This window comes from Halosolutus amylolyticus (assembly GCF_023566055.1).
Lineage (GTDB): Archaea > Halobacteriota > Halobacteria > Halobacteriales > Natrialbaceae > Halosolutus > Halosolutus amylolyticus.
Genome location: NZ_JALIQP010000008.1, coordinates 171436 through 226493, shown reverse-complemented (window position 1 = coordinate 226493; position 55058 = coordinate 171436). Strand labels below are relative to the sequence as shown.

Annotated in this window: 55 protein-coding genes; 28 read left to right on the top strand and 27 right to left on the bottom strand. The window is 66.2% G+C overall.

Features of this window, described 5'->3' with window-relative positions; translation table 11 throughout:
- Nucleotides 1-191: 191 nt before the first annotated feature.
- Nucleotides 192-542, top strand: a complete 351-nt coding sequence (locus tag MUN73_RS22500) for a winged helix-turn-helix domain-containing protein (RefSeq protein WP_250142757.1) — start codon at nucleotides 192-194, stop codon at nucleotides 540-542.
- A gap of 249 nt (nucleotides 543-791) precedes the next feature.
- On the opposite strand, the gene MUN73_RS22495 is transcribed toward MUN73_RS22500, so the two are convergent.
- Nucleotides 792-1559, bottom strand: coding sequence for a zinc metalloprotease (locus tag MUN73_RS22495; RefSeq protein ID WP_250142756.1), 768 nt, complete (start codon nucleotides 1557-1559; stop codon nucleotides 792-794).
- A gap of 214 nt (nucleotides 1560-1773) precedes the next feature.
- Here MUN73_RS22495 and MUN73_RS22490 point away from each other — a divergent pair, with 214 nt between their 5' ends.
- Both MUN73_RS22490 and glnA read left to right on the top strand, forming a co-directional pair.
- Nucleotides 1774-2097: a DUF8106 domain-containing protein gene (locus tag MUN73_RS22490; RefSeq protein ID WP_250142755.1), complete on the top strand. Its 324-nt coding sequence runs from the start codon at nucleotides 1774-1776 to the stop codon at nucleotides 2095-2097.
- A gap of 267 nt (nucleotides 2098-2364) precedes the next feature.
- Complete coding sequence (gene glnA / locus MUN73_RS22485) at nucleotides 2365-3720, top strand: type I glutamate--ammonia ligase (RefSeq protein WP_250142754.1); 1356 nt, start codon at nucleotides 2365-2367, stop codon at nucleotides 3718-3720.
- A gap of 112 nt (nucleotides 3721-3832) precedes the next feature.
- On the opposite strand, the gene MUN73_RS22480 is transcribed toward glnA, so the two are convergent.
- Nucleotides 3833-4024 carry a helix-turn-helix domain-containing protein gene (locus MUN73_RS22480; RefSeq protein WP_321575784.1) on the bottom strand — a complete coding sequence of 64 codons (192 nt, stop codon included), beginning with the start codon at nucleotides 4022-4024 and terminating at the stop codon, nucleotides 3833-3835.
- A 173-nt stretch (nucleotides 4025-4197) separates the two neighbouring features.
- On the opposite strand from MUN73_RS22480, the gene MUN73_RS22475 reads away from it, so the two are divergent.
- Nucleotides 4198-5508, top strand: coding sequence for an RNA-guided endonuclease InsQ/TnpB family protein (locus MUN73_RS22475; protein WP_250142753.1), 1311 nt, complete (start codon nucleotides 4198-4200; stop codon nucleotides 5506-5508).
- Nucleotides 5509-5749: 241 nt separating this feature from the next.
- Nucleotides 5750-6082 carry a hypothetical protein gene (locus MUN73_RS22470; protein ID WP_250142752.1) on the top strand — a complete coding sequence of 111 codons (333 nt, stop codon included), beginning with the start codon at nucleotides 5750-5752 and terminating at the stop codon, nucleotides 6080-6082.
- A 56-nt stretch (nucleotides 6083-6138) separates the two neighbouring features.
- Here MUN73_RS22470 and MUN73_RS22465 read toward each other — a convergent pair whose 3' ends face one another.
- The 4 genes from MUN73_RS22465 to MUN73_RS22450 all read right to left on the bottom strand — a co-directional run bounded on the left by MUN73_RS22465 (nucleotide 6139) and on the right by MUN73_RS22450 (nucleotide 10719).
- Nucleotides 6139-6633 carry a molybdopterin-dependent oxidoreductase gene (locus MUN73_RS22465; RefSeq protein ID WP_250142751.1) on the bottom strand — a complete coding sequence of 165 codons (495 nt, stop codon included), beginning with the start codon at nucleotides 6631-6633 and terminating at the stop codon, nucleotides 6139-6141.
- Nucleotides 6634-6758: 125 nt separating this feature from the next.
- On the bottom strand, nucleotides 6759-7559 hold the full coding sequence (locus MUN73_RS22460) for a metallophosphoesterase (RefSeq protein WP_250142750.1): 801 nt from the start codon (nucleotides 7557-7559) through the stop codon (nucleotides 6759-6761).
- 5 nt (nucleotides 7560-7564) lie between these two features.
- A complete protein-coding gene (locus MUN73_RS22455) occupies nucleotides 7565-9448 on the bottom strand; it encodes a hypothetical protein (protein WP_250142749.1) in 1884 nt (627 codons plus the stop codon).
- Entirely contained in the window at nucleotides 9445-10719 is a 1275-nt protein-coding gene (locus MUN73_RS22450) for a Single-stranded DNA binding protein (protein WP_382181865.1), read from the bottom strand. The genes MUN73_RS22455 and MUN73_RS22450 overlap by 4 nt, the downstream gene beginning before the upstream one ends.
- A gap of 116 nt (nucleotides 10720-10835) precedes the next feature.
- On the opposite strand from MUN73_RS22450, the gene MUN73_RS22445 reads away from it, so the two are divergent.
- Complete coding sequence (locus MUN73_RS22445) at nucleotides 10836-11690, top strand: alpha/beta fold hydrolase (protein WP_250142748.1); 855 nt, start codon at nucleotides 10836-10838, stop codon at nucleotides 11688-11690.
- 95 nt (nucleotides 11691-11785) lie between these two features.
- On the top strand, nucleotides 11786-12448 hold the full coding sequence (locus MUN73_RS22440) for a 2,5-diamino-6-(ribosylamino)-4(3H)-pyrimidinone 5'-phosphate reductase (protein WP_250142747.1): 663 nt from the start codon (nucleotides 11786-11788) through the stop codon (nucleotides 12446-12448).
- Between the two features lie 18 nt (nucleotides 12449-12466).
- Here the strand turns inward: MUN73_RS22440 and msrA are convergent, their stop codons facing one another.
- From msrA to MUN73_RS22425, 3 genes are all read right to left on the bottom strand, one after another.
- Nucleotides 12467-12997 carry a peptide-methionine (S)-S-oxide reductase MsrA gene (gene msrA / locus MUN73_RS22435; RefSeq protein WP_250142746.1) on the bottom strand — a complete coding sequence of 177 codons (531 nt, stop codon included), beginning with the start codon at nucleotides 12995-12997 and terminating at the stop codon, nucleotides 12467-12469.
- Between the two features lie 124 nt (nucleotides 12998-13121).
- Entirely contained in the window at nucleotides 13122-13406 is a 285-nt protein-coding gene (locus MUN73_RS22430) for a hypothetical protein (protein ID WP_250142745.1), read from the bottom strand.
- A gap of 348 nt (nucleotides 13407-13754) precedes the next feature.
- A complete protein-coding gene (locus MUN73_RS22425; RefSeq protein ID WP_250142744.1) occupies nucleotides 13755-14117 on the bottom strand; it encodes a winged helix-turn-helix domain-containing protein in 363 nt (120 codons plus the stop codon).
- Between the two features lie 125 nt (nucleotides 14118-14242).
- Between MUN73_RS22425 and MUN73_RS22420 the strand changes: the two genes are divergently transcribed.
- Entirely contained in the window at nucleotides 14243-14932 is a 690-nt protein-coding gene (locus MUN73_RS22420) for a cob(I)yrinic acid a,c-diamide adenosyltransferase (RefSeq protein ID WP_250142743.1), read from the top strand.
- A 49-nt stretch (nucleotides 14933-14981) separates the two neighbouring features.
- Here the strand turns inward: MUN73_RS22420 and MUN73_RS22415 are convergent, their stop codons facing one another.
- Nucleotides 14982-15494 carry a PIN domain-containing protein gene (locus MUN73_RS22415; protein ID WP_265339350.1) on the bottom strand — a complete coding sequence of 171 codons (513 nt, stop codon included), beginning with the start codon at nucleotides 15492-15494 and terminating at the stop codon, nucleotides 14982-14984.
- A gap of 3 nt (nucleotides 15495-15497) precedes the next feature.
- Nucleotides 15498-15788 carry a UPF0175 family protein gene (locus tag MUN73_RS22410; RefSeq protein ID WP_250142741.1) on the bottom strand — a complete coding sequence of 97 codons (291 nt, stop codon included), beginning with the start codon at nucleotides 15786-15788 and terminating at the stop codon, nucleotides 15498-15500.
- A gap of 168 nt (nucleotides 15789-15956) precedes the next feature.
- Between MUN73_RS22410 and MUN73_RS22405 the strand changes: the two genes are divergently transcribed.
- From MUN73_RS22405 to MUN73_RS22395, 3 genes are all read left to right on the top strand, one after another.
- The gene (locus tag MUN73_RS22405; protein WP_250142740.1) at nucleotides 15957-16703 is read left to right on the top strand and encodes an ABC transporter ATP-binding protein; all 747 of its coding nucleotides are present in this window, start codon (nucleotides 15957-15959) and stop codon (nucleotides 16701-16703) included.
- The gene (locus MUN73_RS22400; protein WP_250142739.1) at nucleotides 16700-18145 is read left to right on the top strand and encodes a hypothetical protein; all 1446 of its coding nucleotides are present in this window, start codon (nucleotides 16700-16702) and stop codon (nucleotides 18143-18145) included. Before MUN73_RS22405 ends, MUN73_RS22400 begins: the two co-directional genes overlap by 4 nt.
- Before the next feature lie 95 nt (nucleotides 18146-18240).
- The gene (locus tag MUN73_RS22395; protein ID WP_250142738.1) at nucleotides 18241-19869 is read left to right on the top strand and encodes a cobyric acid synthase; all 1629 of its coding nucleotides are present in this window, start codon (nucleotides 18241-18243) and stop codon (nucleotides 19867-19869) included.
- Nucleotides 19870-19879: 10 nt separating this feature from the next.
- On the opposite strand, the gene MUN73_RS22390 is transcribed toward MUN73_RS22395, so the two are convergent.
- The gene (locus tag MUN73_RS22390; protein ID WP_250142737.1) at nucleotides 19880-20269 is read right to left on the bottom strand and encodes a CopG family transcriptional regulator; all 390 of its coding nucleotides are present in this window, start codon (nucleotides 20267-20269) and stop codon (nucleotides 19880-19882) included.
- Between the two features lie 177 nt (nucleotides 20270-20446).
- Between MUN73_RS22390 and MUN73_RS22385 the strand changes: the two genes are divergently transcribed.
- From MUN73_RS22385 to MUN73_RS22375, 3 genes are all read left to right on the top strand, one after another.
- Nucleotides 20447-21118, top strand: a complete 672-nt coding sequence (locus MUN73_RS22385) for a hypothetical protein (RefSeq protein ID WP_321575783.1) — start codon at nucleotides 20447-20449, stop codon at nucleotides 21116-21118.
- A gap of 243 nt (nucleotides 21119-21361) precedes the next feature.
- Nucleotides 21362-21613: an MTH865 family protein gene (locus MUN73_RS22380; RefSeq protein WP_250142736.1), complete on the top strand. Its 252-nt coding sequence runs from the start codon at nucleotides 21362-21364 to the stop codon at nucleotides 21611-21613.
- Between the two features lie 227 nt (nucleotides 21614-21840).
- Nucleotides 21841-23916, top strand: coding sequence for a bacterio-opsin activator domain-containing protein (locus MUN73_RS22375; RefSeq protein ID WP_250142735.1), 2076 nt, complete (start codon nucleotides 21841-21843; stop codon nucleotides 23914-23916).
- Nucleotides 23917-24166: 250 nt separating this feature from the next.
- Here the strand turns inward: MUN73_RS22375 and hutH are convergent, their stop codons facing one another.
- Entirely contained in the window at nucleotides 24167-25786 is a 1620-nt protein-coding gene (gene hutH, locus MUN73_RS22370) for a histidine ammonia-lyase (RefSeq protein WP_250142734.1), read from the bottom strand.
- Nucleotides 25787-25908: 122 nt separating this feature from the next.
- On the opposite strand from hutH, the gene MUN73_RS22365 reads away from it, so the two are divergent.
- On the top strand, nucleotides 25909-26262 hold the full coding sequence (locus MUN73_RS22365; protein ID WP_250142733.1) for a DsrE family protein: 354 nt from the start codon (nucleotides 25909-25911) through the stop codon (nucleotides 26260-26262).
- Nucleotides 26263-26375: 113 nt separating this feature from the next.
- On the opposite strand, the gene hutI is transcribed toward MUN73_RS22365, so the two are convergent.
- From hutI to hutU, 3 genes are read right to left on the bottom strand one after another with little or no spacing between them, the layout of a single operon-like run.
- Complete coding sequence (gene hutI / locus MUN73_RS22360) at nucleotides 26376-27692, bottom strand: imidazolonepropionase (RefSeq protein WP_250142732.1); 1317 nt, start codon at nucleotides 27690-27692, stop codon at nucleotides 26376-26378.
- Nucleotides 27689-28696 (bottom strand): formimidoylglutamase, encoded by a 1008-nt coding sequence (gene hutG, locus MUN73_RS22355; RefSeq protein WP_250142731.1) that lies wholly within the window; start codon nucleotides 28694-28696, stop codon nucleotides 27689-27691. The genes hutI and hutG overlap by 4 nt, the downstream gene beginning before the upstream one ends.
- Nucleotides 28693-30435: a urocanate hydratase gene (gene hutU, locus MUN73_RS22350; protein ID WP_250142730.1), complete on the bottom strand. Its 1743-nt coding sequence runs from the start codon at nucleotides 30433-30435 to the stop codon at nucleotides 28693-28695. The genes hutG and hutU overlap by 4 nt, the downstream gene beginning before the upstream one ends.
- Before the next feature lie 83 nt (nucleotides 30436-30518).
- Here hutU and MUN73_RS22345 point away from each other — a divergent pair, with 83 nt between their 5' ends.
- The gene (locus MUN73_RS22345; protein WP_250142729.1) at nucleotides 30519-31187 is read left to right on the top strand and encodes a helix-turn-helix domain-containing protein; all 669 of its coding nucleotides are present in this window, start codon (nucleotides 30519-30521) and stop codon (nucleotides 31185-31187) included.
- Nucleotides 31188-31205: 18 nt separating this feature from the next.
- On the opposite strand, the gene MUN73_RS22340 is transcribed toward MUN73_RS22345, so the two are convergent.
- A complete protein-coding gene (locus MUN73_RS22340; protein ID WP_250142728.1) occupies nucleotides 31206-32027 on the bottom strand; it encodes a DUF7847 domain-containing protein in 822 nt (273 codons plus the stop codon).
- 263 nt (nucleotides 32028-32290) lie between these two features.
- Here MUN73_RS22340 and MUN73_RS22335 point away from each other — a divergent pair, with 263 nt between their 5' ends.
- From MUN73_RS22335 to MUN73_RS22325, 3 genes are all read left to right on the top strand, one after another.
- Nucleotides 32291-32560 (top strand): hypothetical protein, encoded by a 270-nt coding sequence (locus MUN73_RS22335; RefSeq protein ID WP_250142727.1) that lies wholly within the window; start codon nucleotides 32291-32293, stop codon nucleotides 32558-32560.
- A 99-nt stretch (nucleotides 32561-32659) separates the two neighbouring features.
- The gene (locus tag MUN73_RS22330) at nucleotides 32660-34153 is read left to right on the top strand and encodes a ribonuclease H-like domain-containing protein (protein ID WP_250142726.1); all 1494 of its coding nucleotides are present in this window, start codon (nucleotides 32660-32662) and stop codon (nucleotides 34151-34153) included.
- A 2-nt stretch (nucleotides 34154-34155) separates the two neighbouring features.
- A complete protein-coding gene (locus MUN73_RS22325; RefSeq protein ID WP_250142725.1) occupies nucleotides 34156-36708 on the top strand; it encodes a DEAD/DEAH box helicase in 2553 nt (850 codons plus the stop codon).
- Here MUN73_RS22325 and MUN73_RS22320 read toward each other — a convergent pair.
- Nucleotides 36705-36989, bottom strand: coding sequence for a hypothetical protein (locus tag MUN73_RS22320; RefSeq protein WP_250142724.1), 285 nt, complete (start codon nucleotides 36987-36989; stop codon nucleotides 36705-36707). The two genes, MUN73_RS22325 and MUN73_RS22320, sit on opposite strands and share 4 nt — an antisense overlap.
- A 163-nt stretch (nucleotides 36990-37152) precedes the next feature.
- Here MUN73_RS22320 and MUN73_RS22660 point away from each other — a divergent pair, with 163 nt between their 5' ends.
- Complete coding sequence (locus tag MUN73_RS22660) at nucleotides 37153-37281, top strand: hypothetical protein (RefSeq protein ID WP_265339348.1); 129 nt, start codon at nucleotides 37153-37155, stop codon at nucleotides 37279-37281.
- 35 nt (nucleotides 37282-37316) lie between these two features.
- Here the strand turns inward: MUN73_RS22660 and MUN73_RS22315 are convergent, their stop codons facing one another.
- Both MUN73_RS22315 and MUN73_RS22310 read right to left on the bottom strand, forming a co-directional pair.
- Nucleotides 37317-37541, bottom strand: coding sequence for a DUF8149 family protein (locus tag MUN73_RS22315; RefSeq protein ID WP_250142723.1), 225 nt, complete (start codon nucleotides 37539-37541; stop codon nucleotides 37317-37319).
- A gap of 116 nt (nucleotides 37542-37657) precedes the next feature.
- Complete coding sequence (locus tag MUN73_RS22310; protein ID WP_250142722.1) at nucleotides 37658-38635, bottom strand: PGF-CTERM sorting domain-containing protein; 978 nt, start codon at nucleotides 38633-38635, stop codon at nucleotides 37658-37660.
- A 432-nt stretch (nucleotides 38636-39067) separates the two neighbouring features.
- Here MUN73_RS22310 and MUN73_RS22305 point away from each other — a divergent pair, with 432 nt between their 5' ends.
- The 3 genes from MUN73_RS22305 (at nucleotide 39068) to MUN73_RS22295 (ending at nucleotide 43625) form a co-directional block, all read left to right on the top strand.
- Entirely contained in the window at nucleotides 39068-39631 is a 564-nt protein-coding gene (locus tag MUN73_RS22305; protein ID WP_250142721.1) for a hypothetical protein, read from the top strand.
- Between the two features lie 115 nt (nucleotides 39632-39746).
- Nucleotides 39747-42578, top strand: coding sequence for a DEAD/DEAH box helicase (locus MUN73_RS22300; RefSeq protein WP_250142720.1), 2832 nt, complete (start codon nucleotides 39747-39749; stop codon nucleotides 42576-42578).
- Between the two features lie 279 nt (nucleotides 42579-42857).
- Nucleotides 42858-43625, top strand: coding sequence for a protein sorting system archaetidylserine decarboxylase (locus MUN73_RS22295; protein WP_250142719.1), 768 nt, complete (start codon nucleotides 42858-42860; stop codon nucleotides 43623-43625).
- A gap of 297 nt (nucleotides 43626-43922) precedes the next feature.
- Here MUN73_RS22295 and MUN73_RS22290 read toward each other — a convergent pair whose 3' ends face one another.
- Both MUN73_RS22290 and MUN73_RS22285 read right to left on the bottom strand, forming a co-directional pair.
- Nucleotides 43923-44798, bottom strand: coding sequence for a CPBP family intramembrane glutamic endopeptidase (locus tag MUN73_RS22290; protein WP_250142718.1), 876 nt, complete (start codon nucleotides 44796-44798; stop codon nucleotides 43923-43925).
- 196 nt (nucleotides 44799-44994) lie between these two features.
- A complete protein-coding gene (locus MUN73_RS22285) occupies nucleotides 44995-47205 on the bottom strand; it encodes an AAA family ATPase (protein ID WP_250142717.1) in 2211 nt (736 codons plus the stop codon).
- A 425-nt stretch (nucleotides 47206-47630) separates the two neighbouring features.
- Between MUN73_RS22285 and MUN73_RS22655 the strand changes: the two genes are divergently transcribed.
- A complete protein-coding gene (locus MUN73_RS22655) occupies nucleotides 47631-47765 on the top strand; it encodes a DUF7128 family protein (protein ID WP_265339347.1) in 135 nt (44 codons plus the stop codon).
- Nucleotide 47766: 1 nt separating this feature from the next.
- On the opposite strand, the gene MUN73_RS22280 is transcribed toward MUN73_RS22655, so the two are convergent.
- Together MUN73_RS22280 and MUN73_RS22275 are read right to left on the bottom strand one after the other, a co-directional pair.
- On the bottom strand, nucleotides 47767-48012 hold the full coding sequence (locus tag MUN73_RS22280) for a DUF7508 domain-containing protein (RefSeq protein WP_250142716.1): 246 nt from the start codon (nucleotides 48010-48012) through the stop codon (nucleotides 47767-47769).
- Between the two features lie 2 nt (nucleotides 48013-48014).
- Nucleotides 48015-48470, bottom strand: coding sequence for a DUF5796 family protein (locus tag MUN73_RS22275; RefSeq protein ID WP_250142715.1), 456 nt, complete (start codon nucleotides 48468-48470; stop codon nucleotides 48015-48017).
- A gap of 118 nt (nucleotides 48471-48588) precedes the next feature.
- On the opposite strand from MUN73_RS22275, the gene MUN73_RS22270 reads away from it, so the two are divergent.
- The 3 genes from MUN73_RS22270 to MUN73_RS22260 all read left to right on the top strand — a co-directional run bounded on the left by MUN73_RS22270 (nucleotide 48589) and on the right by MUN73_RS22260 (nucleotide 50989).
- On the top strand, nucleotides 48589-49461 hold the full coding sequence (locus MUN73_RS22270; protein WP_250142714.1) for a shikimate kinase: 873 nt from the start codon (nucleotides 48589-48591) through the stop codon (nucleotides 49459-49461).
- A complete protein-coding gene (locus MUN73_RS22265) occupies nucleotides 49458-49778 on the top strand; it encodes a chorismate mutase (RefSeq protein WP_250142713.1) in 321 nt (106 codons plus the stop codon). Before MUN73_RS22270 ends, MUN73_RS22265 begins: the two co-directional genes overlap by 4 nt.
- Nucleotides 49779-50317: 539 nt before the next feature.
- Nucleotides 50318-50989, top strand: a complete 672-nt coding sequence (locus MUN73_RS22260) for an SdpI family protein (protein ID WP_250142712.1) — start codon at nucleotides 50318-50320, stop codon at nucleotides 50987-50989.
- Between the two features lie 378 nt (nucleotides 50990-51367).
- Here MUN73_RS22260 and MUN73_RS22255 read toward each other — a convergent pair whose 3' ends face one another.
- Both MUN73_RS22255 and MUN73_RS22250 read right to left on the bottom strand, forming a co-directional pair.
- Nucleotides 51368-51721: a type II toxin-antitoxin system PemK/MazF family toxin gene (locus MUN73_RS22255; RefSeq protein ID WP_250142711.1), complete on the bottom strand. Its 354-nt coding sequence runs from the start codon at nucleotides 51719-51721 to the stop codon at nucleotides 51368-51370.
- Nucleotides 51718-51957 (bottom strand): hypothetical protein, encoded by a 240-nt coding sequence (locus MUN73_RS22250; RefSeq protein WP_250142710.1) that lies wholly within the window; start codon nucleotides 51955-51957, stop codon nucleotides 51718-51720. The genes MUN73_RS22255 and MUN73_RS22250 overlap by 4 nt, the downstream gene beginning before the upstream one ends.
- A gap of 507 nt (nucleotides 51958-52464) precedes the next feature.
- Here MUN73_RS22250 and MUN73_RS22245 point away from each other — a divergent pair.
- Nucleotides 52465-53670 carry a threonine synthase gene (locus MUN73_RS22245; protein ID WP_250142709.1) on the top strand — a complete coding sequence of 402 codons (1206 nt, stop codon included), beginning with the start codon at nucleotides 52465-52467 and terminating at the stop codon, nucleotides 53668-53670.
- A gap of 109 nt (nucleotides 53671-53779) precedes the next feature.
- Here MUN73_RS22245 and MUN73_RS22240 read toward each other — a convergent pair whose 3' ends face one another.
- Nucleotides 53780-54937 (bottom strand): multicopper oxidase domain-containing protein, encoded by a 1158-nt coding sequence (locus MUN73_RS22240; RefSeq protein ID WP_250142708.1) that lies wholly within the window; start codon nucleotides 54935-54937, stop codon nucleotides 53780-53782.
- Nucleotides 54938-55058: the final 121 nt, after the last annotated feature.

Below are 55058 nucleotides of genomic sequence, written 5' to 3'. Positions count from 1 at the left end.
GAAAGTTCGTCGATCCGTTCACCCCGGATATCGTGATCGTCGATCCGGCACAGTTCTACGGTGTGGATCAGCCGGACAAAACTATAATAGATCTAACTATTCTGGAACAGATCACCATTCCTAATCCAAGGAACTGATTCGAAAGAATTAGTCGCCGCTGGAAATATGGTGGGGTAGGGGCGTGACTGAACGTGAAATTACGTCAACCGACTGACTTCTTGATCCTCGAGGAACTCGAGGATAAGGGGCGGAACGTGGCAACGAATCTGGCCGAGCATACGGGCAAGAGCCGAAAGAACATCAACACCAGACTGCCGGTTCTCGAGGACTACGGACTGGTCACCAAGATCGGGCCTGCGGAGCGCTCCGGACTCTACGAGATCACTTCGATGGGGAAAGCCGCTCTCGTTTACCGCGATCAATACGACGACGCTGACGACTTCGAATCGCTTATCGAGGGTCCCGATGCCAGTGCGTCGGCGGAGGGCGACCAGCACGTCAATTTTGCGCGCGGGGAGACCGACGGGAACGACGACGAGTAACGGACTCGACCCGATCGGTGTGGCGGGCCCGTCGCACCGGACGCATTTCTCGAGGCCGAGTTGTGCGAATCTGATGGCGAGAGGGCTCCCGGAGCGGAGTAACGACGCCCCCAGCGGAGCGTACGCGTCGCCGAGACGATCGCCGCGGGCCGCCGTTCAGGCGAAAACGGTCGACCGGGCCCTTGCGGAATCGATACGCCTGCGGCTGTCGAACCCGATCGCCCCGCACGATCGTCGAGCGGCCAGTACTCAGGCGGTGAGACTACCGTTGTACTCCGCCAGCGCCCGTCGCGTACACGTCGAAAACACGAGACTGAGCTTCCGATCGAGTCCGTCCGGGTCGGGATAGCTCGTGCCACACGCGGACTCGTCGCCGTCGTAGGCGGGGGACCACGCGTAACTGCTGAGCATCGGCGACGCCACGATCGAATCGCCGTACCGGTAGGCGACGCCGTGCTCGTGGGTGAGTCCGAGCGCATGACCGACTTCGTGGACGAGTACCTGCATCGTTCGGGTCGGCGTCGTGTTCGGGACGATCTTCCGGGACCGTTCGGCCGCGGACGTCGAGGCGATCAACTCGTCGAACGGCGGAAGCGTGGCGATGTACCTGGCACCGCCGACCGACGCGACGTGGGGAACGCCGTACCCCGTCGGTGCGTCTTCCATCTGACCGTCGGTGACGAGCAGGTTGACGTCGGCCGCTGGCTCGATATCGCGTCGGCCGATCGCGCCGGCGGCGACGGCGCGGGGCCACTCGCCCCGGTTGGTGACGCGCGCGCCGTCCTCTGTCGAAACGGGGACGACGCCGCCGATCGAGAGGTCGAGCGTCCAGTGATCGAGGTCGAGAATCCGGCCGAGATAGTCCCGAATCCGGGTCGTGACTGCGTCGTACTCGGCGGCGCGCTCCGTGAGCCACACGCGAACGTCGAGTCGATCGACGGTGTCTCGCGTCGCGTACCCGATCGTGCCGAGCGACGCGACTGTGCCGAGGGCCCCGAGGAAGACGCGGCGGTTCACGATCGGGGGTTCCGAGGGATCTGTCCTGACTGTGCTGGTTAATCTGTGTCGACATTATATACTCTCGCGATCCCTTCGTATCCGATCGGTTCCGGGATTGCTCGGTTCCGGACCGACGCCGTCGTGGCCGTGGATTCAGTCACCCTGGTCGGGCGTTCTGGACGAAAAATCGTGCTGGACAGGGTCTTTACGAGTCGGGACCGTAGTCCGGGCGATGACTCGGCCCACGACACACGGTCACGACGCGGGACCAGTCCGACGGAAGTCGACACTGTACTGCCCGGAGTGTGACCACGCGAACGCGATCGACGGCGACTGGACCCGCCGCGTGCGGACCGGGACCGTCGAGTACGCCTGTCCGGTGTGTGGGACGCCGATCGCCAGGCGACCGCGATCGAGCGAGGCCGACTTCGACGAGACCTTCTCGACGGCCTGGGGACGGCTCGCCTGGCGATCGATCGACGTCTGGCGGGCCAGCCTCGACGCGAGCCTGCAGGGCGTGCGTGCGATGACCCACCTGACTGAGCGGAATCGATAGGCCCGATCCGGAAGATCGACGCGAGTGTTTCTCATCCCCGACGGTTCGGGTTTCCTGAGTGTTTTCGAACCACGTTGCGGGCAGCCCTCGCTACGGCCAGCGGAGCATTGTCCAGTTTGGACCCGTATCTTCTCACGTCGTCAACCGCAGGTCGTCTTAATCACCTAATTTATACCACGAATGTCTATCTAAGACTCGTTATAGAGGATATTCGCCCACAACAGCAAAGCTTTAATAGTGTATGTCGTTGTCTAAGTCGAGTAGAAGATGACAGATGGGAACCTGACTTCGGCAGAAGAGGACGTGATCGAACGAATCGAGGACGAGGACGTCGACTTCCTCCGGCTCCAGTTCACCGACATCCTGGGGACGGTCAAGAACGTCTCGGTGCCGGCACGCCAGGCCGAGAAGGCCTTCACGGAGGGAATCTACTTCGACGGCTCCTCGATCGAGGGCTTCGTGCGCATCCAGGAGTCGGACATGCGTCTCGTCCCCGACCCGGAGACGTTCGCGATCCTCCCGTGGAGACGCACCGAGGACAGCGCGGCGGCGCGGATGATCTGTGACGTCTACGACACCTCGACGGGCGAGCCCTTCGAGGGCGATCCCCGCTACGTGCTCAAGCAGGCGCTCGAGCGCGCGGACGACCTGGGATACACGGTGAGCGCGGCCCCCGAACCCGAGTTCTTCATGTTCGAGGAGGACGAGGACGGCCGCGCGACGACGGAAACCGCCGACCACGGCGGCTACTTCGACCTCGCGCCGAAAGACCTCGCGAGCGACGTCCGCCGCGACATCATTTACGGGCTCGAGGACATGGGCTTCGAGATCGAGGCCAGTCACCACGAGGTCGCTCGCGGTCAGTACGAGATCAACTTCGAGTACGACGACGCGCTCGCGACCGCGGACAACGTCGGCACGTTCCGCACGGTCGTCCGCGCGATCGCGGCCGAACACGACCTCCACGCGACGTTCATGCCCAAGCCGATCCCGAAGATCAACGGCTCGGGGATGCACACGCACCTCTCGCTGATGACCGAGGACGGCGAGAACGCGTTCCACGACGAGGACGACGAGTTCAACCTGAGCGGGACCGCCCACTCCTTCCTCGCGGGGATTCTCGAACACGCGCCCGCGATCACGGCTGTCGCGAACCCGACGGTCAACAGCTACAAGCGACTCGTCCCGGGCTACGAGGCACCCGTCTACGTCGCCTGGTCCGATCGCAACCGCTCGGCGCTGATCCGCAAGCCCGCGGCACGCGTCCCCGCCGCATCCCGGATCGAACTTCGCTCACCCGACCCGTCCTGCAACCCGTACCTGGCGTTCGCGGCGATGATCCACGCCGGACTGGACGGTATCGAGCAGGACCTCGAGGCACCAGATCCGGTTCGCGAGAACATCTACGAGTTCGACGAGCAGAAACGCCAGGAGTACGGCATCGAGACGCTGCCGTCGAACCTCGGCGAGGCCGTCGACGCACTCGAAGCGGACGAGACCGTCTACGAGGCGCTCGGCGACCACGTCGCGCCCAAGTTCGTCGAGGCCAAGCGCCAGGAGTTCGAGGAGTACCTCGTCGACGTCTCCGAGTGGGAGCTCGATCGGTACCTCGAGACGTTCTGACCGATCGCAGTCTCCGCACTGGGAACTCGATCGGTACCTCGAGACGTTCTGATCGGTCGCAGTCTCCGCACTGGGTCGTCGCGGCCGTTCTCGCTGGCCGGTCGCCGATCGATCACCCGGTGACGACGTACGTCTCGTCGCGTTGTGCGACGTAGCCGCCGCTCGAGAGGGTGTTGAGCAGACTCAGGACGGTGATTTTCTTCAGTGCCAGCGTCCGACTCAGGTCTTCGATCGTCGAGCCACCCGTCGTCGCGAGATAGAGGTACACGAGTTTCGCCTGCGCGGAGTCGAGGTCGTCGGGCACCGGTTCGACCTCTTCCGGAGTGAGTCGCTTGTGGTATTGTTCAGTTATACGGAATACAGGAGAAAACCCACGGCTTTAGCCGTGGAATGAATCCGTCACTGCTGAATCAAACCAGGCTACTGTAGCAGGCTGGCACCCCACTGTTTAAGAACTATTATTATCACAGATAACATATGGAGGTGCGGCGTACTGTCCCTGTTGCACTCGACGTGGATAGCGACGACGCCGCACTCCTCGAAGACACTGTAGACACCTTCCTCTGGTCGGCTCAATACGTCGTAGACCACGCGTTTCAAGGCGAGTACGTCACTACCAGCAAGACCACGCTGGACGACGAAACCTACGGCGACGTGCGCGAGAAAACAGATGGGTTCAACGGCGGGTTGGTGCAAGCCGCTCGGAACAAGGCCGCCGAAGCCTGCAAAAGCGTCGTCGCACGCTGGAAGAACGGGAAGAAAGCATCCAAACCCACGTTCACCAGCCCGCACGTCGTCTACGACAAGCGCACCGCAACGTTCCACGACGACTGCGTGAGCCTCGCTACCACGGACGGTCGCATCGAAGCCGACTACGTACTGCCTGACGAGGATAGTGACACGCCGCACTCGGAGTACCTGTTTTCAGATAACTACGAAACGACGGGTGCGGAACTGCACTACCAAGACGGCAACTGGGTGCTTCACGTCCACTGCAAGAAGGACGTGGAGTCAGCCACATCGAACAAGGCAGCCACCGAGAACGGAACGGTTCTCGGGGTTGACCTCGGCGTGAACAACCTCGCCGTCACCTCAACGGGCACGTTCTGGACGGGCAACGAGTTCGACCACTGGCGCAGAGAATACGAGAAACGCCGTGGCTCGCTCCAAAAATGCGGCACGCGCTGGGCACACGAGAACATCCAGTCCGTCGGGCGGAAAGAAGAGGGGCGGTTCAAACTGATGCTCCATCGCATCAGCAACGAGTTGGTCGAAGCGGCTCGTGAGAACGGTTGTTCGGTCATCGCGTTCGAGGACTTGACCGACATCCGCGAGCGGACTAGTGCGTCGTGGGGCCACAAGTGGGCGTTCGACCGCGTGTACGAGTACGTCGAGTACAAGGCCAAGGAATACGGAATCGTGGTCGAACAGGTTGACCCTGAGAACACGTCACAGCGGTGTTCGCACTGCGGGTTCACCCACCCTGACAACCGTGATGGCGAGGACTTCGAGTGCTTGAAATGCGGGTATGAGAACCACGCGGACTACAATGCCGCGAAGAACATCGGTTTGCGGTATCTCCGTCGTCATCAGAACTCGGAGAGTTCTGATTGGCTCGAAAATCGCGACGCGATTTTCGAACGCAACCAAACTGGGGGCGACGGAGGCGCACCCTTGGGCGTGCGCTTGAACAGCGGGATGATGAACGTGAACGGAGGCTATTCTCCTGCCTCGTCAGAGGCCAGAACGGGAGTCCACGCTGAATCCCACCGCTGTAGCGGTAGGTAGCTCAACATGAGTCGGTCTGTAGCACCACGTTCGGATATATAACTCTTCGACTTGATTGGGTTTAAGACACATACTGTGAATTAATATGGGCTGTGGTACCACCCAACGATCGTCGCGTGCTGTCAGTCGACTGTACGTCACAAACCGATGGGATCGATTCCACTCCGCCGAAACCGGTTGCTCCGGTCGACGGGACGCAACGAACGGAGTTTTATCGTCGTCGGTCCAATCGGCACCCAGCATGGACGCAGGCGATCGACCGACTCCGCCGGACGACCTGGACGAGGATCTCCGCGCATTTCTCGCGGCGCTCGGGGACGAAGACGGCGAGACGATCCGGTCCGTCGCGGCGTACGTCGACGACCTCGCCTCGTGGGCCGAGCGCAGGGACGAGCACGAATCGGAATCGGATGCGGAGCGACCGGACGACGCTGACAGCCCCGCTGACGTGCCCGTCCCTAGCGGCGTTCCCGACACGGCAACCGTCTCGGTGGAGGAAGTCGCCGGCACGACGTACTACTACTATCAGTGGCGCGAGGGTGACGAAATCCGATCGAAGACCGTCACGCGGTGACGTGCTGATCGGCCGTGAGACGACCGGAACGCGGTCGCTCACGTCTCACCACGCGATCAGTCGTTCGCGTCGAACCGTTCGTACACGTCCGGGTCCTCGCCGGGGGAGAGCGATCGGGGTTCGATCCGCCAGACGTCTTTCGCCGTGCGCGGACCGCGCGTCCCGGCGGAGACGAACCGCGATTCGTAGTCTGCCACGGCAGTGAGCGGCTCCCCGTTTCTGGCGACCGCGACGAGTCCCTCGAGCGCCGCCTCGACGTCGATGCAGACGCGGTAGCCGTCGGTCGACTCGACGAGGAGGTGAGTCGTCTCCGCCGGAACCGAGGCACGCTCGAGCAGGTCGAGGACGGGGACGCCCTGCCAGCGGTCGGTGTGTCGATCGCCGGAGTCACAGACGATCTCGAACTCGCGGCTACGGATCGGAAGGTCGGCGAGTTCGGGGGGTGAGACGGTGACGCGCTCCTCGCCGACGATCCGGATCGGCGAGGTGAGTGCCTCGACGAGTTGCTGGTGATCGGTCATGGTCGGCTCGTGTTCCAGCCGCCTTTGCATGCCTGGCCAGGGACGTTGGCCACGCGGCTGTGTGGTCGACGATCGAACGCGACGCCTCTAATGCCTGCCCTCGATTCCCAGACAGTGGGTTCGCGCCCGCGATCGGCCCCAGTTCGGGCCGGCCGTCAGACCGATCGGTACGGTCCGAGACGCGTTCCGTCGAGCAGGTAGGCCTCGCCGTCGGCCAGGCCGTCCGGGAGAAACGGCGCGAGAAAGGACTGCCCGGAGACGTTGATCCACGTGCCGCCGACGAGGTCGTTGAACGCGGGCACGACCACCAGCCGCGGCGGTTCCGGGCCGTTCTCCGCGAGCCACGACAGGCCGTCGTAGGCCGATCGATCGTTGAAGACGGGCGGATCGAGTCGCCCGCGGAGCCACGCCCGCTCGACGCGGCTGCCGCCGATCTCGTCCTCGAGGCGCACGCAGGGGTGCTCGTGACCGATACAGACGACCCCGCACTCGAGGACCGCCGGGGCGGGCCAGGTGTGGCCGTGACAGATTCCGACGTCACCTAGCGCGATCCCCTCGCCCGGAACGACGGTCGCGTCCCCGAGCCAGTCCTCGATCCCGCCGTCGTGGTTCCCCTTCACTACGGTGACGTCGATCGCGTCCGGGAGGCGTTCGAACAGGACCTCGAGTTCGCCGCGTTCGGCACCGCCCGGGTCGCCGATCGAGTGCATGAGATCGCCGAGGACGACGAGTCGCGACGGGGCGAGTCGCTCGACGAGTTCCAGCAACCGCTCGCGTCGATCGGGCGCGTGGCTCGGCACGTCGACGCCGCGTTCGTAGCGAAGGCCGGCCTCGTAGCCGGCGTGGTAGTCGGCGACCAGCAGGGTTCGCTCCCCCGCGATCGTCGCAGTCGCGGCCGGCTCTCCGGGAACGGGCTCGACGTGGGCCGGCGTCGATCGCCGCGAATCGTCTGCCATCGCCGTCAGATCGGCTTCAGCGTCTCGTCGTCGGGTTCGTAACACTGGCCGCCCATCAGCGCGTCCTGGATGGCGTCCTCGACATCGCTCTCGTCGGCGCCGGTCTCGTCGGCGACCGTCTCGACGAGGGTCGTCCGATCGGCACCGTCACCGTCGTCCAGTTCCGTCATAGTGTCGACGACGTAATCCTCGAGATCGACGTCTTCGGCGGATTCGTCCGCGTCTTCGTCGGTGTCCGTGTCCTCGTCCGCGTCGTCCGCGTCGTCCGCGCTCTCGACTAGGTCTTCGTCAGTCTCGTCGGCCACGTCAGCAGTCTCGTCGGTCGCGACCGCGGTGTCGTCGGAATCGTCGTCCATCGTCGCGGCGTCCTCGGCCGCTGCTTCACCGGATTCGCTCTGGTCGGCGTCGTCTGCAACCTCGTCGGTCGCGGGGACGTCGATATCCGAATCGCCGGGATCCTCGACGTCCGCTCCCGTCGTGAACTCGGTGCCGAACTCCTCCTCGATCTGCTCGCGTTCCTCCTCGTCCATCTCGTACATGCCGTCGCCGGCGTCGCTGGCGTCGAAGTCCCCGAGGTCGTCGTCGTCGACACCGATCGCCTCGTCGTCACCGTCCGATTCGGCGCCGATTTCGCCCTCCTTTGCGGTCGAACCGCCCGCGTCGAAGTCACCGAGTTCGTCGGATTCGGCGTCCGACTCCGTCTCCACGGGCGCGTCCGACTCGGCGGGCGTATCCGATTCAGCGGTTGCGTCCGACTCGGCGGGCGTATCCGATTCAGCGGTTGCGTCCGACTCCGTAGTCGTACCCGACCCGGCGGTCGCGTCCGACTCCGTACTCGTATCCGTCTCCATCTCCGCCGCACCGTCTTCCGACTCGACGGTCGCCCCCGACGTGCTCGCCGTCACCGCCGCCTCGTCGTCGGCGTCGGACTCGGCGGCTGTGCTCGCGTCGACGGTCCCGGTGCTCTCGTCCGATTCCACCCGCGCACTCGCGGTCCCGGCGGCGGAACCGGTTCCGACGTCGTCCGTTTCGGCCGATTCGCTCTCGCTCGCCGTCCCGGTCCCGGCTCCCGCAGCCGCGATCGCTTCGTCGGCGTCGGCCGCGTCGGCCTCGATCGAGTCGATCGCCGAGAGGTCGACCTCGGTGAGCGACGGGAGGTCGGCGAACGAGGCCTCGCCGTCGGCGCTCGTTCCCTGGGGGCCGAGATCGAGTGGTCTGACCTGCTCTCGCTCGTCCGCGACGACCTCGACGGCCTCGAGTGTGCGGTCGCGCAGGGCCCCGAGGTAGTCGGCCGTGGTTCCGTAGTGATCCAGCGCGATCGGGAGGCCGGACGCGAGTCCGTTCTCCACGCCGGCCTGCTCGAGGGAGCGTTCGAGGGCATCGCGGCTGGCGTCGCTCTGCGCCGCGGCGGCGTAGGTGCCGACGCGATCGAGGGTCCGTTCGGCGGTGCTGACGACCCAGCGATCGCGGGTGTCCGCGTCGATCGTCGCGATGGTTTCGGGTCGGATCGAGGTGTAGACCCGGTCGGAGTCCTCCGGCTGGAAGGTCCGTGCCTTCCCCGTCACGGCGACGAACGCCGGCGGATCGAGTCGTTCGAGGGTGGCCAGCGCGTCGGGCTGGTACTGTCCGGCGTAGACGACGAACGCGCCGGTCGGGTCGACGACCCGGGCCCGAACCATCTCGTCGTTGACCGACGTCACCTCGGTGAGCGTCCCGACGGCGAACAGGCGGTTGAGACGCGCCCCGGTCGGGGTGATCACGTAGTTCGGCGCTCGCTCCTCGTCGCTCTCGGCGTAGGACAGGTCGGCGTCGTCGTACTCCGCCGCGAAGACGCGGTAGGCGATCTCGCGGCCCGGAATCTCCTCGTCGCCGTCGTTGCTCGCGCTCATGCGTCCACCTCCTCGAGGAAGGCCGTCGCACGGGCGGCCGGATCGTCGTCGCTCTCTTCGAAGCGCTCGGCGTCGAGATTCGCACCGTACTCGTCGACCGAGAGATGCCCGCGGACGCGGTACTCGCGGCCGACGATGCGCTCGCGGATCGTGTCCGCGACGACCTCCTGGTCCATCGCCTCGCGGGCCTGTTCGAGGGCGTCCTCCAGGGTGCCGTCGTAGACCTGCTCGGTCAACTCGTCGTCGAGGACGACGGTGACCGTGCCGGTCCCGTCGTCCAAGATCGCCTTCACGCGCAGGTCGTCGACGCCGTCGACGTCGCCGTGGGTGCGACACTGCCCCTTCTGGATGACGCGGTAACACTCCGGACAGCGCTGGATCAGCCCGGACCCGTCACGAACCGCGAGCACGTTCCCGACGAGCTCGACGTCGTAGATGCCGCCGGTCCGGACGGCCTCGCCGATCGCCATCGTCGTCGCGTCCGCCCCGACCTCGATCTCGCGATCGATCGGGGAGACGGTCGAGAACTCCGAGACGTTGACCTCGGGGACCCCGCGGAACTCCTGGACGTAGGTGTTCTCGATGCGGACGGAGCCGCCCTCCTCGATCGCCGGTGCCGGATCCCAGTTCGTGAACGGGAGGCGGCCGCTCTCGTCGCCGAAGACGCCGCTCAAAATCTCCGTCTCGCCGTCCCGGCCGTCGATCGTCCGGCGCTCGCACTCGACGACGTCGACCTCGACGGTCACGGCGCGATCACCCGTCTGGAGGTCGGCCAGTTGTGCGTCGCCGCCAATCTCGTAGGGGACGTCGATCGACTCCTCGACGAACGACAGCGACGTGCTTTCGCCGAGGTTGAGTTCCGGATCGCCGTCCCACTCGCGGACGCCGGCGTTGCCCGCGGTGATCGTATCGCCCGGCGAGAGGCCGAAGTCCTCCCACGCGGTGTAGTCGATGACGCCCGTCTCGTCGGCGAGTCGCCCCTCGACGATGACGTGGTCGTCGCCCTGGTAGCGGATCGATCGCTCGCCTGCAGTGAGGACGACGCCGGTGACGGTCACGTTGCTGTCGTCGGGCGTGATCTCGCCGACGTCTTTCGCGGACGGCGTGGCGCTCCCGCCGCCGTCCCCGTCGCCGTACTTCCGGCGCAGGCTCCCTTTGGCCTCGTCGATCGGGACGCTGTACTCCACCAGGTTCTGCAGGTCTGCTTTGACCTCCTCTTTGTCGACACCGAGGTCGGAGGCGAGATCCTCGGCATGATCATCGAGTTCCATCACCGGGAATTCGTCCGGGGGCTTAAAAAGCGTTCCCGCAGCGCGGCGGAAGTGAAGCGGAGATCCGTGGACGCGTCTGACAAGGACCTTTGTCCGGGTGGTGCGAACGCCCGTCAATGGATCGTGATCGCCTCCGGAGCCAGGCCAAGCGACTGGTCGTCTGGCTCGTCGCCCTCGGGATCGTCGTCGTCGCGGGCGCGGTGTTCTACCTCGGAACGCCGTATCACGGAACGGACGCCAGTATCGCGAGCGTGCAGGAGAATCCGGACGTGACGGTCACGCAGCGGGGTGGGACCTACGTCCTCGAACCGACGTCGGACGATATGGCGACCGAAGACGGTTCGACGGCAGGGAGCGATCCGGCGGTCGGCCTCGTCTTCTATCCGGGCGGGCGCGTCCACCCGGACGCCTACCTCACCTCGCTCGCGCCGCTCGCCAGCGAAGCCGACGTGACCGTCGTCGTTCCGAAGATGCCGCTGAACCTCGCCGTCCTCGATCGTGGTGCAGCCTCGAGGTACGTCTCGGAATCGTCGATCGAGACCTGGTACGTCGGCGGCCACTCGCTGGGCGGCGCGATGGCCTGCCGGTACGCGGCGGCCAACCCAGCGAGCGTCGACGGCGTCGTCCTCTTCGCGTCGTACTGCGACAGGGACGTCTCGGGAACCGACCTCGACGTTTTGAGCGTGACCGGGAGCGCGGATACGGTCCTCGACCGCGACGCGTACGATGCGAACCGCGGGAATCTCCCCGCGGACGCGACGGTCCGGGAACTCCCGCTGAATCACTCCCAGTTCGGGAGCTACCGGGGCCAACCGGGCGACGAGCCGAGCGGTCTCGACTACGACACGGCCCACGATCGACTGGCCGACGTGATCGTCCCGTGGTTCGTCCGCGGGACGGACGCTGAGACGTCGTCCAATCGAACCGCGATCGCCTCGTGGGACGGGGGGTATCGACGGATCGGTCCCTGACGTCGATCGCGTCCCGGACGGCCCGGCTGCGATCGCGGTCCCCGACGCCGCTCCGACCTCGGTGTCTTCTTTAGGTCCGCTCACGCAGCGTGGGTATGCACGTCGTCGTCAACGCCGCCACGAGCGCGGACGGCAAACTCTCCTCGCGTCGCCGGGAACAGATCGCCATCAGCGGCGACGAGGACTTCGCTCGCGTCGATCGACTCCGGGCCGACAGCGACGCCGTCGTCGTCGGCGTCGGCACCGTTCTCGCCGACGACCCACACCTGACCGTGAAAGACGACACGCTGCGGACGGAGCGCCGCGAGGCGGACCGATCGGCCAACCCGGCCCGCGTCGTCGTCGACTCGACCGCGCGAACGCCGCCAGACGCCGCGATCCTGGACGACGCGGCATCCACCTACGTCTGCGTGACAGAGGCCGCCCCGGTCGACCGACGCGCGGACCTCGCCGATCACGCGACGCTGGTCACTGCGGGGGACGATCGGGTCGACCTCCTGCGGGCGTTCGCCGCGCTGGAGGAGCAGGGGCTCGATCGGATCATGGTCGAGGGCGGCGGCGAACTCATCTTCTCGCTGTTCGCGGCCGGTCTGGTCGACGAACTCCGGACGTTCGTCGGGCCGACGGTGATCGGCGGTCGCGACGCGCCGACCCTGGCCGACGGCGAGGGGTTCGTCGAGGAGTTCCCCACGCTCGAACTCGAGTCGGTCGATCGACTCGACGACGGTGCGTTGCTGACGTGGCGGGTAGAAGCGTAGCGCCGGCGGGAAACCCGGTCAGGCCTGTTCGAGTTTCGCGTCGAACTTCTCGCGGACTTTCTCGACTTTCGGCGCGGCGTGCATCCGGCAGTAGGCGTCCTGCGGGTTCTTCTCGAAGTAGTCCTGGTGTTTCTCCTCGGCACGGTAGAAGGTCTCCAGCGGTTCCAGTTCGGTGACGACGTCGTCGTCGTACTCCTCGTCGAGCGCCTCGATGTACGCCTCGGCCTGTTCGCGCTGGGCATCCGACTCGTAGAGCACGATCGATCGGTACTGGGTGCCGACGTCGGGACCCTGCCGGTTGAGCTGTGTCGGGTCGTGAACCGCGAAGAACACTTCGAGAAGGTCGTCGTACCCGATCGCCGCCGGATCGTAGGTCACGCGGACGACCTCGGCGTGGCCGGTCGTCCCGGAACAGACCTCCCGGTAGGATGGATCGTCGCTGTGGCCACCGGCGTAGCCGGACGTGACGGACTCGACGCCGTCGAGTTCCTTGAACGCCGCCTCGATACACCAGAAGCAACCGCCGCCGAACGTCGCGCTCTCGCTCATACGATCCGATAGGGGACCGTACCGTATGTATGTACCGTGAATCGGCTTCCGAAAGGTCGTGGTCCGTCGCTGCACTCTCCCGACCGATCGCGTCCGGGAGCGCAGACGACGGGGTCTCCGATCGCTACTCGTCGGTTTCGTTGTCTTCCGTTTCGTTGTCCTCGGTTTCGTTATCCTCGGTTTCGTTATCCTCGGTTTCGTTGGCTTCAGTCTCGTTGTCCTCCGTTTCGTTGGCTTCTGTTTCGTTATCCTCCGTTTCGTTTTCCTCGTCGCCGTCACCGTCTTCCGTCTCCTCGCCGTCTTCGCCCGGGCCGCCACAGCCTGCCAGTAGCGGGACGACTGTGGCGCCACCGATGAGTTTGAGGACGGTTCGCCGATCTGGGAGCGTGTTGGATTTCGAGCCGACCATGTACGAACTATTTTCACCCGATTGTAGGTAAAATGCCTTCGTAATTTGCCGGAATGTCAGTATTTATCGCTAATTCCTGAATGACTTGAGGTATCACACGTACAGAGTTTGACCCGCCTTCGTTCGGGTGATCGGCGGTCCACGTCCATCTATCCGGTCGTGCGAGTCCGGTCCGGGAGCGATCGCTCCGGGTAGCATACACAGTTCAAACTGTCTGCACTGTTTACACTGTGTACGATGTGTGGCTGTCGGCCCGTTCGGTATTCGTCGATCGAAGCGCTCGGGACGGGGCCTCGGTCGCGACGGATCCGATCGAGTGTCGCCGAATTCGACGGGTGCTCCGGAGCGTCAGAACTCCTGTTTCACGTCGGACCAGAGGCCGAGAGCGGGGTTCGAGCGATCGATGTCGACGCGAAACTCCAGTTCGTCGTCGAGATCGACCGAGATGCGATCGAAGTCGACGATGTACCGCGACTTGTGGTGGCGACCGTGTCGAACGCCGGTGGTCTCGCTCGCGAGTTGTGCCTCGGTCAGGCGATCGAGTTTGCGATAGGTCGTCGAGAGGGGAAGATCCGCTGCCTCGGCAATCTCCGGCACCGTCATCGGTTCGTCGAGCACGGAGATGATCGTCCGACAGTCCTCGTCGTCCAGGACGGTGATGACGTCCCGGAACGGAGGTGCTTCGTCGGCCGAAGAGAACTCGAGTGGCATCGGACGCGACCATCTTAGGACCGAAGCCTAAAGACCCGTTTGATTGTGGCATGGTAGCACGGATAGATTAGGGCGGCAGTCGTCGATGCCGTAGCTACAAATACGACGGGTCCGACGACTTCCGTATGAGCGAGGACCAGCCACCGGAATCGGCGATCGCCGACACGCCTGGCGGGGGGCGATCGCCCGAGGCGGAGCCGATCGAAGCGGCCGCACCCGAGGAGTTCGGCCTCGTCCAGGTGTGGTGGGGCGACGGCAAGGGGAAGACGACGGCGACGCTCGGCCTGGGGATGCGGGCGGCCGGGCACGGCTACCGCGTGCATCTGCTCCAGTTTATGAAAGGCGGCGCGTCGAGCGTCGACGCCGTCCGCGGCGAGTACAACGCGATCGCGGCCCTGCCGGGGATCAGCTACGAGAACCTCGGCCACTACGGCTGGCACGGGATGGCCGACGGGACCGACGAGGCGGATCACGAGGCGGAGGCCCAGGCCGGCCTCGAGCGCGCCCAGGAGTTGCTCGCGGCGGCCCGTGGGGCCGACCTCGACGAACCGATCCCGCTCGACGCCGCTCCGGAGGCGGGGATGCACATGCTCGTGCTCGACGAGGTGCTGTACGCCGCCGATCGAGGACTCGTCAGCGAAACCGACGTGCTCGACCTGATCGACGCGAAACCGGACGGACTGGAACTCGTCCTCTCGGGAAGCCACACCGAACCCGACTACCTCTCGGCGGCGGCCGACCTGATCACGAACGTCCGCAAGGTGAAACACCCGATCGACGACGGACAGCGGGCGCGACAGGGAACGGAGTTCTGATCGGCGTATGCCCCGCTGACCGCAATCCAGCCCACCTCGAGATAGCGCGTCACTCGGATAGCTCGTCGATCTTCCGACTGATCTTCGCGTACAGGTCGGGGGCGCAGTACCAGCCCGCGTCGACCATCTCGTCGATCGTCTCCTGTGCCTCGTCGGCGGTGAGGATGTCGTCGCGATGCAGTCGAAGCACGATATAGGCCGTCCCGCGGGTGGGAACGGTCTCGGCGCTCGCGACGGCCCGACCGTAGCGCTCGTCGACGATCGCCGTTCCGTCGTGCTGGTCGGCCAGGGCGAGGACCGAGGCGTCGGCGATGCTGAGACGGTCGTTTTTCCGCAGCCGTTCGAAGAGGACGGTTTGGTCGACTTCCTCGACCGACAGGAGCCCGTTTTCGATGACGTGCTCGATCCGTCTCGCGTCTGCGTGGCCTTCGTCGATTCCCGTCGTAACTACCTCTTCGTAGACGGCATTCGTAGTCACACACTCCGATCGGAGCGACTCGATGATCGGTAGTCGATCGACGGTGGCGAGATAGATAAGCGGCGTCGCGTCGAATACGTACATCGCTCAGAGCGCGTCGAGGTCGTCCTCGAGACGATCGCCGTCGACCCAGGTCACGTTGCGGTCCTCGGCGAGTCGTGCCAGTTCCCAGACCGACAGGTCCGCGAGTTCGGCTGCCCGGGAGAACGTTATTTCACCGGCCTCGAGTTTGTCGAGTGCGCGCTCCATGCGCCACTCTTCGAGTCCTTCGATCAACAGCTTCCGGACGGCCGTACTCCGATCGAGGTTTTCCTCCTCGAGATAGACCTCGAGTTCGGCCTCGAGGTCGTCCGGGACGCGGGCGGAGATGGTTCCCATGGCGTATACAATGCGTACAATGCACACAAACGTTTCGAATCCGCGCCAGAGCGACAGTCCCGCTCACCGATGATTCGGTCTCGCCATCGGAGCCATCCCGGCCCGGGGCCGATCGGAGCCTCGCCGCCAGCACAGTTATTACAGATCGATCGAAAGTCGCGGTCACTGATGGGTGTCGTCAACGTGACGGGGCTGCGGAAGTCCTACGGCTCCGTGGACGCGCTGAACGGGCTGTCGTTCGCGATCGAGCGGGGCGAACTGTTCGGTTTTCTCGGCCCGAACGGGGCCGGAAAGACCTCGACGATCCGGATCCTGACCGGCCAGATCGAACCGGACGCCGGGGAGGTCCGGGTGCTCGATACCGATCCGGCGGCTGAACCGATCGAAACGCGCCGACGGGTCGGCATCCTTCCGGAACAGGGGTCGCCGCCGAGTTTCCTCACGCCACGGGAGTACCTCGAATTCGTCGGCGAGGTCCGCGACCTCGACCCGGATCACGTGGCCGAACGGACGGACCTGTGGGCGGAACGGCTCGGCTTCCGGAGCAAACTCGACACGCTCACCACCGACCTCTCGCGGGGGCAACAACAGAAGGTGATGATCGCCCAGGCGTTCGTCCACGAACCCGACGTCGTCTTCATCGACGAACCGCTCGCGAACCTCGATCCGCTCGTCCAGGAACAGGTCAAGGAGTTTCTCGTCGCCTACGCGGCCGAGGACAACGCGGTCTTCGTCTCGACGCACGACATCGACGTGGCCGAAGAGATCTGTACGCGCGTCGGGATCGTCGCCGACGGCCAGCTCGTCGCCGAGCGATCGCTCGAGGGCGTCACGGAGCCGTCGCTGCTGGAGCTGTTTCTGGATCGCGTCACCGAGGAGGACGCTCGCGGTCTCCCGGCGGGTCCGGCAGTATGAGTCGATCGGCGCCCTCCCTGCGACGGACCAGCTGGACGCTCTTCCGGATCCTCGCCCGGGAGGAGTGGCGACTCCACACCCGGCTGTTCGGCGGCTGGCGGTTCGTGTTCTTCCCGGTCGTGGTCGCCGTCCTGGCCGGACTCGGCGGTGTCGCACTTCTCGCGAACGGAACCGCCAGGTCGACTGTCGTGGCCGGCCTCCACGTCCTCGCGCTCGGGTTCGGACTCTACAGCGGGACGGCCGGCTTCGTCGGCTCCGACATGCTGGAGAACGTCTTCGGGGATCTCTCGCTCGTCCTCTCGTCGTCGACGACGCTCCCGATCGGCCGGCGACACCTGCTCGCGCTCTTCCTGCTGAAAGACGCGCTCTTCTACGGCATCGTGTTCGTCCTCCCGATGGCGATCGGTGCCGGGCCGGTGCTCGGACTGACCGCGGCGACGCCGCTTTCCGTCCTGGCGCTGTGGCTGTCCCTCTCGATCGTCTTCGCCGCGGGGATGGCCGTCACTGTCGCGCTGATCGCCTGCCGGACTCGGGGCGTTCCGGCGTGGGCGATCGTTGCCGCGATCGGCGGCGCGGTAGTCGTGGCGTGGCTTACGGACCAGACCAGCGTGATCTCGGCCGTCCTCGTGCCGCTCGGTTCGCCGGCGATCGGCGGCGCGCTCGCCATCAAGACGCTGGTCGTCGCGACTGCCGCGCTCGCGGCGTACGATCCGACGTACGGCCGTCCCGCTCGCACCGCCGGCGACCGGTTCGCACGGACGAGCGACGTGGTCCCGTTCACGGCCGATCCGCTGGTCAGGAAGACCCTGCTCGACCTGGCCCGGTCCTCCGGCGGCGTCTGGAAGCCGGTCGTCTCCGCCGGCATCCTGCTCGCGCTCGTCGCCGCCCTGGTCGGCGTCGTCGACTCGATCACCGGCGTCGAACCCGCGCCGGGGATCTTCTTCGGCGGCGTGCTCGGCCTGTCGGCGTTCACGACGTACAACTGGCTCACCCAGTTCGACGCGGTCGAATCGTATCTCGCCTATCCCGTCTCCGTCGCGGACGTGTTCCAGGCGAAACGCGTCGCGTTCGTCCTCGTGGGCGGCCCGGCCGTCGCCGGTCCCTACCTCGCAGCCGTCGTCTGGTTCGAGGCAACGATCGTCGACGCCGCCGTCGGCGCGATCCTGCTCGCGGGCTACGCGGTGTACTACTACGGACTCACGGTCTTTCTCGCCGGCTTCGATCCGAACGAGTTCCTGTTCGACGCCGTCCGGTTCTCACTGTTCACCGTCGGCGTGGCCGTCCCGCTCGTCCCGACGCTCGTGGTGGGGTTCGTGCTCGTCCCACCCACGCTTCCGATCGGGGCCGCGCTCGCGCTCTCGGGGGTCGGGGTCGGGACGATCGGATGGGTACTCTCGAGTCGCGCGGGGCCGCGCTGGGAGCGGCGGTATCGGCAGGGGTGAGGATCGGCCCCGGATACTGGCGGTACCGCGTGTCGTCTCACGAACGTCGAACCGGTAGGACGATACTCCCGTACCTACGAGTAGCGTGCACCCGGATGACACGGACGATCCTGATCGCGGGCACGGCCAGCCACGTCGGCAAGTCGACGGTCGCCGCCGGTCTCTGTCGTCTCCTGGCCGATCGGGGCGTCTCGGTCGCCCCGTTCAAGGCACAGAATATGAGTAACAACGCCCGGGTCGTCGTTCGCCCGGACGCGGTGGCGTCGGACGACGCCGTCGATCGCTGGGGCGAGATCGGCGTCTCCCAGTTCGTCCAGGCCCGTGCCGCGAGGCTGACGCCGACGACCGACTGCAACCCGGTCCTGCTCAAGCCCCGCGGCGAGGGGGAGAGCCAGTTAGTCGTCCAGGGACGGGCCCACGAGCACGTCCCGCCCGGCACCTACTACGAGGAGTACTGGGACGACGCGCGAGCGGTGGCCGAAGCGTCCTACCGGCGGCTGGCGGCCGACCACGACGTGATCGTCGCCGAGGGAGCGGGAAGCATCGCCGAGATCAACCTCCACGATCGGGACCTCGCGAACGTCGAACTGGCCCGGTTCGCGGACGCCGAGATCCTCCTGCTGGTCGACATCGAACGCGGCGGCGCGTTCGCCAGCCTCTACGGGACGATCGAACTGCTTCCCGACGACGTCCGGGAGCGGGTCGTCGGCGCGGTCATCACCAAGTTCCGCGGGGAGCCGTCGCTCCTCGAGTCGGGGATCGCGGAGATCGAGTCCCGGACCGGCGTCCCGATCCTCGGCGTCCTCCCGTACGACGACCCCGGCCTGCCCGAAGAGGACAGCGTCGGACTCCCCGCGACCGACGAGCGAGCCGTGATCGGCGCCGACGACGGCGTTCCAGCCGATCGCCGCGTGACGATCGCGGTCCCGCGACTGCCCCGTATCTCGAACGCGACGGATATCGAGGCTCTCGTGGCCGAACCGGGCGTCTCGGTGTCGTACGTGCCGGTCGACCCCGATGGCGGCGATCCGACCGATCGACTCGCGAACGCGGACGCGGTCGTCCTCCCGGGGACGAAAAACACCGTCGACGACCTGCTCGCGCTCCGGGCGGCCGGGTACGACGACGCGCTCACGGCGTTCGACGGGCCGATCGTGGGCCTCTGTGGCGGCTACCAGATGCTGGGTCACCGGATCACGAACGCGTCTCTCGAGGGCACCGGGAGCGACGTCGGAACCGGGACGGACGGAACCGACGGTACCGGGACGGACGACGCCCGTGGTGCCGAAATAGACGACACGGTGGCGGGATTCGGCCTCCTGCCCGTCGAGACGCGCTTCGAGGGCGACAAACACCTCGAGCAGACGACGGTCCCCGTCGACGGATCGGCGACCCCGCTCCTGGCCGGTGCCGACGGGACCGCCTCGGGGTACGAGATCCACGCGGGCCGCACAGAGGCGCTCGAACCCGTCGATCGGCCGCTCGGCGACTCCAGCGCCGCAGTAGGACCCGTCCTCGGAACCTACCTCCACGGCGTCTTCGACAACGCGACCGTCCGGGAGGCCTTCCTCGACGCCGTCGCCGCGTCAGCGGGGGTCGATCGGCCGGCGGACGGGGCCGGCGACACCGCCGGGAGAAGCGCGAGCGAAACGCCGTTCGATCGGGCCGCGTCACTCGTGGGCGAGAACGTCGATCTCGCGGCGCTTGGGCTTCCGGTCCGGTAACCCGTCGTTCTCAGGTCGAGCCGTCCCGGTAGGTCCCGAGCAGTTCCTCGAGAATGATACACTCCTGGTCGGTCGCGTCGTAGTGGGTGTCGATGAACCGTTCCGCGGCCTCGTAGTTGCCCCGGAGCCCCTGTTTCCGGACCGTGATGACGGCATCGAGGAAGAAGGTGCCGCCGTCGGTACCCAGCGCCTTCGCGTGGTCCTCTTCGCTGATGTCGAGTTCGGACTTGATCTCGTCGAAGTTGAACGTCTTGACCTCGTGGTCGGCGTTGATCAGCGTCAGTACGTACTCCGCGGAGAACCGGTAGAACTCGGATTTGCTCTCGAACATACCGTCTTCGACGAGCGCGTCGATCTGCTCGACGACGTCGTCCGGGTACCGGACGGTATCCTTCGCCATGTCACCGAAATTGACGCTACTAGCTCATTATTGTTTCGGAGGTGTAGTACCGTTCACGAATCGACCGCCGATCGAGGGCGGTGACTCGGGTCCAGTCCGTCGGTCGCCCCGCGTATCGAGACTCGAAACGGAACGAACGTTGAAGGGACCCGCCTGCAGTCCTAGACACGAGTAGTCGTGTACGAGGCCGTCTCCGGACTCCTGTTCAGTATGCTCCCGTGGTGGCTCGCAGCGCCGCTGTTACAGCTTGTGGTGCTCGTGTTCGGGATGGCGCTCGACGAGACGTACGTCAACCGGGCAACCGTGCTGACGGCGGCGATCGCGGTCCAGGTTCACACGCTCGTCGCCGGCGACGTCGGGTTGCTGGTGGGGATCTACGCCGACGCGGGACTGGTCGTCGGCGCGTACGGCCTGTACGCCTACGTCGTCGACGCCTACGTCGCCAACTGGTTCCGGGTCCTGGCGTACTTCGTCTACTCGCCGCTGTCGGCCTTCCTGGTTATCCTGACGGCCGGGCCGACCCTGTTCGGAATCGAGGTCCTCTTCGTTCCGGCCCTCGTGCTGGCGGGGTACGGGAACCTCCAGTTGCTGGCGACGCTGCGGCCGACCGAGCCGTACTACTTCGGTCCGGACTCGCCCGCGGCGTTCGAGGCGGCCGTCGAGAGCACCGATGCGGACGACGGGACTGGATCGACGGCGGCGGACGAGTCCGACACCGGGTCCGAGTCGTTCGACGAACCGGACGTGTCCGGCGAGGGGGCCGACGCCGATCGTCCGGCCCCCGAACCGACCGCGGCCGGCGAGTCGACCGAACGGGGAATCCTCCCCGAGTTCATGCGACGACTCTGACCCGTCACTGCCCACCGGCGGCCGCGCCGATGGCTCGCGGGCAGACGCCCGACATCGCGGCCCCGCCGTCTCGTGGACCGCCTGGGTCCCGGTAGACCGGCCGACGCGATCGATCGGCGGAACTGGTCGACGAAATGACGAATAACGCCCTCGTAGCCGTTTAGCGTCCCCCTCCGGCTACCTGCGCACGGTACCGCAACTACCTGCAAATTTATTATTTATCGGGCGTAACAGTGAGACGCAATGGCAGACGAATCCGAACTTCGCGAGCAGATGATCGACGCGTTCGAAGGCGCAGACTACCCCATCTCGAGTCCGATGGACCTCGTTCCGGCACTGCCGAACGGGCCGGGGACGAAGTTCGAATCCGGTGATTACTCGATCACCGCGATGGAACTCAACACCAAGACGTCCGGCGGCGACTTCCCGTACGACGACCCCGAGACGTTCGTCGACGACATCATCGAGGACCTGAAAGAACAGGGCGAAATCTAGGTCCCGCTTCTGCGGTCGCGGACCCGCGATCCGGGTCACTCGACCGCCGTTCGCAACCCGGATAGCGGGGCACGGGCGTCGCTGTGCGGTGCGAGCGACGAACGTCGGGTCGTACCATCAGGTTTTTATTTTTGAGTATAGATAATGTAAAAGAGCACGAGTCCGCTGGGATCGGTGGGCCAGCGGACCGTCGAATCACTGCGTCGACCCCCGATCGAGCGGACTCTATGGCAGGAACGAACCGGGACGACTGGATCGTCGTGATTACGGGATCGGACGAGCGCCGGCGACAACTCGAGTCGGCGCTTCGAGACGAGACGTCGATGACCGTCACTGCACTGGCTCCCGACGCCGACTTCGAATCCCGTCTCGATTCGCCCCCGGACGACCCCGACCGGGATCCCACCGACCGCTCGCCGTCCCGTGAGGGTGGGGCGGCGACCTCCGTCGACCCAGCAGGCGTCGTCGTCTCGATCGATCGGCCGGCGGCGCTCCGGACCACGCTCGAACGCGTCCACGAGGTGGCCCCGTCACCCCCGACGATCGTCGCGCCACGAAACGGGTCTGAACGGGTGGCGACCGCCGCACTCCGGGCTGGCGCGACCGAATACGTTCCAGCCGAGAGCGACACGGAGACGCTCGATCGGATCGTCGCGACGATTCGATCGGAGCGCGACGCCGACCGGGAAAGCGACGTGGAACCGGAATCGACGGACGAGTGGCGCGTTCTCCGCAGTCTCGCCGACGAACTCCCGGACGAGGCCTTCATCATCGACGAGGACGGAACCTATCTCGACGTGAGCGTCCGTCGACAGGCCTCCGAGTTGTGTACGCTGTCTCGCGACGAACTCGTCGGGAGGAACGTCGACGAGGCGTTTTCGAGTCCCACTGCCGCACGACTTCAGTCGTGTATCGATCGGACGATTCGCGCCGGTGAAGCGCAGTCGATCGAGTACGACGTCGATACGAGCGACGGGAGACGCTGTTACGAAGCGCAGGTCGTTCCGATCGTCGACGAGATTTCGGAATCCGGTGCGGTCCTGTGGTTGGCACAGGACGTTACCGAGCGCGCCCGTCGCGTCCGCGAACTGCAGTCGCGGCGCGATCGACTCGAGACGCTCAACCGGATCAACGCGGTGATCCGGGAGGTGATCGAGACGCTCGTCGAGGCTCCCTCGCGGGACGCGATCGAACGCGAGGTCTGCGATCAACTCGTCGACTCGGAACTGTACTGTGGCTCGTGGATCGCCGAACGAACCGCCGATCGGCAACTCGCCTACCGGACCGGGTCGGGGAGTGCAAACGCAGTCCTCGAGACGGCCCGCGAACTCCCGGCCGATCGCCAGCCGTCTGTCCAGCGGGCGCTCGTGACCGGCGACGTACAGACGGCGAACGGGCTCTCGGAGACCGACGAACTCGCCGACCCGCTTCGGGAGGCTGCGGCCGAGGACAACGTGGCGTCCCTGATCGCCGTCCCAATCAGTCACGAGGACGCGACCTACGGGGTTCTCACCGTCCTCGCGAGCAGGGACGACGCCTTCAGCGAGCGCGAACAGGCCGAGTTCCGCCTGCTCGGCGAGACGATCGGGTTCGCCATCCAGGCGGTCAAGAACCGCCAGCTGCTCTTCGCGGACACCGTCGTCGAACTCGAATTTCACATCCACGGCGGCGACACGCTCTCGTTCGATCTCTCCGAGTCGTACGACTGCACCTGTTCGCTCGAGTGGGCCGGGACGACGGCTGATGGCCGCTCGTTCCAGTTCGTGACCATCGAGGGACTCGACGGCCAGACGGTGCTCGAGGAGGCGACCGATCACGACTCGGTCGAATCGTGTCGACTCATCCACGACGGGACCCGTCGCTGCACGATCGAACTCCGACTGTCCCGCTCGGGCGTCCGGACCCTCGCGAATCACGGGGCGACGATCCGGAACGTGACGGTCGAGGACGGCGTCGGCTCCATCCTGGTCGAGGTCTCACGGGACGCCGACGTCCGGGAGATCGCCGAGGCGCTGACCGCCGTCTACGAGAACACCGATCTGGTCGCCAGACGGGAAGTCGATCGACCGGTCCGGACGGCCGCCGAGCGCCGGACCCGCATCCTCGACGAGTTGACCGATCGCCAGTTGACCACGTTGCGGCTGGCGTACTACAGCGGCTTCTTCGACTGGCCGCGCGAGAGTACCGGCGAGGAGATCGCCGAGGCGATGGACGTCTCGCCGCCGACGATGCACCAGCACCTCCGGAAGGGACTGAAGACGGTGCTCGGGGAGTTCTTCGAGGACGGTAGCGGGACCGAGTAGCGGCCGGTTGCACGACTCGTCGGCGGTCTAGCGCCAGAAATCGCTTGTCCGACGGGAGCGGGAACGGTAGGTGGTGTGTGTTCGAATGGAGTCCCCGCCGTCGGACGGCCTTCGTCCGGTCGAAGGCACCGCGGGCTACGAACTCGACACGGAAAACGTTACCCACTGCCGAGTTCGGCGACGTTCCGTCCGATCGGCGTCGGTCATCCACGACCGCCCCGATCGGGACCGACGACCGTCTCGATCGGGCTCACGTCGGTTCGAACCCCGCGAGCGCCCGATCGAGCGCGTCGTCGAGACAGCCAGCATCGACCAGCGCCGCGACCGCCTCGAGGTCCGTGTGGATCGGCCGATCCGTCGTCAGTGGGGGAACGACGTCCCGGACCAGGTCCCGGACCGCGCTCGTGCCGGCGCCGTGCGAGAGGTCGTCCGCCGCGAAGGCGTCGTCGACGTATTCGGCCGCCTCCGTCCCGCAGACGAGTTCGGCGGCGACGATCGTCCGGGCGTTCTCGACGGCGGTTCGGGCGTTGAGCGCCGCCTGTGCGCTCATGCTGACGTGGTCCTCCTGGTTCCCGCTGACGGGCGTGTTGTCCGTCGACGCGGCCCCGATCGATCGCATCTCGTTGAGCAACGCCGCGGCCGTGTACTGGGCGATCATGTACCCCGATTCGAGGCCGCTGTCGGACGCAAGAAACGGCGGGAGGTGATCCTCCTGGAGGTTCGGATTGAGGAGTCGATCGATCCGGCGCTCCGCGATCGCGGCGAGGTCGGTCAGCGCGAGGCGGGCGTACTCCAGTCGCAGGGCGAGCGGCGCGCCGTGGAAGTTGCCACCCGAGAGGATCGCGCCGCGATCGGTGCCGGAGGCGCGATCGTCGACCGCGTCCGCGGGAAAGACGAGCGGGTTGTCCGTCGCGCTGTTCAGTTCGGTCTCGACGCCCGCACGGAGGTGCGCCAGTGCGTCCCGGACCGCGCCGTGGACTTGCGGCAGACACCGGAGCGCGTAGGCGTCCTGGACCCGATCGCAGTTGCGGTGGGCCTCGACGACTTCACTCCCGTCGGTGAGCCGCCGGATCAGTTCGGCGCTCTCGCGCTGGCCGGCGTGCGGGCGCACGTCCTGAATCGCGGCGGCCGACGTCGCCGTCGTCGCCAGCGTCGTCTCGGTCGTCAGCGCACCGGCGGCGTCGGCGGCGCGGACGAGTCGTTCGCCGTCCACGACGACCATGGCCGCGAGGCCGGTCGTCAACTGCGTGCCGTTGATGAGCGCGAGCCCCTCCTTCGGCGCGAGTTCGAGCGGGTCGCGATCGATCGCCGCGAGCGCTTCTTCACCGGAAATCCGGTGTGTCGTTCCGTCGCCGTCCCCCGGGTTTTCGGCGTCGACGATCGCCTCGCCCTCGCCGATCAGCACCAGCGACATGTGCGCGAGCGGGGCGAGGTCGCCGCTGGCGCCGAGGCTCCCGCGGGACTTGACGACGGGGTGGACGCCCTCGTTGCACATCGCCACGAGCGTGTCGACGACCCGCTCGCGAACGCCCGAGTAGCCCTTCACGAGGGCGTTGATCCGGGCGACCATCATCGCGCGGACCTCCTCGCGCGCGAGTTCCCGCCCCGCGCCGGCGGCGTGGCTCCGGAGCAGGTTGACCTGCAACCGTTCGAGGTCCTCCGGCGAGATTCGTTCGTCGACCAGTTCGCCGAACCCGGTGTTGAGACCGTAGACGGCGTCGCCGCTCTCGATCACCGATTCGACTCGCTCGCGGGACTCGCGCACCCGCTCGCGGGCCGACTCGGGGACGCTGGCCGTCGCGTCGTCGCGAGCGACGGCGACGACGTCGTCCGGCGTGAGGCTCTCGCCGTCGAGTTCGACGGTCGTCATCGATCGTCACCTCGCGATGACCCGGGCGCGTTACCCGTCCCAGGTGGCGTCGCGATCGATCGTGGCCCCCACGCGCACGACCGCAGAAGGGACATGCAGACCGTCTTCCAAGTGGGGATCGCATGCCAGACGCAGCAATCGTCGTGCTCGCAGGTACCGAAGCGCCGTCCGACCTCGGTCGCGTCGTCAACGCCCTCCAGGTCGTCAAGGAATTCGACGAGGCGGGCGACGACGTCCAGTTGATCTTCGACGGGGCCGGAACCCAGTGGGTCGGCGAACTCGAGGACGAGGACCACGACTACCACGCGCTGTACGCGACGGTCGCCGACCACGCGCAGGTCTGTGACTACTGTGCCGGCGCCTACGGCGTCGAGGACGAGGTCGAAGCCAGCGAGGCCGCCCCGATCGACCAGTTCGAGGGTCACCCGAGCGTCCGATCGCTCGTCGGCGACGGCTACGAGATCATCACGTTTTAGCCGGCCGTAATCGAGTCGTTCTCCCCGTTCGATCGCCCCCGCCGGGGCTCGCTCTTTCATCTCGTTCTGTCGGCAGTCCGATCGAACGGGTCCTGCCGATCGCGTGACGGTGGTCATGGGTCCACCTCGACGCCCGCTTTGATGACCGTGTCGACGGCGGACGTATCGAACCGGTACGCGAGGTGCGCGATCGACGGGGCTTCGAGCACCACGGCGTCCGCCGGCGCGCCCTCGCGGAGGGTTCCGGTCCCGTCCTCGCGATCGATCGAGAGCGCCGCGTCGTGGGTCGCCCCGCGAAGCGCCTCGGCCGGCGTGAGCCCCATCTCGACGGCAGCGAGCGTCTGGACGAACTCCATCGTACGGGCGTGACAGTTCGGGTTGAAGTCCGTCGCGAGCGCGACGGGTGCGCCCGCATCGAGGAAGGCCCGGGCGTCGGCGTACGCCTCGCCGAGGCCGAACGCCGTCGCGGGCAGGAGCACGGGAACGACGTCGGCCGCCGCGAGCGCCGCCGCATCTTCTTCGGTCGCGTGGAGCAGGTGATCCGCGCTCGCGGCTCCGAGGTCGGCGGCCAACTGTGCTCCGCCGAGGCGGGTGAACTCCTCCGCGTGGATCTTCGGGGTGAGCCCGGCCGCTTCGCCCGCCTCCAGCACGCGCCGCGACTGGGCGACGTCGAAGACGTCGGCCTCACAGAAGACGTCGCAGAACTCGGCGATCCCCTGCTCGGCGACGGCCGGAAGCTGTTCCTCGACCACCCGGTCGACGTACTCGTCGGCCTCCCGCCCCTCGGGCACCGCGTGGGCACCCATGAACGTCGGCACGACGTCGATCGGGTGCGCGTCGGCGACGCGATCGATCGCCTCGAGCAGTCGCAGTTCGGTCTCGGCGTCGAGGCCGTACCCCGACTTGACCTCGACAGTGGTGGTCCCGTGGGCGAGCATGACGTCGAGGTGTGCGCGCAGGTTCTCGCGCAGGGTCGCGTCGCTGGCCGCCCTGGTCGCACGGACCGTCCGCAGGATGCCGCCGCCCTCCGCGAGGATCTCCTGGTAGCTCTTCCCCCGGAGTTTGGCCGTGAACTCGTCCGATCGATCGCCCGCGAAGACGGCGTGGGTGTGCGGATCGACGAACCCCGGGACGACCGCGTTCCCGCCGGCGTCGATCGCCGTGGCGGCGCTCTCGGGCGGATACTCGCGCGTGATCTCGTCGGTCGGTCCGACGGCGACGACTTCGCCGTCGATCGCGGCGAACGCGGCGTCCTCGCGGATCTCCAGCGGTCCGTCGGCCGCCCGGTCGCCGATCGCTCGTGAGCCGTCGCCGGCCCGCGATTCGTCGGTGCCCGCGGCGGGACCGACGACGAGTTCGCCGGCATCGTAGACGACGCAGGTCCCGTCGTCGGCCGGATCGTCGCTCGACGGCGTGTCGGCCCCGCTCATCGTCGTCCCTCCACGTAGCCGGCGAGTGCGTGGGCCACTGCCCGCGCCGCGGCGTCGACGGTCAGCCCGTCCCGATCGAGCGGCGGGGCGCACTCGACGACCTCGACGCCGGCGAGCCGATCGTCGCCGGCGAGGACTCGGAGACAGCGGAACAGTTCCCGGGACGTGATCCCGCCCGGCGTCGGCGCGCTCACTCCCGGTGCGGCGCTCGCGTCGAGCACGTCACAGTCGACGCTGACGTAGAGCCGATCGACGTCGTCCATCGCGTCGAGCGCCCGCATCGTGGCGTCTACGGGATTGTCTTCGACCTCCTCGGCGGTGACGATCTCGCCACCGCGTTCGCGAACGAACTCGTGGTACGCCGTCGAATTCTCGAAGTGTCGCGCGCCGAGACAGGCGTACCGATCGAGACCCGCCTCGAAGAGCTGGCGGTAGGGGGTGCCGCTCGACGGGCCCGCGCCGTTCCTGACCTCGCGCACGTCGAAGTGGGCGTCGAGGCTGACCACGCCGACCGACCCCCGATCGAGCAGGGGCGCGACGTTTGGATACGTGAGCGAGTTGTCGCCGCCGAGGAAGACCGGGAGCGGGTCGGCATCGTGGACGCGATCGGTCGCCGTCCGTACGTCGGTCTGGACCGCGCGGACGGGTCGATCGTCGTCACCGCGCTCGTGATCGTCGGCCGCGACCAGCGAGCAGAGGTCCCCGAGGTCGCCGATCGATCGGACCGGCCCGCCGTCGACGTGGTGGGTCTTCGTCCGCGCGAGCGAGCGGCGGATCTCGACGGGGGCCTCGCGCGCTCCTCGGCGGCCGATGACGGCACCGTCGTAGGGTTCGCCGACGAGCACCGCGTCGACGCCGGCCTCGTCAACTCGGTCCAGCGCCACGTCGGCGACGACGTGGCCGAACAGTTCGTCGTTCGGATCGGCCGATCGCGCCGCGCCGTTCCACCCGCCGGCGTCGGCCCAGTCGGGATGAGTGACGAACGTCGCCCCGTTCACCGTCATTCGCGGTCCTCCATCGGGACGTGTACGCCCGACTCGCTGGCCTCCTCGATCGCGGCCTCGTAGCCGGCGTCGGCGTGGCGGACGACGCCCATTCCCGGGTCGGCAGTGAAGACGCGGCGGGCTTTCTCCGCCGCGAGGTCGCTCCCGTCGAGGACCACGTGGTTGTTCGCGTGGATCGCGTTACCGATCCCGACCCCGCCGCCGTCGTGGACGCTCACGATGTCCGCCCCCGCCGCACAGTTGAGCAGGGCGTTCAGGATCGGCCAGTCGGCCACCGCGTCGGAGCCGTCTTGCATGGCTTCCGTCTCCCGGTTCGGACTCGCGACCGAACCCGCGTCGAGGTGGTCCCGCGTGACGACGATCGGCGCTGCAATCTCCCCGTCGGCGACGAGGTCGTTGATCCGGAGCGCGAAGCGTGCGCGCTCGGTAAGTCCGTCGGGATCGTCGCCTGACTGGTATCCCAGCCAGCACACCCGCGACGGGAGTCCCTGGAACGCGACGCGTTCCTGTGCGAGATCGATCCAGCGGTGCAGGTGCTCTTTCTCCGGGAACAGCGCTTTGACCGCCTCGTCGGTCCGGTGGATGTCCGCCGGCTCGCCCGACAGTGCGACCCAGCGGAACGGTCCCTTCCCGCGGCAGAACAGCGGCCGGATGTACGCGGGGACGAACCCGGGATAGTCGAACGCCGCGTCGTGATCGCAGTGGTCGGCGACCTGTCCCCGGATGTTGTTCCCGTACTCGAACGCGATCGCGCCCGCGTCCTGCATCTCGAGGATCGCGTCGACGTGCCGTTCCATCGTCGCGAGACTCTCCGCGACGTACTCGTCGGGATCGTCCTCTCGGAGCCGATCGGCCTCCGGGACGGTGTAGCCGGACGGGTAGTACCCCTCGAGTTCGTCGTGGGCGCTCGTCTGGTCGGTCACCACGTCCGGGACGAACCCCCGATCGAGCATGGCTTCGAGCATGTCAGCGGCGTTCACGTGGACGCCGACGCTGTAGGGTTCTCCGGCCTCGGCCGCGGCTTCGGCGCGTTCGATCGCCGCGTCCAGGTCGTCGGTCTTCTCCTGGCAGTAGTCCGTCTCCAGACGGCGATCGATCCGCGCTTCGTCGACCTCCGCGGCGATGCAGACGCCGCCGTTCATCGTTACCGCGAGCGGTTGCGCGCCGCCCATGCCGCCGAGGCCGCCCGTGACGACGATCTTGCCCTGTAACCCCTCGGTGTCGGGGTAGTGCTGGGTCGACAGCTCCGCGAGCGTCTCGTAGGTCCCCTGGATGATCCCCTGCGTGCCGATGTAGGCCCACGAGCCGGCGGTCATCTGGCCGTACATGATCAGTCCCTTCGCCTCGAGTTCGTGGAAGTGTTCCCAGTCGTCCCACTTGCCCACGAGGTTGGAGTTGGCGATCAACACGCGTGGCGCTCGCTCGTGGGTTTCGAACCGGCCGACGGGCTTGCCGGACTGGACGAGTAGCGTCTCCTCCTCGCCCAGGTCGCGCAGTTCCGCACAGATCGCGTCGTAGGCGTCCCACGATCGGGCCGCGCGACCGGTTCCCCCGTAGACGACCAGGTCTTCGGGATTCTCGGCCACCTCGGGGTCGAGGTTGTTGTTCAGCATGCGTAGCGCGGCTTCTTGGCGCCAGCCGCGACACTCCCGATCGGTCCCGGTCGGCGCGCCACGGTACTCGCGCCACTGGTCGCTGGGCTCACCGATCGGCGAGTCGCGGGAATCGGACTCCTGCATGCGTCGGAGTTCGTCACTCAGTTCCAAGGCCGTGTGGTGGGCATGCGCCTATGCTTTTATTACTGGCCGCCGATATCGACCCCGTGCACGAGGTCACCTTTCGCCTGTCGGGAACGGGCGGCTTCGCGGCGATCACCGACGAGTTCGACGCGACGATCGCGCTCTGGTGTAACGACCACGCAGACCTGTTGCGCGTCCGCGGGTCGCCGGACGACGTCGATCGGATCTGCGACCGCGTCGACGAGATCGCGGGCGTCGACGACGCGCTGGTGGCGGGCGATCGCGCGGTCGTCGTCACGACCGACTGCGTTCGCGGGACGGACGAACCGACCGTCGACGCCCACCTCGCCGACAGCGGGTGCGTCCTCCTCCCGCCGCTTCGGTACGAGGCGGGCACGCGGTGCTGTCGCGTGCTCGCGCTGTCGGCCGATCGGCTCACGGCCCTCTACCGGTCGCTCCAGGACGCGTTCGACGTGACCGTCGCCGAGAAGCGCGCCCTCGACCCGGACGTCGACGGGGTGGCGGCCGAGTCTCCGCTCGGACTCGATCGCGTGTTGCCGTCGCTCACGAAGCGCCAGCAGCAGGTGTTCACCCTGGCCGTCGAGCGCGGCTACTACCAGTCGCCGCGGGAGACGTCGATGGCGGCCATCGCCGAGACCGTCGGGATCGATCGGCGGACGGCGGAGGACCACCGCCGCCGCGCGGAGGCGAAACTGTTCGACGCCGTCGTCGCGTACTACCGGCGAGACTGACGATCCGACCGGACCCCGTCAGTACCCGGTCGTCGACGGTCGCCGATCGTCGGACCGGATATTCTGGTAGAACGCGACCGAGTACGTCGCGTAGAACGCGCCGCCGATCGCAACCGCGACCAGATACGCGACCCCGGCAGCGACGAGCACCGGAAGCGAGAGTTCGGGAACGGGTACCCCGGTCGACTGGTCGGCGGTGAAGAGGAACGACGCCCCCACGCCGACGCCGCCGAGGATCGCACTGCCGCACAGAAGAACGGCCGTGTAGCCGACGACGCTCAGGATGTTGTCCCGGACGAGACCGACGCTCGTCTTGAAGCCGCCGACGAGATCGGTATCGCTGAGGACGATCGCGTGGGCGTAAAACTGGACGAAGAAGGTCACCAGCAGGTAGCCGAGGAGCGCCACGAGCCCGAAGAGCCCCAGCACTGCGAGCACGGCGATTCCCGGCTCGCCGCCGCCGGCGACGACGCTCACGCCGCCGATCAGGATGCCGAAGAAGACGAACATGCCGAACGCGAAGTTCACCGCGAGCAAGACGAAATACGCCAGCAGCAAGGAGACGTAATTCGACTTGCCCGATCGGAGGAGCGTTCCGAGGGTCGTTCGGCCGGCGATCGCTTCGCTGGCCATCCCGATGACCCCGCCCTGGAAGAACGGCAGCAGAAAGATCATCAGACCGGTCACCCCCAGCGAGACTGCAGTCGCCAGCAGCGGATCCTGTTCCTGCAGGGCCAGTTGTGGCAGCTGGACGAGCCCGTAGAGGCCCGTAATGACCAGCAGGATCGGGTTCCGAACCACGCCGCTAATCGCAGGCCGAAGGGATTGCAGAGCGGACATACTCTTGATTCAAATCTACAATACATAAGGGTGTATGAACTTCCGGAGTGATTGGATCCGAACTACGTGCCGACCTCTTCGATGATCCGGCGGCGTTCAGGCAGTCGTGATAGTCACGGAATCTTAAAGGTCTCGTATGTGAACCCGAGCACCGATCCGGTCATCCGCTCATCGTTCGACCGGGAATGAATGGTGTTTCGACGTAGGCGACGGCCGATTCGACGTAGGCGAGGGCCGACGGCGTGGCTGGAGGTGACCGACGCGTGTCAGTGAACGTGCCGGTCGACGCGCTCTTCGCGGGGTCGAACGGCCGATACTATACCGAGTGGCAGGTGCGGAGACGACTCAGTACCGGGGAGTGGAACCGGTGCATGCGACAGCGATCGCCGGAGCGACGACTCGTCGGGACCGGCGACGGTGCCCTGCTCATGCTCGTCCCGATCGACCCGGACGAACTGCCGGGATGGGCGGAGATCCGCGTCGCCGGACGGGGCGTGCGCGTGGTGGACACGCGGCGGCCAATCCCGGAGTGAGTGTGTCGGACGGCCGCCCGCGCCGACTGTGGCCCTCGGCGGTCCGTCACGCTCATCCCATCGCAAACGCTTTTCAGCGATCGCTCTCACCGTAGGCGTATGACCGTCGAACACGACGCGGGCGCGGCGGTGCTCGCCGTGCGCTGTGACGCGCTCGCCGGACCGGCCGGCGGCCCGCCTGCGGCGGAGCGACTGGCCGACGTTCTCACCGTGTTCGACCCCGATCTCGTCGCCGTCGTCCGCGACGGGATGGACGTCCGGACGATCAGCCGACTTCGCCGGGCGTTCGACGGACCGGTCTTCGATCCCGGCGGCTCCGCGTCGGCTCGATCGGAGACCGTCGACGGCGTCACGATCGGGTTCGCCTCGCGACTCGCCGCGCTCTCGGACGCCGATCCGAACGGTGGCACCGCGACGGAGCCCGAGGTCCCTGCGGACGCCGACTACGTCGTCTGTGACGACGTCGAGACGCGGGCCGACGAGGTCGCCATGGAAGCTACCCTCGAGGGTCGCGACGTGATCGCCCGCTACCAGGCCCGATCGGCGACCGAGACGACGTTCCTCACCGGATCGCTCCCGGCGAATTACGCGCACGTGTGGACGGCGACCGCCGATGGCCGGGACGTTCGACTCCCCGTTCGGGGGCTCGGGCCGATACGCCGATCGGGGGCGCCGGAACTGGCCTGTCTCAGATGCGCCACGGATGGTGCCGTCTCGGTCTCGTCCGTCCCGGCGGATCGGTTCGGTCTGCAGGCTCTCGACGGCGTCGGGCCGACGACGGCGCGCCGACTCCGCGATGGGGGGTTCGACTCCCGGGCGGCCGTCGCCGACGCGTCGCCGGCGGCGTTGCGATCGGTCCGGGGCGTCGGCGACGCGACGGCACGAACGATGCGGGCCAGTGCCCGCGCGCTCGCCGACGGGCGGGTCGTTCGCCGCTCGTCGGAGCCCGTTCCGCCGGCGGAGCGAGAGCCGCTGTTCGTCGACATCGAGACCGACGGCCTCTCGCCGACGGTGATTCCCCTGATCGGCGTCTACGACCCGGACCGCGACGCATACGTCGACTTCGTCGACACGGAGCCGTCCCGCGAGGAGCCCGGCGCGGCGACGCGGGCGTTCCTCGAGTGGCTGGCCGCCGAGTACGATCGGCCCGCGATCGCCGCCTGGAACGGGTACGAGTTCGACTACAAACACCTCGATCGGTTCGTGAATCGCTACGCGCCGGCGTTCGCCGAGTTCTGGCGCGAGGACGTGCGCAGGTGCGATCCGTACGACTGGGCCGTTCGACAGGACCACGCCCACCTGCCCGGTCGAACGAACCGACTCGAGGACGTCGCGGGGGCGATCGGGTGTGACCGCGGCGCCGCCGCCGGCGCGATCGATGGGGCGACGGTCGCCCGGCGACTCCGCCGATCGATCGAGTCGCCGGATTCGATCGCGATCGACTGGGAGGCGATCAGGCGGTACTGCGAGGCCGACGTGCAGGAACTGGCGGCGGTCTACGACGCGATCGCGGCCGCCGAGCCGGCGGCTGACGAGTCGATCGACTCACCAAACGGCGACGAGCCGACACAGACCGGACTGGGTGACTTCTGACGATGAGCGACGAGAACTGGACTCACGGACGGGAGGAATCGGCCACCGGCGACGGACTCGCGCTGACCGCCGACGCGTTGCCGGAGACGTACCCCTCGCGGCGCTATCGCGGCCAGATCGACGAGCGGATCACGATCCCGGCGCGGGCGGCCAGTCACGTCTCGGCCACGGAGGTACTCCCGCCGGACCTCGCCTCGCGGCTCGGGATCGACCTCTGGAGCCACCAGGCCGAGGCGCTGAACGCGCTCGGGGACGGCGAGAACGTCTGCGTGGCGACCTCGACCTCGTCGGGGAAGACGTACGTGTACGCGCTCCAGATCGCACGGCGGTACCTCGAGGATCCCGAGACGCGGGCGCTGATCGTCTACCCGACGAAGGCGCTCAGCCGGGACCAGGAACGCGAACTGAACGACCTGCTCCGTGGGACGCTCGACCTGGACGTCACGGTCGGCGTCTACGACGGCGACACGAGACACGACGACAAGCGCCGCATTCGCGAGGAAGCGAACGTGGTCATCACCAACTTCGCGGGGCTGAACCAGTACCTCGAGGGTCATCACCGCTGGGCGACCTTCCACGCCAACTGCGACCTGATCGTGGTCGACGAGGCCCACTCGTGGACGGGACTCGGCGGGATGCACGCCGCGTGGATCCTCCGGCGCACCCGGCGGATCGTCGACTGGTACGGCGGCGACCCCCAGTACGTCCTCACCTCGGCGACGATCGGCAACCCCGCCGACCACGCCCGGGCACTCACGGGTGAACCGGCGACGGTGGTCGACGAGGACGGATCGCCGCGGGGCGAACGCGACCTCGTCTTCTGGGATCCGCCCACGAAGAACGGGGACGGGAACGGGACAACCGGCGGGACGGGCGACAGTGCCGCCGGTGAGACGGCCGCCCCATCCGACGGCTGGGAGACGCCCTCGAAACGGCCCGCGACCGTCGAGGCGCCGGAGGTCTGGGCCCACCTCTGCTACCACGACGTGCCCTCGTTGCTGTTCTGTGGTTCCCGGAAGGGAACCGAACTGGCCGTCGATCGGGCCGAGTCGTTCCTCGGGGACTCCGGCTTGCCCTACCAGGGAACCGCCGCGCTCGAACCGTACAACGCCGGCCACGGCAAGCAGTCGCGGCGGGCGACCGAGAACCGCCTGAAAGACGGTCGACTCGACGGGGTGGCGACGACGAGCGCGCTCGAGGTCGGGATCGACGTCGGGGGCGTCGACGGCACCGTCCTGCAGGGGTATCCCGGCTCCCGGCAGTCGTTCTGGCAGCGGATCGGCCGCTCCGGGCGCGGCGAGCGCGACGCCCTTTCCGTGTTCGTCCCGAGCCACGCGACGCTCGATCGGTACCTCCTCGAACACCCCGAGTACGTCCTCGAGACGGACCACGAGAACGCCGTGGTAGACCTCGAGAACAACCCCGTCTACCGGCGACACGTCAACTGTGCCGCCCAGGAACTCCCGCTCACGACGGCCGACGCCGATCGGTTCGGCGGGCGCGATCGACTCGAGCGCGCGGTCGAGTTCGGTCGGCGGCTGGGCGATCTGGAGGGGGCGCTCGCCGGCGGCGTCACCACCGCGCACCGCGATCGGCCCCAGGACGAGGTGAGCCTCTACGCGACGGGCGGGAACACGTTCGAGGTCCGCCTCGTCGGCGAGGGCTCGATCGACCACGAACCGATCGGGCGCGACCGCGCCTACCGGGACTACCACGAGGGCGCGATCGTCCGGTTCCGGGGCGAGCAGTACGAGGTCGTCGCGCTCCGGGAGGACCGGCCACAGCCGGTCGTCGAACTCGAACGCGTGGACGTGGACTACTACACCCAGTCGCAGGGACAGGTGCGGATCTACGACACCGAGGTCCGCGAATCGCGGGACGTCGGCCCGTTTCGGCTCAACTACGGCTACGGCACGGTGACGATCCACTACAGCACGTTCATGCGACGCGAGGTCGGCTCGGGCGACGTTCGCGCCGTCGGCCTCGAGACCGGCGTCCCGCCGCTTTCGATGCGCACGCAACTGTGCTGGGCCGAGGTCCCCGAGGACGTCGACCGCGCGGTCCGGACCGCCCACAGCGCCTATCACAACGACGAGTGCGAGGCGATTCCGCCGCGACTGCACGGCTACCTGGGCGGAATCCACGCCATCGAGCACGCGATGATCGCCGTCGCGCCGCTCGAGTTGAACGTCGACGCGGCCGACCTGGGCGGCCTCGCGACCAATCGGCTCCCCGACGCGTCGGACACGAGCGGCTGGTTCATCTACGACGCGATCGAGGGCGGCGTCGGCTTCGCCCGGAGTATCTACGACGAGTACGAGGCCGTCGCCCGCCGCGCTCGCGAGTTGATGGTCGACTGCCCCTGTGGCCGCGACGAGGGCTGTCCGGCGTGCCTGATGAGCGATCGCTGTGGCAACGACAACCGGCCGCTGTACGCACCCGCCGCGACGGACGTGATCGACGCCTTGCTCGACGATCGTGATCCCGAGGCGGACGAGTTCGGGGACGACGAAACCGGGACGGACCAGCGACGACCGCCTGCGTCGATCTCCTAGTCCTCGGTTTCGGTGTCTTCGTCGTCTCCATCGGCGGCCAGTTCCTCCGGATCGACCTCGCCCGCGAGGAACCGATCGCCCAGGTCGGTGACCTCGTACATCCCGGCCATCCGCTTTTTCAACAGGCCGTGTTTGGCGAGTTCACGACACCGGACGGCGACTTCCGGACTCCGCAGGGGGACCTCCTCGGCGACGTGGTCCGGGGCGAAGACGTCCTCGGACTGCAGCAGTTCGAGTATCTGATCGTCTCCGTAGTTCATCCACTCGACTTCTTCGTGCATATGGGTGCCATACGTGCGTAGAACCGTGTGTGTGTCGACTCGAGGCGAATCCGACGAATCGATTCCCCCTGGGAGGTTCCCGTTCGGTGACGAGACATCGTAGCCCGATCGGGCGCAATCGCAGGGGCAACGCTTGTTCCCCGGCGTGCGGAAGTCGACGGGTATGGATTCGAAACGGCCTGACGTGCGCATGGGCGAGAAACCGGACGAGGAGGGTCGCATCACGCGCGTTTCCGCCGACGAGGCGGATCGATCGCTGGTCGACAGGCTGATCGCGTTCCTGAAACGGTAACCCGGGAGTTCCGTCGGCGTCGGCGATCGTTTGGACTACGCCCCGTCGAGGAGACCGAGATCCTCGGCGGCCAGATCGGCGATTCGATCCGCCACGTCGGGATCGACCCGCGCGACCTCGTCTCCGTCGTGGAGCTGTTCGTTGTGGCGCTCGACCGCGTCGGCGACCGTTGCGAGCGGGACGCGGGACGTCGTCTCGCAGTCGGGACAGTGGATGGGCACTGCTGGCTCGCTATCGTCGGAGTCGGCTGGCGGGGTCATCGGTCGACCCTCTCGCGTCGATCCTCAAATTCTCACTGGTTCGGGCGATCGGTGCCGGTCGCCCGTGGGGGTCGGACCGTCTCCGGCGACCGCACACCGGGACGAACGGCGACCCGTCACCGACGGGTCGCGAGGAGTCCCGCGACCGCCAGGGCCACGATCGCGACGACCGCGCCGAAGCCGGGGAGCCCGTCGCTCCCGTCGTCGTCGGAGCCGTCGGTCTCGACGTCCGCGTCGTCGGTTTCGTTTTGATCGGCGTCGTCCGTCGACCCGTTCTCGTCGTTCTCGCCGTCCGAGTCGTCACCGCCGTTGCCCTGGTCGAACTCCGCCGGATCGCGATCGAGCTGGAGGACGACCACGACCTGACCGTGGGTGTCTTCGCTCTGGTAGGCCCACTCGCCGCCGGCTTCCTCGTAGGACTCGGCGGCTTCGATCGGATCGATGTCGGTGTCCCAGCCATCCCCGGCCGGTTGCTGCTGGATGTAGCCGACGACCTCGATATCGTCGGCGTACTCGCCGTCGATCTGGGCTTCGCCGTACTCGATCGTGGCGTCCTCTGGCTGGCCGTGCATCTCGATGCAGTGGGAGTCCATGTAGCCGTCACCCTGCGGGAGGTCGCTGGTCCCGAACTGGTCGGCGTCGAGCGGCTGCTCGTAGCCGTCGGTCACCGGGTACTCCACGGTGATCGGATCGGCGTGGGGATGCCACTCGAGTTCTTCGCCCGTCGGAATCGTCACGGTCGTGTTCGGGACGGTCTCGCCGGCGATCGGGTCGCCGGCCTCGTTGAGCAGCGTCACGCAGATTTTTCCGGAGCCGTCCCCGAGGTAGGGGTCCCGGTACTCGTCGCGGGGATTCACGTAGCTGATCCAGGTGTCGTCGTTCGCGACTGCCTCGAAGTATTCGTCACCCTCCTCGGGTGCGGGTTCGACGTACTCCTCCTCGGTGACGTTCTCCTGCATCGTCGCGGTCGTCTCGGCGCCAACGGTTGCGGTTCCCGAGACGACTCCCATGACGACGACCGCACCGAGCAGAACCGCGCCGAAAGCGGCGAGAGCGCGCCCGTCGATCGACCCACTGAGTTGCGATCCCACCATGGTTACGCCTCCACGCCCGTGTCGTCACGGATCCGCGCTCGCCGATCACCGAGTCGGGCGGCCGATTCGGCCGTGGTCGGGGGTGACCATCTCGTGTCCGCGTCCGCAAGCGATTCGATTCGCGTCGCCGTCGTCCGATCGTTCGGTGACGATGACTGTCGTGTGTGTGGACTGGTCATCTGGCCGAACGTCAGTGAGCACCGATATATACTATGAACGGCGTACCGGACAGTAGAGTCCATCTAACTGCCGAATACGGTGCTTTAGGGACACTCTATGTCTCGGTAGAGACCGCGGACTCGTGTGGCATCGCCGTCGACTGCCAAGCGGCGTCGAGAGCAGTTATTCATCCGTCGATCGCCCCGCGAGCAACGGGTAGGGCTTGCTTTCACACGCCGAACCGACTTCCCGCGGCCGACCGTACCGTCGGCAATGCCTCTTCTGACAGGTGGCGACGAGCGTCAGCCGTCGAACGGGGAGTCGACGTCACCCTCGCTCCGCAAGCACCTTCGAGACGCCGCGGTGGTCTTCGGTCTCGCCGGCGTCGCGTACGTCGTGATGCGGTACCTCGAATCCCGAGAAAACGGCCGCCCGCTCCCCCAGGCGATCGCCGATCGCGTCGAGGGGACCGTTCCGGACGAGGTCGAACTGGCGGACGGCGAACCGATCGAGATCGACGTTCCGGCTACCGGCGACGGCTCCGACGATGTGCCGTCGGAACCGGACGATGCGCAAGCGGACGAATCGGGTCCGGAATCGGACGACACACGCGCGGACGATTCCGACGCGTCCGACGATGCGGTCGTCGACGACGAACGGACGTCCGTCGACCTGACCGAGGACGAGCGATCGAGCGAGGAACTCGAGAACCGAACGGCGTCCGACGTGGTGGAGGAACCGGCGGAACCGGGGGAGATGACTGTCGACGAAGAGATTACCGACGAACTGGTCGACGACGCGGAGGAGGGAGCGAACGACGAGTCGAACGCCCAGTGAGGAGCCGATCGGGGGACGATCGACCTGGTTCGTCGACCGTCGAACGCGATCGCGAGGCGCGATCGATCGTGCCGGGAGCGTGGCGCTTATCCGCCATTCGATCCTAGGGCCGTCGATGACCGACGGGGACGTCGCGGCCTTTACGCACCTCGGATCGACGGTTCGCGGGGCGCTCTCCGAACGCGGGTTTTCGACGCCGACCGCGCCACAGCGACTGGCGATTCCGCCGCTCGCCGCGGGCGAGAACACCCTCGTGATCGCGCCCACCGGGAGCGGCAAGACCGAGACGGCGATGTTGCCCGTCTTCGACCATCTCGTGGCGGGCGAGGGACCACCCGAAGGATTCGGCGCGCTGTACGTGACCCCGCTGCGGGCGCTCAACCGCGACATGCGCGAGCGCCTCGAGTGGTGGGGCGAGTATCTCGACCTCGAGGTCGACGTCCGCCACGGCGACACGACCCAGTACCAGCGGGGCAAACAGGCCGAGGATCCGCCGGACGTCCTCGTGACGACGCCGGAGACCCTGCAGGCGATGCTCACCGGCGAGCGACTGCGCGAGGCCCTCCAGGACGTCTCCCACGTCGTGATCGACGAGGTCCACGAACTCGCGGCGTCGAAACGCGGGGCCCAGCTCTCGATCGGTCTCGAGCGCCTGCGCGACCTCGCCGGCGGGTTCCAGCGGATCGGCCTCTCGGCGACCGTCGGCGAGCCACGGGAGGTCGCGAACTTCCTCAGCGGCGGGCGTGCGTGCGAGATCCGCGAGATCGACGTCGGGAGCAACGTCGACGTGACGGTTCGCCGCCCCGAGATCACCGAGGCGGACGAGGAGCTGTCGGGGAAACTCGTCACGGACGCCTCGACGGCCAGTCACGTCCGCCTGATCCGGGACCTCGTCGCCGAGCACGAGTCGACCCTGATCTTTGTCAACACCCGCCAGACTGCCGAAGCGCTCGGTTCCCGGTTCACGGAACTCGACCTCCCGATCGGGGTCCACCACGGCTCGCTTTCCAAGGAGGCCCGGATCGACGTCGAGGACCGCTTCAAGGCGGGCGAACTCGACGGGCTGCTCTGTACGTCCTCGATGGAACTGGGGATCGACGTCGGGCGCGTCGATCACGTGGTGCAGTATCAGAGTCCCCGACAGGTGACGCGGCTACTCCAGCGGATCGGCCGCGCGGGCCACCGCCAGGACGCGGTCTCGAGCGGGACGATCGTGACGACCCGGCCCGACGACACGTTCGAGGCGCTCGCGATCGCCCGCCGCGCTCGCGCCGGCGAGGTCGAACCCACGGCCATCCACGAGGGCAGTCTCGACGTCGTCGCGAACCAGGTGCCGGCGATCGTCCAGAGCCGCGGCGCGACGCACGTGAGCGAGGCCGTGGAGACGATCACCCGAGCGTATCCCTTCCGGAACGTCGCCGAGGAGACGATTCGCGAGATCTGTTCGGAACTGCACCGCAACCGGATCGTCTGGGTCGACGAGGACGCCGATCGGCTGGAGACCACGGGCGGGACCTGGCAGTACGTCTACGCGAACCTCTCGATGATCCCCGACGAGGAGACCTACGAGGTCCACGACATCGCCTCGAGCACCCGGATCGGGACCCTAGACGAGCGGTTCGTCGTCAACTTCGCCCAGCCCGGCGAGGTGTTCATCCAGCGCGGCGAGATGTGGCGGATCGCGGAAATCGACGACGACGAAGCGACGGTGAAGGTCAGCCCGATCGAGGACCCCGGCGGCGAGGTGCCGTCCTGGATCGGCCAGGAGATTCCAGTCCCGGCCGCGGTCGCGGGTGAGGTCGGCGAGATCCGGGGCGTCGCCGAACCGCAGTTTCGAGCGGGTGCCGACGCCGCGGCCGTCGGTCGGGAACTCTCGGGCCGGTATCCCGCCGACGAGTACACGGTCACCGACGCGTGCGAGCAACTCGAGCGCCAGGTCGATGGCGACGTCGCGATGCCCACCGCGGACCGGCTCGTCCTCGAACGGCAGGGCCGATCGGTAGTCCTGAACGCCTCATTCGGCCACAAGATCAACGAGACGCTCGGCCGCGTGCTCTCCGCACTGCTCGGGCAGCGCGCCGGCAGTTCGATCGGGCTCGAGATCGACCCCTACCGGATCGAACTCGAGGTGCCGACGTCGATCGCCACGAGCGACGTGCTCGAGGTGCTCGAGGACACCGATCCCGACCACGTCGAGACGATCGTCGAACTCGGGCTGAAGCGATCGGACGCGCTCGCCTTTCGCCTCGCCCAGGTCTCGGCGAAGTTCGGCGCGCTCAAGCGGTGGCAGGGCTCGGGTCGCATGTCGAACGAGCGCCTGCTCGCGGCGCTGGAGGACACCCCGATGTACGAGGAGGCCGTGCGCGAGGTGTTCCACGAGGACCTGGACGTCGACGGTGCGCGTCGGGTGCTCGAACGCCTCCAGTCCGGCGACCTGGAACTGGTAACCGAGCGCGGCCGGACGCCGATCGGCACGGGCGGCCGTTCCTCGGGTAAGGAACTGCTCGCGCCGGAGAACGCCGACGCGAGCGTCATCGAGACGGTCAAGGAGCGCCTGCAGAACGATCGGGTCATCCTGCTCTGTACGCACTGCACGGAGTGGAAGGTCCGGACGAAGGTCAAGCGCGTGCGCGATCAGCCGGAGTGTCCCGAGTGCGGATCGACCCGGATCGCGTCGCTGAACCCGTGGGCCGACGAGGTCGTCCAGGCGGTCCGCGCCGAGGAGAAAGACGAGGAGCAAGAGCGGATGACCGAGCGCGCTTTCCGGGCCGCGAGCCTGGTCCAGAGCCACGGCAAGCAGGCGGTGATCGCGATGGCCGCTCGCGGCGTCGGCCCACACAACGCCGCCCGGATCATCAGCAAACTCCGGGAGAACGAGGACGACTTCTACCGGGACATCCTCTCGAAGGAACGCGAGTACGCGCGGACTCAGTCGTTCTGGGACTGATCGATCTCCTAATAAGCCTATCCCGAATTCCCGCGTTCGAGTACTGTACCAGCACGCTTACGCGGACGGCCACCCGAGGTTCACGTGCGGTTCCACGTATTCACCTCTTCCGTACCGTTCACCCTCTTCCGGGCCACCACGGCCCATTTCGTCCCGTCATTCGCCCGTCGGAGCCGCCGCTATCGGTATCGAGGCGTCGGGACGGATCGCTGACGGGCCGCCCGCTGACCGGATCCGATCACCGTAACGGCCATACGACTTCCCGTCGTTGCCTCGGACATGAACTTCGCGCCGGGGGCCTGGAAGTACGCCGTCCCGCCCCTGCTCGCCGCACCCTTCGCGCTGTTTATCAGCGCGACTGCCGGTCTCGTGACGGCGGCGATCGGTGCCGCCGCGCTCGCGTTCTTCCGCGACCCCGATCGGACCCCGCCGCCGACGGGCGTCGTCGCACCCTGCGACGGGAACGTCTCGGTGCTCCGCGAGGAGGACGGCCGGGTTCGACTGGGCATCTTCATGAACGTCTGGCACGTCCACGTCGTCCGCGCACCGTTCGACGCGACCGTGGCCGACGTCGAACACGTCTCGGGTGCGAACAGGCCGGCGTTCTCGAAGGACTCCGATCGGAACGAGCGGGTTCACGTTCGCGTGGCGACCGAGGCCGACGCCCTAGACAATTCATCGGACGCTCCCGACGACGCCGAACCCACGGCGGAGTCCGATTCGACGGGCGACGGGGCGGTCCCGCCGCACGACGCCACGGTCACGCTCATCGCGGGCGCGTTCGCCCGGCGCATCCATCCCTACGTCGAGGCCGACGAGGAACTCGATCGAGGGCAGCGAATCGGCCACATCGCGTTCGGGAGCCGCGTCGACGTGCTGTTCCCGCCGTCGGTGGAACTCGAGGACGTCGCGGTGGACGTCGGTGAGTCGACGACTGCCGGCGAGTCGGTGATTCTCGAGTCGCCGCCCGCGTCGGGCATCGACCTCGACCTCGACGTCGAAGACGATCGGGGGGACGACAGTTCCGAGGGGAGCGAAGCCGCGTAGCAGTGCCGGTGACGGTGTTCTGTAGTGCCACAGCGATGCCGTTTCGTGCAGGTAGGACGCCGCTCTGGGCCCTCCGGTGAACGAACAACGCGATCTCCTTTTGCGCCACAGAACGTCTCGAGCGATCGGCCCGGCAGGAAGAGTAGCTCAGATCCCGTAGAACGCGGGATATACGACTCTGTTGAAATTCTCGGTGAGTGATAAATTTGAACCACTGTGCTGAATAGAGAGCATGAAGTCAGCAGAGAGGAAACGTGCTAATCACCGGAGGTTGGGATGGAGGACTTCTCTGGACGATTATCGCGCTGGCGTGCTGGGTGCTGCCGACCTGGGCGATGAGAAATCCACTATCCCATGCCGTAGAACAATAAGAAGTGTCAGAGCGAGCACGACCAAAATAAACGCTTGCCCGCCGATGTCGGATTCAATTGCGGGAAACGCCCATAACGACCAATTGAACGAGGCATGGAGCAGGATCATCGGTCCGAGGCTCCCACCAGTATTCTGGAACACCCACGTCATGACCACGGACAGGAGCGTTATCGTGATCATGAAGCCCACAAGCGGGCGCTGATAGTACATCGTCATAGACGGCATGTAGAACCACGGCAAATGCCAGATGCCCCATACGACTCCCAGTCCGAGACTTCCAGCTAATGCACCAAACCGTTCGATCAGCGGATCGAGTGCGTACCCCCGCCAGCCGAATTCCTCCTGCATCGGCCCACCAAGAAGCAGAATGTAGACGAACGCGATAGGAAGCACATACGCTTCACCCGTCCAGGGAAGTGTTGGTTCAACTCCCAAGACAACGGCTACAGCCAGTGCACCAACGGCGAGTACTGGGAACAGCACCACTGCAGGTATGTACCACCAGCGGGGAAATGAACGGTCGATAGCTCGCTTGAGGAGACGGGTAACCCCGTGCCGACCAGCGTGCAAGTATACAAGTAGAACAGCTGCCACTGTAGGGCCAAACGCCCCGATCTCTGGGATCTGGGCGACCCCCACGATCAGGTCGTCTACCACCGCGATTCCTGTCTCAATTCCCGAAGCCACGGCGACCTTCGGGAGCCACAGCGTCCACGAGAAAATAAATGTAACTGAAAAGAAAAGAACGAGCCAATTGGTTCCGATATTCGGACGCTCGTTGGTGTTTGGTGAGGAACTCATTAAATATCATAACACTTTATTATAGAAGACCGTTTCGGATAGTCTGGGTTAACCGCTTCAAGCCGGCTGAATGGCCTACGCCCGTGCAACATTCGCGCTCTGTATTCAGCACCCCGTTCCTATCAAGATTGAAAGATTTTAACAGAGTCGGATATTCGGGAGTACGGCGGCGGGGAAACGCCGTCTTCGCGCGAGACTACGCGCGGCCCGTCTCTTCTCGCGCGTCCTCGAGGTGGCGGCGCTCGATCACCACCTCGTCGGCCTTCTCGTTGGCCGCTTCGGGGTCGTACGCGGTCGCGACCTCGCGGATCGCGTTCATCGAGGCGGTCCTGACGAGCGCCTCGAGATCGGCCCCCGTGTAGCCCTCGAGTTCGGCGGCCAGCCAGTCGAGGTCGACGTCCTCGGCGAGAGGCTTCCCGCGGGTGTGGACCTCGAGGATCTTCTCCCGGGCCTCGCGATCGGGTTCGCCGACGAGCACGTGGGTGTCGAGGCGGCCGGGCCGCAAGAGGGCGGGATCGATCTGGTCCTTGCGATTCGTCGCGGCCAGCACGACGAGGTTCGGGTTCTCCCGCATCCCGTCCAGTTCCGTCAGCAGCTGCGAGACGACGCGCTCGGTCACCTCGTGGCCCTCGCCGCGGGCGGCCGTGATGGCGTCGATCTCGTCGAAGAAGACGATCGAGGGTGCGGCCTGCCGGGCACGTTCGAACACCTTCCGAATGGCCTTCTCGCTCTCGCCGACGTACCGATCGACGATCTCCGGGCCGTCGACGCGGACGAAGTTGACGTCCGTCTCGCCGGCGAGGGCGCGCGCGAGCAACGTCTTGCCCGTTCCGGGCGGGCCGTACAGGAGGACGCCCGAGGGCGGATCGGTGTTGGTCTCTTCGAAGAGTCGATCGTAGGTCAGCGGCCACTCGACCGACTCCTGGAGGGTCGCCTTGGCGTCCTCGAGTCCGCCGACGTCGGAGAAGTCGGTCGTCGGCGACTCGGCGACGTACTCGCGCATCGCGGAGGGTTCGACGGATGCGAGCGCGCTGTCGAAGTGTGCTTTCGTGACCGTCGGATCGCGGTCCCACGACTCGCGTTCGTCCGCGTCGGTCGGCCGGGTCCGGATCGCGGCCATCGCGGCCTCGCTGGCGACCGCGTCCAAGTCCGCACCGACGAACCCGTGGGTCCGCCTCGCGATCCCGTCGATGCTGACGTCCTCCGCCAGCGGCATCCCGCGGGTGTGGACCTCGAGGATCTCCTTCCGGCCGGCCTCGTCGGGAACGCCGATCTGGATCTCGCGGTCGAACCGGCCGCCCCGGCGGAGGGCAGTATCGATCGCGTCGACGCGGTTCGTCGCGCCGATGACGATCACTTCGCCGCGGGGATCGAGCCCGTCCATCAGGGTCAGCAGTTGCCCGACGATCCGATTCTCGGCGTCGCCGTCGTCGTCGCGAGTCCCCGCGATCGAATCGATCTCGTCGAAGAAGACGATCGACGGCGCGTTCTCGTGGGCCCGCTCGAACGTCTCCCGGAGCTGTTCTTCGGACTCGCCCTTGTACTTCGACATGATCTCCGGGCCCGAGATCGTCTCGAAGTAGGCGTCGACCTCGTTGGCGACGGCGCGCGCGATCAACGTCTTCCCGGTCCCGGGCGGGCCGTACAGCAGGACGCCCGAGGGTGGCTCGACGCCAAGCCGCTGGAACAGTTCCGGCTCCGACAGCGGGAGTTCGATCATCTCCCGGACGAGTTCCAGTTCCTCGTCCAGTCCGCCGATGTCCTCGTATGTCGGCCCTGACGCGGGCGTTCGATCGGCGGTCGTCCCCGACGCCGTCCGCCCGCTCGGCTGGTCGGCGGAGTCGCCGTCGCTCGTCGCTGAGTCCGACACCGATTCCGTCGCCGGCTCCGAGTCGGCGCCGACGACGCGCACCGTCGTCGCACTCGTGATCCGGACGTCACCGGTCGGCGTCGTATCGACGACCCTGAACGGCTCCTGTCCGACGCCGTCGACGCGGATCTGTTCGCCGGCCCGAACCGGCCGGTTCCGGAGGTGTTTCGACGCCTCGCGCTCCGCGACCTTCCGCTGGCCGTCCGGGAGCGAGGGGGGTGGTGACAGGGTCACTCGGTCGGCCTCGCGGATGGTCGACTGTTCTGCCGCCCGGACGGTGACGGAGTCTCCGACGTGAACCCCCGCGTTCGCGCGCGTATCGGCGTCGATCTGGACGACGTTCTCGGGCACGGACGAGTCCGCCGGCCACATCTTGGCGACCGTTCGCTGGTCTCCCTCGATGACGATCGTATCGCCGCTCAACACCCCTAGCTGTCGCCGCGCGAGTTCCGGGATGCGAGCGACGCCACGGCCGGCGTCCCGTTTCTCGGCCGCACGGACCGAGAGCGTCACGCCGTCCGAGTCCGACTGACTCATATAGGCGTCATTGCCGCCCTGTCGCCTTGAGAATTGTCCTGCCCCGCCGCCTCGGAACGTGTCCTGCCGCTCGGTCGAGAACCGAACGCGAAGCGCGAAAGCGACGAGCCGTTGCTCGTCGCCTGTCAATCGGTGTGAGCCCTCTCCGCTGGACGATCCGGGGAATGCGGTTACGTCCTGTGGATGGGTAGACGTGGAGGCGAGGGTGGTGGTGGCGTGGTCCCTCGCGCGATCACACTGCAGTGTGCGTCCTTGCTTTCCACGCCGACGAAAATGAATGTTTGTGTGTTTCACAGTGGCTGTACGACCCCCGCAGCCGTCGCGCCGACCCGGATCGATCGCGTCCGTCCGCCCGCGCGGACTCCCCGGCGACCGGCGGCCGGTGCCGGAGAAACGTCTTTGGGTGTCCGTGTGGACTCGCCCGTATGGTGGTCCAGACCGAACGCGACGACGCCACCTGGTACGAGTGTGAAACCTGCGGCCTGCTCTTCGACGACGAGTCGGACGCGGCCGAACACGAGTCCCACTGCGACGACGCCGATCCGTCGTATATCCAGTAGGTCAGGCGATCCGATCGCGGTGGTCGGCGGCGAGTTCCCGTGCTCGATCGAGGGTGTGCGTTTCGGTCCAGCGGACCCGCTCGCCGTCGCCGTAGGCCAGCGCCGTCTTGAGCTCGTCGCGCAACACCCCGTGGCCGATCGACTGTACCGAGCCACTGTCGTCGCCGAGTTCGTAGACGCCGGGTCGATCGGGGGCGCTCGCGACCGTCTCCCGGTCGAGGTCTCGCCACGGTTTCTGGAGCGGCATCGTTAGCTCGAGTCGTTCGCGTCGCCGTCGTCCGTCGACGCGACGAGTTCGTACGCGTGTTCGCTCATCTCGTCCTCGGCGAAGACGAAGACTCGGCCGTTGACGGCCGCCAGGTCTGCCTCGACACGGATCGAGTAGGCCTCGGTCGCGACCGTGACGCCCGGAAACAGTTCCTCCTCGTCGTTGCTCTCGAGCATGACGCGGCCGACCCCCGTCGACTCGAGGATGTCGTCGTGGGTGTTGCGATCGTTCACGTAGGTCATGACGCCCTCGACGCCGTCGGGATCGGTGACGAGGACGTGGACCTCCTTGCCGGGTGGCGTCGTGATCGCCCCCTCGACGGGTTCGGGTGGCCCGTGGTAGAAGACCTCCCGCCCGTCGAGATACTGGACGACGACGCCGCCCTCGACGAGGTCGACGCCGATCGTGCTGGGTGCGACGTTGCTGCGCGCGCTCATACGCCGTCGTTCGATCGGATCGGGGAAAAGGAACCCGTTTCGTCGCGTCCAACCGGACGCCACCGGCCAGATCCGCGGCGACCGTCAGCCGTAAATACGCGCCCTGAGTCGTTCCGGTATGGACGGCCGCGCCGTCGCCCCCGCAGCCGGAACGGTCCTCAACGCGCTCGCGACCGGCACCGGCTCTGCGTTCGCGATCGATCTCGAGACGACAGCCACGGTCAACCTTACCGACGACGGCGATGTCGCCGGCGCGATCGCCGACCGGCCCGCGGCTGACGCGACGCTCATCGAACGCTGTGCCGCGCTGACGATCGCCGAGTACGCCGACGCCGCCGGCGTCGGCCCCGCTGTGACGGGCGCACGGGTTCGAACTGATAGCGAGGTGCCGATGGCCTCCGGCCTGAAGAGTTCCAGTGCCGCGGCCAACGCGACGGTGCTCGCGACGCTCGACGCGCTCGGCGTCGCCGACGACGTCGATCGCGTCGACGCCTGCAAACTCGGCGTCCGGGCGGCCCGCGAGGCCGGCGTGACGGTGACCGGCGCGTTCGACGACGCCAGCGCGAGCATGCTCGGCGGCGTCACGGTCACCGACAACACCAGCGACGAACTGCTCGCTCGCGAGTCGATCGACTGGCACGTGCTCGTCTACACGCCCCCGGAGCAGTTGTTCAGCGCCGACGCCGACGTCGACGCCTGCGAACGGATCGCCCCGATGGCTGACCTGGTCGCGGAACTCGCGCTCGACGGCCGGTACGGCGAGGCGATGACCGTCAACGGCTTCGCCTTCTGTGGGGCGCTCGGGTTTTCGACGGGACCGATGATCGACGCCCTCCCCGACGTCGCGGGCGTGTCGCTGTCGGGGACCGGTCCGAGCTACGTCGCCGTCGGCGATCGATCGACGCTCGAGACCGTCGCGGACCGATGGAACGACCGGGACGGAACGACACGATTACTTCGCACCCGAACCGACGGAACGAGAACGACATGACCGACGCACCACCGAACGACCCCGGCGAACCGGATCGCACCCCCGAGGAGATGAGCCTCGACGAACTCCGCCAGGAAATTCAGACGATCGATCGCGAGATCGTCGAACTGATCGCCCAGCGAACGTACGTGGCGGATACGATCGCGCAGGTCAAAGACGAACGCGACCTCCCGACGACGGACGAACAGCAGGAACAGCAGGTGATGGATCGAGCCGGACGGAACGCCGAACAGTTCGACGTCGACGCGAACCTCGTGAAGGCGATCTTTCGGCTGCTGATCGAACTGAACAAAGTAGAGCAACGTGAATCTCGATAGCACACAACACACATTCGTGCGATACTGCGGATCAGCACCTCGCAGTCGAAGGGTCGGAGGTTGTAGACTCGTGGATTCTCTCCTTTCTTTCACGCTAGGTTGGCCCGACTATCTGCTCGGACGAGTCTGCGTACTGATTGCTATCCTTGTTGAAGGTACATTTATCATTTCTACCACTATACCTTGCGCTATGGCTACACTTACTGACCGGCGATTTCTTGTATTATGTACCATTTCCGCTGTCGTCGGAGTTCTTTCGGCCATCTGGCTATTCCCGAACCGTGGACTGATGGTGTACGTCCTCCCCATCGTGGTTCTAATAGTATTGATGTTCGCTGATGGGTACGTGACTTCAGCATAAATTGGGTTACTGACCGTTCCGAGTGGCGTATCGCTGTGTACGCTGTTTTCTCCCACCTGAAAACATCGATCCAGAGTAGTCAGCATTCTCCATTGATGTCTCCTGTCAAAATTGTCCCTTCATCAGTAGGTTATACATGAATCAACAATGTATACACCGCGAAGACCCTACGTAACCTATGACCACGCATCAACGATTCGGCCTCGCTGCCGGGTTTATCGTCCTCTCGATCGTTGTGAGTCTCCTGACGGCTCCTGACCTCCCTGCGGAGCTCGTCTCTCATTGGAACGCCGTTGGTGAACCGGACGGCACCATGGCAAAACCGCTCGCCCTCTGGCTCATTCCGGCTCTATCAGCAGGGGTTCTCGTCTTGTTCGCGCTCATCCCACGAATCGATCCGCTCGGAGCAAACATCGCTGAGTTCCGCCCTACGTACGACTGGTTCGTCGTCCTCTTTACGGGCTTCATGTTCGTCCTTCACGCCGGAATCATCGCGTTCAACCTTGGCTACGAGTTCGACTTCATCAATCTCATTGTCGTGCTTGTTGCAGGCCTCTTCTACTACTCTGGGGTCGTACTGACTCGTGCCAATCGCAACTGGTTCGTGGGTATCCGGACGCCGTGGACGCTCAGTAACGAGGAGGTGTGGAACCGAACGCACGCCCTCGGTGGGAAACTATTCAAACTCACTGCCCTGGTAGCGCTGGGTGGGCTGCTATTCGGCGAGTACGCGATCTACTTTCTCATCGTGCCTTCGCTATTGACAGCGGTCGTGACCGTTGGGTATTCGTACTACGTGTACGAACAAGTTGCCCGAGAAGGAGACTCACCTCCTGACGCGAGCCTGTGACTCGTTGTTCTGAGAGACACCATCACGCAAGAGATTCTGTTTTTGAACCGACCGAATGGGTGATGCTATGGTCGAGATGACCGAACGATTTTCATTGCGCGACGTTTCTATGTAACGTGAACACCATGACGAGTGACGGCGTATGAGTGGCGAAGCAGACTATGAGTACAAGGTCGTCAACGCTCCCACCAGCCTCCGTGGTTCCGAATCAAGCGCCGTGGTAGTGCGTACACTGCCGACGATGACTGATTGTACTCTGAAGAAAATGGCAAGATAGACGAAACCTGTAACGTCAGCCCGAGACCTGAACAAGGTCGAACAAAGGGATAGTAGATAGCACTAATCGGGTTGTTCCCTATACTGATCGGAGCGTACACGTCAGTCCAGTCCGAGGCTAAGTTTCAACGCTTCGTCCACGGCCTCCATCATCTCTGCGTCGAGGCTTCCAAGCACTGAGTGAATCCGTTTTTCGATGGAAACGACACGAATCTGGTCGAGACGGATCGAGGAATCTTTCTCAAATGGCGACTTCGCTGCCTCAACAAGAACCTCGAACGGATACCCTCGATACGTTCCCGTCGCAGGTGCAACGATTGTCGTACTGGCATTTTTGTTTCCAACGTCGTTTTGGACGACTACTGCAGGACGAGTCTTTTTCATCTCGTGCCCTTCCGCAGGGTCGAGCCGAACGATAACGACGTCACCGCGACGAACCTCCGTACCCTCGCTCATTTATCAAGCCCGCCCCACGCCTCGTCCGACGCTTCGTCCCACTCTTCTGCAAGCTCTTTCGCACTCTCAGACGCCTCACGATATGCGGCAGCCAGTTCGTCCTCGTCTGGGCGGTCGGATTCGACTTCGACGACAGCGACGGTTACGCGTTTGTTCGCATACTCTGTTCCGAGATAGATTCGACCTCGATCGTCAGTCTCGTTGGTCTGGAGGTCTCGCGCATCTACTTTCGTCATGTACCCAACTAGATTCCACTACCGAATAAGCCTTGCCCACTATTACCCACAACGGTGGTTTCAATGAACCGTACTATGGATTTTGTCTACCTGAACAGGGTCGAGCAGCGTGAGAATAGGTAATACCCCCACCCGATCGAAGCCTCAGTAAGACCGTACTTCGAGGTCGTCGATACGTCCGAAGTGGTTGGTATTTCTCGTGATAAGCGGTTCATCGTTGAGAAGCGCAGTCGCAGCGATAATACAGTCTTCTCGCTCAATTCGTTCGCCGCCATTGATTAGCTTACCGGAGAGTTTTCCCGCTTTTCGCATCACGGTGTGGTCGGCACTCACGACGTGCTTCGTTTCCAGTAAAAACTCTGGCGCGGGCGCATTGGTGGGGTGGGGGGAGCGACCGCAGTTATCTCGGTTGTGAGGAAGTAGACCGTCGACGAACGCGGCGTCCGAGTCGGCAGCAATCGATCGCGATTCAGCAGGAATATCACCGTCTCGGTCGATGGACGATCCATGACTCCGTCGACGGTCTGCTATCGGTGCGATCGGACCTATCGGGACACCGATCGGGTTCGGTGCGACTGTGGGGAACCGCTCTGGTTCGATATCGACTCGCACGGGTTCGACCTAAATGACCGCGGGGACGGACGTGGGCTGTCGCACTACGCGGGGGCTCTCCCACTCTCCGAACTCGAAGGGCTCGCCACGGCCGCCGGAAACACGCCGCTGATCCGAAGCCAGCCGCTCGACGAGGTCGCCGGTTGTCGGGTGTTCGTCAAGGACGAGGGGGGAAATCCGACCGGCTCGTACAAGGATCGGGGAAGTGCGATCGCGGTCTCGCGGGCGCTCGACCGGAGCGACAACGCCGTCGGGACGGTCTCCTACGGGAACATGGCGATGAGTACCGCCGCCCACGCTGCCAGCCGTGGCCGCGAGTGTGTCGTCCTCGTGCCCGACGATATCCCGCCCGGCCGTCTGGAACTGATCGGCCAGTACGATCCGACGATCCTGCGGGTCGAGGGGGACTACGGGGGGCTGTACGACGAGGTACTGGAACTGAGCCGGGAACTGCCGGTCTCGTTCCTGCTCAGCGATGCCCCAGGTCGGATCAGCGGCTACAAGACCGCGCTGTTCGAGATCTACGAGGCGATGACTCCCGCGACGCCCGATGCGATCGCACTCCCGGCCAGTTCGGGCGGGTTCGCCAGCGGGATCTGGCGCGGGATCCTCGACCTCCAGACCGCCGGGGTGATCGACGATCCGCCGCGACTGTATCTCGTCCAGACGGCCGCGTCGGATCCGATCACCCGCGCGTTCGAGGCGGATCGAGACGCGGTCTCGGCGCTGCCACCCGAGGACGTCGGGGAGACGATCGCCCACTCGATCGGGAACCCGGACCCGCCCAGCGGCACTCGGGCGCTAACCGCAGTCAGGGAGACGGGCGGTGCAGTGTGTTCCGTTACCGACGACGAGATCCGGACGGCGAAGCGCCAGTTCGCACGGCGGAGCGGGTTCTGCGTCGAACCGGCGTCGGCGGCACCGCTCGCGGGGGTCGCCCAACTGACCGAGCGCGGCGCGATCGATCGGGACGAGTCGGTCGTGCTCGTTCCGACTGGAACGGGATTCAAGGAGATGGGTACCGGGACGGAGGCCGTCCGAACGGAGACCGTGGCCCGGTCCGGGCTTTCGTCGCAACTCGAATCCCGTCTCTCGACCTGACGGTGCCGCTACCAGTGTGAGCCCTCGGGAGGCGACGCTATGTCCGTTCTTTCCCGATCGCACGGCAGTCGTCCGATCGTGGATGCGTCGGTGCGCTCCCTTCGATCGATCAGCCCTCGTAGCCCGCGTGGGCCATGAGATCCGCGAAGACGTCGGTATCCATCGCGTCGCGGTAGACGATGCCGTTGACCATCCCGCCGGGGTAGGAGTTCCCGTTCATCGCGTGGTCGACCTTGTGACAGTGCATGAGGTAGATACCGGGGTCGGCGTTCGCCTCGAACTCGACGGTGTGGCGTTCCGCGGGGGCGACGTTGGTCACGTCCTGTTCGTACTGGGCGGCTTCGGGAATCTGGCCGCCGTCTTTCTCGACGAGCCGGAACCGGTGGTTGTGCGTGTGCATGGGGTGGGACATGTAGCCCGCGTTGACCATGTGGAGGCGAACCGTGTCGCCGTGATCGACGATGATCGGCGACCCTTCCTCGGGGTGGAGCGTCCGCGGGAGGCTCTTGCCGTTGATCGTGAACACGTCTGGGTTGCGCTGGCGGGGACTGTAGTCGACGTCCTCGCCGGCCATCTGCCGGTTCACGCGCGAGTCCCAGTCCTTGAGGGTGAAGAAATACTCCTTGTCCGCCGGGTCGTACCCCTCCGGATCGACGCGGAAGATGCCGTACATCCCCATGTCGATGTGGCGATGGGTCTGGTAGTGACAGTGATAGAGGTGCGTCCCCGGAACGTTCGCGGGGATGGTGTAGGTGTGTTTCTCGCCGGGTTCGACCGTGATTCCGGTCGTCGTCGGCACGCCGTCGTTCTCCCAGGTCTTGTTCGCCCCGTGGAAGTGGAGCGTGTGGGGCATATCGGCGTCCGTGTTGTCCAGCGTGACCTCGATGTCGTTGCCCTCGGTCGTCCGGAGGATCGGCCCCGGAACGCTCGGGTCGCGGTCGTCGGCCTGGAACGCCCAGACCTGCGGGAGTTCCACCGGTCCACCCATCGAGTCCATCGGGTGGACGGCGTGCCGGGACGTCACCGATCGCAGCGTCACGCTACCGCCCTGCTCGTCGACCTGTACGACCTCGGGAGAACTCGTCCACGGCAGATCGGATTCGTCCGAGTCGTCGGAATCGTCCGCGGAATTCGCCGCCTCGGAGTCCTGCACGGCCCCCTGACTCGTACAGCCGGCCAGGCCGGTTACTGCCGCGATGCCGCCCGTGGCGGCAACGAATTCACGTCGTGAGAGTCCGAGTCCAGGAGCGCCGATACGATCACTCATAACGATTCGACGTAAGAATAGCCGATGTATAACGGGTCGAGCCACTTCTTAGGGACCGGGAAGGGACGAGAACATGTTCCCGGGAATCACTTAAAGGCCGCCGCGTGGCCCTCCCACTGGC

Excerpts from the sequence above, each read along its gene's own strand:
- MUN73_RS22490 (WP_250142755.1), top strand. The coding sequence starts at position 1,774 with ATGACTCGGCCCACGACACACGGTCACGACGCGGGACCAGTCCGACGG.
- glnA (WP_250142754.1), top strand. The coding sequence starts at position 2,365 with ATGACAGATGGGAACCTGACTTCGGCAGAAGAGGACGTGATCGAACGA.
- MUN73_RS22475 (WP_250142753.1), top strand. The coding sequence starts at position 4,198 with ATGGAGGTGCGGCGTACTGTCCCTGTTGCACTCGACGTGGATAGCGAC.
- MUN73_RS22470 (WP_250142752.1), top strand. The coding sequence starts at position 5,750 with ATGGACGCAGGCGATCGACCGACTCCGCCGGACGACCTGGACGAGGAT.
- MUN73_RS22465 (WP_250142751.1), bottom strand. The coding sequence starts at position 6,633 with ATGCAAAGGCGGCTGGAACACGAGCCGACCATGACCGATCACCAGCAA.
- MUN73_RS22460 (WP_250142750.1), bottom strand. The coding sequence starts at position 7,559 with ATGGCAGACGATTCGCGGCGATCGACGCCGGCCCACGTCGAGCCCGTT.
- MUN73_RS22455 (WP_250142749.1), bottom strand. The coding sequence starts at position 9,448 with ATGAGCGCGAGCAACGACGGCGACGAGGAGATTCCGGGCCGCGAGATC.
- MUN73_RS22450 (WP_382181865.1), bottom strand. The coding sequence starts at position 10,719 with ATGGAACTCGATGATCATGCCGAGGATCTCGCCTCCGACCTCGGTGTC.
- MUN73_RS22445 (WP_250142748.1), top strand. The coding sequence starts at position 10,836 with ATGGATCGTGATCGCCTCCGGAGCCAGGCCAAGCGACTGGTCGTCTGG.
- MUN73_RS22440 (WP_250142747.1), top strand. The coding sequence starts at position 11,786 with ATGCACGTCGTCGTCAACGCCGCCACGAGCGCGGACGGCAAACTCTCC.
- msrA (WP_250142746.1), bottom strand. The coding sequence starts at position 12,997 with ATGAGCGAGAGCGCGACGTTCGGCGGCGGTTGCTTCTGGTGTATCGAG.
- MUN73_RS22430 (WP_250142745.1), bottom strand. The coding sequence starts at position 13,406 with ATGGTCGGCTCGAAATCCAACACGCTCCCAGATCGGCGAACCGTCCTC.
- MUN73_RS22425 (WP_250142744.1), bottom strand. The coding sequence starts at position 14,117 with ATGCCACTCGAGTTCTCTTCGGCCGACGAAGCACCTCCGTTCCGGGAC.
- MUN73_RS22420 (WP_250142743.1), top strand. The coding sequence starts at position 14,243 with ATGAGCGAGGACCAGCCACCGGAATCGGCGATCGCCGACACGCCTGGC.
- MUN73_RS22415 (WP_265339350.1), bottom strand. The coding sequence starts at position 15,494 with ATGTACGTATTCGACGCGACGCCGCTTATCTATCTCGCCACCGTCGAT.
- MUN73_RS22410 (WP_250142741.1), bottom strand. The coding sequence starts at position 15,788 with ATGGGAACCATCTCCGCCCGCGTCCCGGACGACCTCGAGGCCGAACTC.
- MUN73_RS22405 (WP_250142740.1), top strand. The coding sequence starts at position 15,957 with ATGGGTGTCGTCAACGTGACGGGGCTGCGGAAGTCCTACGGCTCCGTG.
- MUN73_RS22400 (WP_250142739.1), top strand. The coding sequence starts at position 16,700 with ATGAGTCGATCGGCGCCCTCCCTGCGACGGACCAGCTGGACGCTCTTC.
- MUN73_RS22395 (WP_250142738.1), top strand. The coding sequence starts at position 18,241 with ATGACACGGACGATCCTGATCGCGGGCACGGCCAGCCACGTCGGCAAG.
- MUN73_RS22390 (WP_250142737.1), bottom strand. The coding sequence starts at position 20,269 with ATGGCGAAGGATACCGTCCGGTACCCGGACGACGTCGTCGAGCAGATC.
- MUN73_RS22380 (WP_250142736.1), top strand. The coding sequence starts at position 21,362 with ATGGCAGACGAATCCGAACTTCGCGAGCAGATGATCGACGCGTTCGAA.
- MUN73_RS22375 (WP_250142735.1), top strand. The coding sequence starts at position 21,841 with ATGGCAGGAACGAACCGGGACGACTGGATCGTCGTGATTACGGGATCG.
- hutH (WP_250142734.1), bottom strand. The coding sequence starts at position 25,786 with ATGACGACCGTCGAACTCGACGGCGAGAGCCTCACGCCGGACGACGTC.
- MUN73_RS22365 (WP_250142733.1), top strand. The coding sequence starts at position 25,909 with ATGCCAGACGCAGCAATCGTCGTGCTCGCAGGTACCGAAGCGCCGTCC.
- hutI (WP_250142732.1), bottom strand. The coding sequence starts at position 27,692 with ATGAGCGGGGCCGACACGCCGTCGAGCGACGATCCGGCCGACGACGGG.
- hutG (WP_250142731.1), bottom strand. The coding sequence starts at position 28,696 with ATGACGGTGAACGGGGCGACGTTCGTCACTCATCCCGACTGGGCCGAC.
- hutU (WP_250142730.1), bottom strand. The coding sequence starts at position 30,435 with ATGCAGGAGTCCGATTCCCGCGACTCGCCGATCGGTGAGCCCAGCGAC.
- MUN73_RS22340 (WP_250142728.1), bottom strand. The coding sequence starts at position 32,027 with ATGTCCGCTCTGCAATCCCTTCGGCCTGCGATTAGCGGCGTGGTTCGG.
- MUN73_RS22330 (WP_250142726.1), top strand. The coding sequence starts at position 32,660 with ATGACCGTCGAACACGACGCGGGCGCGGCGGTGCTCGCCGTGCGCTGT.
- MUN73_RS22325 (WP_250142725.1), top strand. The coding sequence starts at position 34,156 with ATGAGCGACGAGAACTGGACTCACGGACGGGAGGAATCGGCCACCGGC.
- MUN73_RS22320 (WP_250142724.1), bottom strand. The coding sequence starts at position 36,989 with ATGCACGAAGAAGTCGAGTGGATGAACTACGGAGACGATCAGATACTC.
- MUN73_RS22660 (WP_265339348.1), top strand. The coding sequence starts at position 37,153 with ATGGATTCGAAACGGCCTGACGTGCGCATGGGCGAGAAACCGGACGAG.
- MUN73_RS22315 (WP_250142723.1), bottom strand. The coding sequence starts at position 37,541 with ATGACCCCGCCAGCCGACTCCGACGATAGCGAGCCAGCAGTGCCCATC.
- MUN73_RS22310 (WP_250142722.1), bottom strand. The coding sequence starts at position 38,635 with ATGGTGGGATCGCAACTCAGTGGGTCGATCGACGGGCGCGCTCTCGCC.
- MUN73_RS22305 (WP_250142721.1), top strand. The coding sequence starts at position 39,068 with ATGCCTCTTCTGACAGGTGGCGACGAGCGTCAGCCGTCGAACGGGGAG.
- MUN73_RS22300 (WP_250142720.1), top strand. The coding sequence starts at position 39,747 with ATGACCGACGGGGACGTCGCGGCCTTTACGCACCTCGGATCGACGGTT.
- MUN73_RS22295 (WP_250142719.1), top strand. The coding sequence starts at position 42,858 with ATGAACTTCGCGCCGGGGGCCTGGAAGTACGCCGTCCCGCCCCTGCTC.
- MUN73_RS22290 (WP_250142718.1), bottom strand. The coding sequence starts at position 44,798 with ATGAGTTCCTCACCAAACACCAACGAGCGTCCGAATATCGGAACCAAT.
- MUN73_RS22285 (WP_250142717.1), bottom strand. The coding sequence starts at position 47,205 with ATGAGTCAGTCGGACTCGGACGGCGTGACGCTCTCGGTCCGTGCGGCC.
- MUN73_RS22655 (WP_265339347.1), top strand. The coding sequence starts at position 47,631 with ATGGTGGTCCAGACCGAACGCGACGACGCCACCTGGTACGAGTGTGAA.
- MUN73_RS22280 (WP_250142716.1), bottom strand. The coding sequence starts at position 48,012 with ATGCCGCTCCAGAAACCGTGGCGAGACCTCGACCGGGAGACGGTCGCG.
- MUN73_RS22275 (WP_250142715.1), bottom strand. The coding sequence starts at position 48,470 with ATGAGCGCGCGCAGCAACGTCGCACCCAGCACGATCGGCGTCGACCTC.
- MUN73_RS22270 (WP_250142714.1), top strand. The coding sequence starts at position 48,589 with ATGGACGGCCGCGCCGTCGCCCCCGCAGCCGGAACGGTCCTCAACGCG.
- MUN73_RS22265 (WP_250142713.1), top strand. The coding sequence starts at position 49,458 with ATGACCGACGCACCACCGAACGACCCCGGCGAACCGGATCGCACCCCC.
- MUN73_RS22260 (WP_250142712.1), top strand. The coding sequence starts at position 50,318 with ATGACCACGCATCAACGATTCGGCCTCGCTGCCGGGTTTATCGTCCTC.
- MUN73_RS22255 (WP_250142711.1), bottom strand. The coding sequence starts at position 51,721 with ATGAGCGAGGGTACGGAGGTTCGTCGCGGTGACGTCGTTATCGTTCGG.
- MUN73_RS22250 (WP_250142710.1), bottom strand. The coding sequence starts at position 51,957 with ATGACGAAAGTAGATGCGCGAGACCTCCAGACCAACGAGACTGACGAT.
- MUN73_RS22245 (WP_250142709.1), top strand. The coding sequence starts at position 52,465 with ATGACTCCGTCGACGGTCTGCTATCGGTGCGATCGGACCTATCGGGAC.
- MUN73_RS22240 (WP_250142708.1), bottom strand. The coding sequence starts at position 54,937 with ATGAGTGATCGTATCGGCGCTCCTGGACTCGGACTCTCACGACGTGAA.